Origin of the sequence: Alkalibacterium kapii (assembly GCF_007988865.1) — a bacterium.
GTDB lineage: Bacteria > Bacillota > Bacilli > Lactobacillales > Carnobacteriaceae_A > Alkalibacterium > Alkalibacterium kapii.
In genome coordinates this window covers 1-57,671 of sequence record NZ_BJUY01000010.1, presented here as the reverse complement: position 1 = coordinate 57,671, position 57,671 = coordinate 1, and the positions used below count along the sequence as shown (strand labels likewise).

Sequence of the window (57,671 nt, the reverse complement as noted above, 5' to 3'; positions counted from 1 at the left end):
CGAGTCATTTGATGGAACTGGGCTATCATCTGCTTATTCTGCTCCGAATCTGGGCGATCGGTATCAGTTTTCTTTTTTTTCTTGGAAGTCAGAGAATCTCACACCATGCTGGTTTAGCTGCCGCTATTGCGTATGCCTTTACACATTTTGTTATTTTCAATGTCACCCGTCATCCTTTCTTTTTACTGCCGTTGATTTGGTACCCGCTTTTATGCTTAGGTATTGAAAGACTTTTAAAAAATAAGTCCAGCGGTTTATTTATCCTGGCTGTCATGATCAGTGCGTTAAGTAACTTTTATTTCTTTTATAAATTGACTCTGCTGGCTTTTCTCTATGCCCTGATCAGATTTTTTTATCTTAATCCTGACTGGAAGTGGAAAACTTTATTCAAGATATTTTTGAAGACGACATATGCTTACATCGTTGGATTATTGATGTCTGCAGTGCTTTTTTTGCCGATGGTTTATGGCTTTCTGAACTCTTCCCGTCAAGCAGGCGGCGTAGCGTTCAATCCTTATTTTTACACGGTGGAGTATTATATATCATTAATTATACATACACTGACACCCGGCAGTTACTTTTGGGTGATTGGCGGCTTTCCGATTTTGTCACTTTTCGGTATGGTTTTTATTTGGAAGAAACGACGTTACGGTTATATTCGCTGGATGGCTATAATCTTGCTGGTCATTTTAATGATTCCGTTTTTGGGATCGGTGATGAATGGTCTCTCAGGCCCGTATAACCGCTTTACATTTGTTCTTCCATTTATTTTCTCACTTGCACTGGCTTATTTTATAGATGCCAGGAAAGACTTAACAACAGTTGACTTAAAAAGAATGAAACGATTGCTGATCAGTTTTACAGGTCTATCTTTTTTTGGATATTTTCTGTTTGATGAAAAAAATGCTTTTTATATGTTTTTTCCTCTTGTTATAGGCTGGGGTTTATGGTTTTATTTTAAACGGCCCCTGCAAAAAAGGCTATCCTATAAAAAGGAAAGCTGGCTGGTCATTATCCTTGTTATGTTGAATATGACAGGAAATGCCGTCTACTATTATTCACCACTGGGAATGAATGCCATGTCAGGAAACCTCGACTATGGTGAAGCAGAAAAGCGGTATGGCGATGTTTTAGGAGGTAAGGAAGAATATTTACAGGAAATAAGTAACGAGCCTTATCGTGTAGGGGTTACTTCAAAAGACAATCACGTGAAAAATCAGTTTTTATACTTGAACCTGATGGGAGTTAATTCTTACTTGTCGCTGACGAATGGCTCTGTGGCAGATTTCGCCAGGGCTATCGAAACGGGTGGTTTTCAAATCATTCAGCCTTTAAGGAATGGCATAGACGACCGGCGTATAGCTAATCACCTCTTAGGTGTGAAGTCCATCATTACCCACGCGGATAATGAACCTTACCTTCCTTTTGGTTACGTTATAAATCAAACGATCAATGACGACGAAAATGAACGATTTATATTAGCGGAAACACAAGATGCTTATCCTTTTGCCTATACTATTGATCACGCACTTTCTGATACAGAGTTCATGAAAATGAATGCCGTAAAAAGAGAAGCGGTTTTGTCTAAAAATGTTGTACTAAAAGACGCTGTCCACGAAGAGCTTTCCCTTGATAAAGCGTCTGATGAACCATCAGTAAAAGAGCTGGCGTTTGATATATTCAGCAGTGAAGGGAATCCTGTTGCGTTATCTAAAGACACGTTCCGTGTAGACGAAGCAGATCAAAGGTTCACACTTCGTTTAAAAAATCCGAAGGCACTTTATGAAGCGGAACTATATCTTCGCTTTTCGGGTCTGGATTACCAACCTTTATCGCCAAGGCCCTTTCTCCGTCAATCGACACATTACCGTCTGACCGTTGATGATGGACGAAAAGCAAAAAGCATTTATCAGTCTGACAAAACCAGTTTCAGTTCCTACTTTCACCGTGAACACATGCTGTTTAATATGGGGGACGTTTCAGAAGAAGAACCAGTAAGTGAAATCCAGGTTTCAGTAGATCAGCCGGGGGTGTACCAGTTACAGGATATCACTATCTATGCCTTACCAGTAAATAAAGAAGTGGATGCACGACTCGCTGCTGAGAAAAGGGCGCACGCACTTGATATAGAATCCTTTGCAGATGACCAAGTGGAAGGATCTGTGACGGTGGACGAGAATGAAATATTAGTTACTTCTATTCCTTATTCAAAAGGTTGGACTGCAAGTGTCAATGGGAACGATCAAGATGTCTTGAAAGTAAACAAAGGGTTTGTAGGATTGACACTGGATGAAGGAGAAAACAGCATTCGGCTGACATATGACACTCCTTATCTGAAACAGGGCATGGTCCTTTCGTTAATCGGGGTGGCATTGGCCATTTTTCTCCGTATAAAGCCGTTGAAAAAACACAAGTGATGGCTGGATAACGACTTTAGCGGGGGTATCTTTTTAAGCTAAGGAGTTATGTCGATAACAGATGTTACTTATGAAGGAAACACATTTGCTTCATAAGTTTTGTTGAATTGGGAGAAACTACTGAAGAAAATATGTTTGCTTAAGAAGTTTCTCATAGATTGGGAGTAACTTCTGAAGAAAACATACTAGTTTAAGAAGTTTAACTTTGAAAAGGGTTACTGCTTAAGGTAAACTTTCTAAGGTATTTAAGCTGTGATGTGACATATGATATAACATATTAACCAAAGAAAGGAGCGGTTGAATGATACATTTCCAAAAAAATAATCTCACTGTCTTTCAAAGTGCGCTGTTTCAAACAACGTCAGCTGTTATTATAGGCGAAGAATCCATTATCTTAACAGATCCGACGTGGCTGCCTCATGAAATCAATGAAATAAAAGAGTATATAGACGAAGTCAAAAAGAATCGTCAGCTTTACATTATCTACACGCACAGTGACTTCGACCACATCATAGGTTCAGGTGCTTTTTCTAATGCGACAGTAATTGCTTCAAAAAACTTTCAGTTGAATTCAAATAAACAGGAAATTTTAAATGAAGTGGCTGCCTTTGATCAGGAATACTATATTGAACGTGACTATGACGTAACTTATCCCACTGTTGATAGAGTGATCAACGCTGATGGAGAAAGTATTAATTTAACTAGTATGACTTTGACTTTTTTTAATGCGCCAGGCCATACAGCAGATGGATTATTCATACTTGTTGAACCTTTTGGGATATTTCTCTCAGGCGACTATCTGTCTGATGTCGAATTTCCTTTTATCACAAGCAGTTTCAAAGATTACGAAACTACCCTTAGTAGGGCCGAATGGATATTAGACAATTACACAGTAAATGTCCACGTGCCGGGACATGGAAGTGTAACCGATAGAAAAGATGAAATGCGCAACCGCATTTCTTTTTCCAAAGATTACTTGAAAAGATTAAAAAAACATGACCAAACATTGGAAAGAGACTTGAGAAAAAAGTATCAATTTTTTGAAGGGATGAAGGATAACCACTATCAGAACTACAAGTATTTGGACGAATGAATAAGGGCTATTTGTTTAAAATACTAAAGTTTATGAACCCGTAAAATTTTTAATAAAAAGAAAACGCCTCATTGAATTAGAAAATACAACTGGTCCAGTGAGGCTTTTTCAGTAGATGCTCTATTTGGATGAAAATGAATTAGATCTCTTTAACATATTCCAGAATGTCTCCAGGCTGACAATCCAGTGCCTCACAAATCGCTTCCAAAGTTGAAAAGCGAACAGCGACGGCTTTTCCGGTTTTCAGCTTGGATAAATTAACGTTGGAAATACCAACTTTATCGGCTAAATCCTTGAGCATGATTTTTCTATCCGCCATGACTCGATCAAGTCTTACAACGATAGGCATTTAAATCGTCCTTTCTTTAAACTGTATCGTCAGCAAACTGCTGCAAGTTGATGGCGTAATTGAAAATTTCAGCTGCTGCATATAAAATGAGACCAATCAAGAAAGAAGCCCCCACGCCTACGATGTAATAGTAACCACTTTCCATCATGATAGTCACCAGCAGAGAGTATATGAGTGGAAAAAGAATATCCGAAACGATGAGAATCAGGCCTAATTTTTTAACTGATTGGGAAAAGGCTACAGAAAAAGGAGAGTGTCCGTCAGCCAGATATTTAAATAACTGACTGCCTTTCCATAAAACATAGCAGTTAACAATAACAATTAAGGGAACAACGAATGATGCAGCCTGCTTGAGGGGAAACAACTCGTTAGTTGTAGCTCCCCTTATACCGTTTAGTATCGTAAAATCCGGACTGGGGAAATTAAACCATACGTCCCTTGAGGTAAAGAAGTAAGAAAAGAACAGGGTTGCTACAGATAAGCCAAACCAAATAGCTGCAATTTTCAAAATGACTGAAGTAAAGCGACTGACTTTTTTAAACTGGTTAATATTCATATGAATCACTCCTGTTTATTTATTTAAATTAAGTATACGTGTAATTTATATAAAAAACAATAATTTATTATCGTTTATCGATAATTTAAAAAGATATTTATAAGTCAATATATTGAACGATTTATATTATCGAATTACTTTGGCAAATACGTGCCCTTTTGGAAGTAAACTCTCGAGTAAAAGTCACGCAAATGTTAAATACGTGCCCTTTTAGAAGTAAACTCTCGAGTAAAAGTCACGCAAACGTCAAATAAGTGCTCTTTTAGAAGTAAACTCTCGAGTAAAGGTCACGCAAACATCAAATGCGTGCCCTTTTGAGAGCTATCCCAACATAAAAGGTAACGCAAACGTCAAATACGTGCCCTTTTGGAAGTAGATCTCGAGAAAAGGTAACGCAAACGTCAAATGCGTGCCCTTTTGAGAGCTATCCCAACATAAAAGGTCACGCAAACGTCAAATGCGTGCCCTTTTAGAAGTAATCATCCAAGTAAAGGTCAGGCAAACGCCAAATGCGTGCCTTTTAGTAAGCTATCACCCTGGAAAAGGTCACGCAAGCGCCAGATACGTGCCCTTTTAGAAGTAACTACCCTACAATAGGTCACGCAAACGCCAAACGCGTGTCTGCAAGCACAAAATCGAACCGAATAAGGCACCCAATCACTAAACGCAGACAAAGATTTAATAATGAAAGTTAGCGCCATGCGCTAACTTCTAATCAAAGAAAATCAGAATACACATATGTACACATACTAGATAACTGAGTTTTAAAAATCAGAATTGAAATGTGCTATACTTGGGTCAGGATATCGGCCTAATTTACTGATAAGGTTATTCAATAACTGCAGCATTTATAGAGGAGGAATGTATGAAAGATAAAACGACAAAGTGGTTGATCATCGGGGTAATAATCAGTGTGGTAGTGATGATTGTCGGATTTGTACTTTGGACTAATCTTGATCCAGTTCAAGACGTTGAGAGCCTTTCCCCAAAAGAGCTGAGAAATATTCAGAAAGACAGAGCTATTCACTACCCATTGGGGAGTCTTCTCTTGAATATAGGATTTGTAGGTTTTACTTTCACGCTGCTGACACTTGTAATCAGACAACTTCTTTCTTTCTTTAAGAAAAAATAATAGAGTGTCCCATTTTGCAAAACAGAAGTTATTGGGTATCATTAGATTATAAGAGAGTAAAGTGGAGGGATGGAAATGTTCAATACGTATGAAAAGATATTTACAGTGAAAGAATCTGAAACAGCAGAAGCAGTGGGTTCTGGAAGTGTGCCTGTTTTATCTACGCCTCATATGATCGCATACATGGAAAACACAGCAATGGATTTGATCTCAGAAGAACTGAATGAAACAGATACATCAGTGGGTGTTTTAATCAACGTTAATCATTTAGCCCCAACTGCCGTCAATAAAGTCGTATCTGTTGAAGCTAAGCAAACAGATAAAAGCGGTAAAGAATACACCTATGAAATCAAAGCCTACGTTGATGAAAAGCTTATAGGCAAAGCAACACATAAAAGAATGATTGTTGATAAAGAAGAATTCATGAAAAAGTAAAGTAAAACAATAAAGAATGACAAACATAAATAGATCTGAATCAAACACGCGTGAAGAAAAGGAACGACTCGTCATAAAGTTAAAGTAAAAAGAAATAGAAAAGGTCGACTGAATAATGAAAACGTTTCAATACGAGGTGCGCTAAAGTTGTTTTCAATAAAGGAGTGAAGCGAATGGAACAGACGGTCTACACAAATTATTGGCAGAACCGGTTAACCGGCGTAAAGAAGGAACATGGAAGTTATAAAAGTGAAGAGGAAGCAGTAAACGGAATCAAGGCTTGGTGGGAACTGCATAAAGAAGACTATCCCGATGCTGAATATAACCGGACCAATACAGGAGCCCTGGAAATCATTTACAATGATGACCATTACTTTTACCGTGTAGAAAAACGCAAAACAGATAAACCGTTGCCTAAATCAAACGTCAAATTACGAAATAAAAATGAAGTGAGATCGATCAGAGAAAAATATGATCTGCATGAAGAAGCTTATTTATATGAAGAACTTGCTGAACCTTACCGTGACAGATTAATGCTGGCGATGAACGATGGACAGAAACTACTGCAGTACACCTTTGACTCCGAGGGTCGCCCTATAAGAAAATTAACTGATAAGTAAATGAAAAAACTTCGGAATGAAAAATTTCCGGAGTTTTTTCATCAGAAGATCCAATTATTAAAACTATACTCATCATAATGGTATACTTAAAATACTTAATTAATATCTAAAATCATTACATGATCAAGTAGAAAAATTCAACAAACTAATGAGAAGGATGATCAAAGATGGGAAGCAACTATCAGCGCTTTATGCATGCATTCAATGAATTACACAATGTCATTGCAAAAAAAGTAAACCGTGATCCCGATACCAATTTTGGTGAATTAATGGGTGCCGCTGCAAAAAAAAGAGATAAAGTCATAGAAAAATATGTAGACGAGATCGACTTTTACCGGGAACTGAGAAATTTACTGACACATAATACAATAAACGGGGATGAGGCAGCTGCAGAACCCAGTAATTCTTTGATAAAAGAAATAAAAATGGTCACCGAAAAAATAAAATACAGCAAGCGAGCAAAAGATCTGTTCTTAAAAAAGGTGCGCACCTTTGATATAAACGATCCACTGGAAGATGTACTAGATGTGATCAATCAAGTCCGCTACACTCAATTTCCAGTGTTTGACGGCAATCAGCTGGAAGGAATACTATCTTCGATCGGTGTGACCAAATACCTGGCAAAGGCAATGGATAAAGATCTCAATGCCATAAAAAAAGCGACAGTCAGACAAATACTGGAAGTGGAAGACGAACAGGAATTTTATGAAACGATTTCTGAAGATACATCCGTATTTGACATCGAAGAAATATTTTCGAAACGCATCAAAGAAGGGCGAACGACTTATGTCCTGCTTGTCGCAAAGGGAGAGAAAATAAACAAGCGGACTGATCTTATTGGGATCATCACACCGTGGGATCTGCCAAAAATCATAGCCAACAAATAAACGAAACAAACATAAACAAGCAATGCGTACGATTCGGCCCATTTAGTCAAGTGACTGGAGTGGGCTGACTTATACACCAATGTGAGAGGAGGATCCGGTATGTTTACTGACCGGCGATTAACCGAAGCCTATAAAAAAGCTGAAACCGTGTATTTTGATGACAATTCCCGTATCGTATTTATGAGTGATGCGCACCGTGGAGACGGAAGTTTATCTGATGAATTTTTAAAGAACCGAAATATATTTGTTCATGCTTTGAATGAATACTATGAGAATAACTACACCTTTATTGAAGTCGGCGATGGAGAAGAATTTTTAGAATACTCCAATTTTGAACATATAAAAAATGCCCATACAGATGTCTACGCTCTCATCAAGAAGTTCTTTGACAAGGACCGTTACATACGGATTTTTGGGAACCACGATATTTATCTTCAGAATCAGAGGTTCGTAAAAAAGAATTTCAGTATAAACTATGATAAATACACAGAAGAATATTTTGATTTTCTTAAGGGATTGAAACCTAAAGAAGCAATTATTCTCAAACATCGCTATACAAGTCAAGAGCTATTCACTATTCATGGCCATCAGGGAGATGCGCCGAATGACCAGTTCTGGTTTTTCACGATGCTGTCCATAAAATTTTTCTGGCGTTTCTTTCATCGCTTTGGAATAAAAAATCCGGCCAGTCCGTCTAAAAACATCAATAGACGTCATAAAATCGAACGCAACTATAGTAAGTGGATCGTTAAGCATCAGCGGCCGTTATTATGCGGGCACACCCATCGGTTCAAATTTCCAAAAAATAAATCGATCCCTTATTTCAATACCGGCTGCGGTGTCTATCCAGCAAGTATCACGGCCATTGAGCTGGCAGAGGGAATGATACGACTGGTACGCTGGAAAACATATGTCAATGACACGGGACTATTGTACATCAAGAGAGAAACAATGAGAGGACCCGAACCGATCGAAGCCTTTGACACAAGAAAGCCGCAAAAGGTTGTGGAATACCTCGCTTTGCGTAAAAAACAGCAATCGAAAGAAAAACGCGAAGAACGTGCTGCATTTAGAGAAGAGAAAATGAGTCAAGATAAAATCAATGGAGAACACTGATGACAGTGATAATAGATAATAACTGTTCTTTCATCTGATCTAAAAAACACGAGCCAACTGCAGAAAGACTTCCCTGAGCCTGAAATTTTTAAAAAGGCATAAAGGAGTCTTTTTCTGTTTTATAAATATTTCTGAATATTAGAAAGCTACTTAGAAAGCTACTGAATAAAAAAGTGAATCTCTCCTTTGTATTATCCAATATATTTGATATAGTTAGAAGATATAAATGCTTCCAACAAGGAGGGAATGGAATTGCAACAGAAGGAACACTATGGATTAAGTACCGCGGTATCTATGATCGTGGGGATAAGCATTGGATCAGGTATATTTTTTAAATCCGATGACATTTTAAAATCTACAGGTGGAAGTGTATGGCTGGGCGTTCTGGTTTTTGCGATCGGTGCATTTTGTGTCATATTCGGCAGCATTACACTGTCCCAGCTGGCTAGTCGGTCGACAAAACAAGGGGGAGTTATTTCCTACTATGAAGAATTTGTTTCTTCCCGTTTTGCAAGTGCCTTTGGCTGGTTTCAGATGCTGGTTTATTTTCCAACGATAACAGCTGTAGTTAGTTGGGTTTCAGGAATATATACGATTTCTCTTTTGAATCTACCCTCAGCGCTGGAACTTCAGACGCTCTTAGGCTTTTTATACTTAAGTTTTTTCTTTTTGATGAATTATTTATCATATAAATTAGGCGGAGCGTTTCAAAACCTTACCACAGTTGTAAAAATGATCCCACTGCTGGGCGTCGCTCTGATCGGGTTATTTTGGACTAAAGAGGTGCCGTCTTTACCACAGGATGTTGTAGTGGTTGAATCAAGTGTGGTCGGCTGGGGCTTATTGGCGGCACTGGCACCCATCGCTTTTTCGTTTGACGGATGGATCGTTTCGACCTCTATCACGCAGGAAGTGAAAAACCATCGTAAAACAATGCCAATTGCTTTGACGATCGGACCTTTACTCGTTTTGAGCGTGTATCTGGCCTTTTTCCTTGGTATGATAGCGGTAGTTGGAACAGAATACATATTGTCTGCCGGAGATCAGGCAATCAGTCAGGTCGGTAACTCTGTTCTTGGCGCCAGTGGTGAAAAAATATTATTCGTTTTCGTGTTGATTGCTATTTTAGGAGTCGTTAATGGTGTGTCACTTGGTTTCATACGTTTGCCACAAACCTTGGCTTCTAAGCACATGGTCCCTTTTAGTGATAAGATAATAAAAATTAATGATAAAAGGGGGTTATCTCCTTATTCAGCATTAACGGCGTATCTGATCACTGTTTTTTGGCTGATCATCCACTTTTTAACACAAAAATTCAATATTCTGGCTGGAGGGGACATTAGTGAAATAGCCATTGTTTTCAGTTATGTGGCTTATATTATCCTGTATGTTAAAGTGATCGGGCTTAAAAGAACGGGACATATTAAGAGTACATTCCTAGGGACGGTTGCTCCGATTCTAGGTATAATAGGTTCGATCATTATTCTGCTTGGAGGGGTGATTTCTAACCCTCTTTATAGTCCAGTGTTCCTGTTGTTTTCCGGTAGTGTCTGTCTGATGGGCTACCTTTATGGCGTTAGAAAGAAAACCATGAGGAGATGAGTTTGTGATAAAAAAAGAGTTCTGTGCAGAAAATTTTACACGAGTACCCGAAGCCATTGAATTGGGTGCTGATCGTATTGAATTGTGCGATGAGCTGGATGTGGGAGGGACCACCCCCTCGCTTGACATGATCAAAGAGACCGTTAGATATGCTCACCAGCATGGTGTTTCTGTTGTTGTTATGATAAGACCCCGCGGCGGCTCCTTTGTATATGATCAAGCAGAAAAAGAACAAATGTTAAAAGAGGCAAAACAGGCCATTGAACTGAATGCGGATGGTATCGTCTTTGGCTGTCTCACAGAAGAGGGAGCTATTGACAGACCGATTACTGAAAAACTGATCGCAATTGCCGGATCAAAAGAAAGTGTCTTCCATATGGCTTTTGATTTTATTCCTGCTGAAAAACAGATGCAGGAGCTGGACTGGCTGATCGAAAAGGGGTGTACACGGATTTTAACTCGTGGAGGAAAATCAGGCACAGCTCTGGAAAACAAAAAGCAGATCAATGCACTGATCGAAAAGGCTCAGTCCCAGATCGAACTGTTACCTGGCGGAGGAATCACTCATGAAGATCTGAACGAAATAAAAGCAGAAATTAAAGCGAACCAGTTTCATGGAACCAAAATCCTTCCGTTTCCTGATAACTTGAAATAAAAGTATTGACAGACAACATGCTAGTCTGTTAACCTTCTTATCAATAAGCATAATTGAATATAAATGATATGTGTTGACAAGATAAGTACAGATTAGAACGTTATCCTAGAGAGCTTCTGTTTGGTGAAAGGAAGCATAACGGACGATTTGGAAAATGGTCTTTGAGCTGAAATGGTGAGTGGATGTTTCATAAGCTATTTCCGGTTGCACCCGATACAGTGCCACGGTATGCAAAAGTTTTAAACTTTTAAGTACTGGCAGAGGTTGTTTTGTAATAAAACAACGAATAAAGGTGGAACCGCGCTAAATTTAACCGATTAGACGCCCTTTTTGAGTCATATGACTTGAAAAGGGCTTTTTTTATATATAAAAGGAGTGATCAGTATGATTGTTTTAGAAGGGATCAAAAAAACCTATGAGAATAAAAAAGGACGTTTTGAAGCACTTAAAACGATTGACTTAACGATTAAAAAAGGAGAAATATTTGGTTTTGTAGGGTATTCAGGAGCAGGAAAAAGTACTTTGCTCAGATTGATCAATGGTCTTGAACTACCCTCACAGGGGACGGTAACAATCGACAACAAGGAATTATCGGATTTGAGCAAGCGAGCGATCCGAAAAGAACGTCAATCTATCGGCATGATTTTTCAGCACTTTAATCTTTTATGGAGCCGTACAGTTTTAGAAAATATCATGTTCCCACTGGAAATAGCTAATGTAACTAAAGAAAAGCGAATAAAAAAAGCAAAAGAACTGATCGAACTGGTCGGCTTAAGCGATAAAGAAAATGCTTATCCCTCTCAACTCAGCGGTGGAGAAAAACAACGGGTCGGAATAGCCCGAGCTTTGGCAAATGATCCGAAAGTGCTTTTAAGCGACGAAGCAACGAGTGCGCTGGACCCGCAAACGACAGATGAAGTCCTTAAACTTCTCGAAAAAATCAATAAAGAATTGAATGTCACGATTATTCTGATTACGCATGAAATGGAAGTTGTCAGAAAAATATGTCATCGGGTCGCTGTCATGGATTCGGGTGAAATCGTAGAAGAAGGACCTGTTTTAGACGTTTTCAAACAGCCCAAGCACATGGTGACCAAACGGTTTGTAAAACAGGACAGAAAAATGGATAAAAAGGAAATGCAGGAAGCAATGGAGGAACTGCAAGTATTATATCCAGAAGGAGATATGGTGCAGATCTTGTTTCAAGGATCCAGCGTCAACTTACCGATCATTACAGAAGTAAGTCGAGAGACAGGAGTGGATATCAATATCATTCAAGGAAGTATTCAATCCACTCACGAAGTATCTGTTGGAACACTCGTCGTTCAAGTTTTAGGGGCGCGGGAGAAGCGGCAGAAAGCGTTGGAATTATTCAGAAGTTACCCAGTGGAAGTGGAGGTGCTTTTAAATGCCAAGTAAATTACCAGTACTGGGGAGCGTTTTTTCCGATTATTTCGATTTTTCTACTGTTTCCTGGATCAAAGTGTGGGAAGCAACCAAGGAAACTCTTTATATGACGAGTCTATCAGTAGCGTCTGTCTTTTTCCTAGGACTGCTGCTCGGTCTACTTCTTTATGAAACACAAAAAAATGACTCAGTCGGAGCTCTTATTTTGTACAAGGTCGTTGCTTTTTTAGTTAATATTTTCCGTTCGATCCCTTTTATCATTCTCATTGTTTTGTTGATACCTTTTACTAAAACGTTGCTGGGAAAAATCACTGGACCCGAAGCCGGGCTGCCCGCCCTCATTTTTTCTGCGGCTCCTTTTTACGCTCGGCTCGTCGAGTCAGGGTTCAGAGAAGTCGATAGAGGGGTGGTTGAAGCAGCTGAATCGATGGGTGCTTCAAAATGGGAGGTCATAACAAAAGTCTACATTCCAGAAAGTCTTCCGAATATCATTTCGGGGATTACCGTCACTGCTATTTCACTGGTCGGTTATACAGCAATGGCCGGGGTCATTGGCGCAGGCGGCTTGGGAAATTTAGCATACCTTGAGGGATTTCAGCGTAGTCGACCTGCCGTTACACTGATATCTACAGTTATCATCCTTATCATCGTATTTACCATTCAATTTATTGGCGATACAGGAGTTAGAAAAATAGATAAACGTTAAATACAATTAAAAGGAGTAGAAGAAATGAAAAAGATCAAAGGACTATTTATGTTAGGCAGTACGTTACTTTTAGCTGCTTGTGGAAATGGTGCAGATGAGTCTCAGGACTCACAAACGCTGACTATTGGCGCTTCCAATGTCCCGCATGCTGAAATCCTGGAATTTGTAAAGCCGCTGCTTGAAGAAGAAGGGATAAACCTTGAAATCGAAACGTATAATGATTATGTGATCCCCAATATGGCTCTGGCTGACGGAGATTTAGATGCGAATTATTTTCAGCATATTCCATATTTTGAAACGCAGGTGGCAGAAAACGACTACGCATTCACTAATGCAGGAGGTATTCACCTGGAACCTTTAGGAGCTTATTCCAAACGTCACAGTGATTTAAGTGAACTTGAAGAAGGCGCCACTATCTTTGCAAGCAACAGTGTCTCCGACCACGGACGTGTGCTGAGTATCTTGTCAGAGGCAGAACTGATCAAAGTAGATGAAACAGTCGATTTAAAAGACGCAGGTTTTGATGATATCGTCGAAAATGAATTGAATCTCCAGTTCGAATATGAATATGATCCGGCACTCCTGCCAACACTTTTTTCCGAAGATGAAGGAGACGTTTTCTTTATAAACTCAAACTTTGCTGTAGATAATGGTTTAAATCCAGTAGAAGACTCTATTGCACTGGAGAGTTCTTCTTCGCCTTATGCGAATATCGTGGCCGTTCGCTCTGAAGATAAAGAAAATGAAAAGATCAAAAAACTGATTGAACTGTTACACTCAGAAGAAACACAGAACTTTATAATGGAAAAGTGGGACGGAGCCGTTATACCTGTCGATGGATAAAATGTTCACAAGCGGTAGCGTTTAAACAGAATGATTTTTATATTATCCATTACCTGGCAAGTAAAAAAGCAAGTCGAAATCTAGTGACTGACTTCACTATTAAAATAAGGTTAAAAAATAAAAAACAATGTAAAGTAAATGATTTAATCAATAAAAGAAGCCTAATTTAATAGGCTTTTTTTCTGTTTTGGAAAGGATAAACATTAAAATATGATAAAAAGTGAAAGCGTTATCAGTTCTTTATTGACAACGCTTTCCCAAACGTATAAAGTATGGGTGTAAACATGAATAGTTATTCACGTGAATGTCTATTCACTATTTTAGAAAAAATAAATTCACAAAGGAGCCGATTCTAATGACAGATTTATTGAAAGGGAAAGTAGCCGTAGTAACAGGTGGAGCAAGGGGACTTGGAGGAGCAATGTGTCAGCTTTTTTCCGATGAAGGCGCAGAAGTCATCGCTCTGGATATGGGCGACATGACCTATGAAAAAACTAATGTCACTTATATGCCTTTAAATGTCACAGACAAACAAGAGTCTAAAGAGGTCTTTGATCACATCATAGAGAAGTTCGGAAAAATTGATATTCTGGTCAACAATGCCGGCATTACAAAAGATGCATTAACCCGAAAAATGTCCGATGACCAGTGGGACGCAGTGATAGATGTTAACTTGAATGGCGTCTTTAATCTGACTCGTTATGTTGGACCGCACATGGCAGAACAGGGCAGGGGTTCGATCATCAATATTTCTTCAGTTGTAGGCACATACGGGAATATAGGCCAGGCAAACTACGCAGCGACTAAAGGCGCGGTCGTTTCACTGGCAAAAACATGGGCTAAAGAATTTGCTATGAAAGGAGCAGATGTAAGGGTCAATACAATCGCACCTGGATACACCATGACTGACATATTAAAGACTGTTCCTGATGATCTTCTCGATAAATTTGCGAAAATGACTATGCTCAACCGTTTAGGGCAGCCTGAAGAAATTGCAAACGCTGCTTTGTTCCTTGCAAGTGACATGTCCTCTTACATAACGGGACAGCTGATCAGTGTCGATGGAGGAATGAGACTATAATGAAAAATTATGAAGTCAAAACGATCGATGTGAGTACAGGGGAAACACTCGCTTACAGAACAACAGAAACACCCGGGCCGATCGTTCTTTTACTCCATGGCAATATGAGCTCTTCGGTTCATTTTCAGCCATTAATGGAAAGGCTTGAAAAAAATTACAATGTTTTTGCTCTGGATCTTGTTGGCTTCGGCGACAGCACGTATAACCGTACGCTGAACACCCTCAGAGATTTCAGCGAGGATGTGCAGTCATTTATTACAACGCTGGAGTTATCTGATTTAACGGTTATTGGCTGGTCTACAGGAGGAGGCATCGCCCTAGAGGCAGCAGCGGCTTTACCGGACAGGATCCGGCAAGTTTTCCTACTTAATTCTGTTGGTCTGAAAGGTTTCAAAATGTACAAAAAAGGACCAGATTTCCAACCCATACTGTCAGAACGTATATATAAAAGAGAAGATATAGTCAAGGATCCTGTTCAAGTACTACCAGTTTTACAAGCTTATGAAACAGGCAATAAAGATCTGATAAAACAAATATGGAATTCCACGATCTACAATTTGAATCAGCCCGAAGAGGAAGATTATGCTCAGTTTATAGATGCTGTTATGAAACAGAGAAATTTAGTGGATGTAGATGTGGCGCTCACTCAATTCAATATTACGCATGAACATAATGGCGTTGTAGAAGGAAACGGCTTGATCGATCAGATCAAAGCACCGATCATCGTTATTCATGGGGAAAAAGACATGATCGTTCCTGTGGGTGAAGCCAAAGAAACCAAGAGATTATTTGGTGATCAGGCGGAACTTCATATTGTAAAAGAAGCCGGCCATTCGATCATAACAGATGACATTGAACAGCTCTCACGGCTGATCGAGAATGAATTGGAAAACTAAACAGGAGGAATAGAGATGGTAAATGTAGGTGTTGCAGGAATTGGAGTTTATCTTCCTGAAAAAACGATGACAGCAAAAGAGATTGCTGAGAAAACAGAAGGAAACTGGACTGAGGAAGCAGTAAGAGAAAAGCTGGGTATAGAAAAAATATTTGTAGCTGGAGAAAGTGAAGGGACTCAGGAAATGGGTGCCCTTGCAGCTTTGGACTTGATTGAAAAAAATGATATCGACCCTAAGGATATAGATGTTATTTTGTGTTTTGGCGAAGAATGGAAAGAGTATCCTCTGACTACATCTGCCATATACATCCAGGATCGTATTGGAGCCACCAATGCCTGGGGGATCGACGTTCAAAACAGATGCTGCACGACAGTAACAGCAATGAAGATGGCGAAGGACATGCTTATCGCTGATGATGACATCGATACGATCCTGATTGCAGGAGGCTACCGGAACGGCGACTTGATCGATTATAGCAATCCGTTGAATTCCATGATGTATAACTTGTCTGCCGGCGGCGGAGCTTTGCTTTTGAAGAAAAATCATAATAGAAATATCTTGCTGGGATCTCACATAATCAGTGACGGGTCACTTGCCAGAACCGCTGGAGTTGAAGTGGGCGGGACAGAAAATCCTTACACAAAGGATAATGTGGAAAACTCTCAGCGTACATTGACTCTCCTTGAACCAGTGAAAATGAAAGACAGATTAAATGAAGTATCTATGAACAACTGGATGAAATGTATCGATCGGGCTCTGGAAAAAAGTGATAAAACACGTGAAGATATAGATTATTTGAACATCCTGCATATGAAACGGTCAGGACATCATGCTATGTTGAAGGATCTGAATCTTACAGAAGACCAGTCGATATATCTGGAAAATTATGGTCATTTAGGTCAAATCGACCAGATCCTGTCACTTAAATTAGGACTGGAAGAAGGGAAAATCAAAGACGGTTCACTGATCTGCTCAATTGCTGCCGGAATCGGATACGTATGGGCAGCGGATATCATTAAATGGGGGGAAACAGATGGCTAACTTTATAGGCGTCTTTTTAAGAAGTCTGGAATACGGAAGTTTTTATGCCTTGTCTGCCTTGAGTATCATTCTGGTTTACAAAACTTCTTATACCACTAACTTCGCTCAGGCAACTTTAGGCATGTTCAACACGTTCTTAGTCGCAACGCTTGTTGTCCGTCAAGGATGGAGCTTGTATGCAGCGATTCCTATAGGCATACTGAGTGCCATAGTCTTAGGTATCCTCATCGACGTCATCATTATCAGACGCGCCACAAAGGCTGGAGCGGTCGGGAAGCAGATCATCACATTGGGACTCATTTCAGTTTTTCTAGGCTTGGCTCCCATTATCTTTGGTGTAGATAATCTATCTTTACCGCGACTGATATCTGCTGGAACATTGAGTATATTTGGAAACCCATTCTCATATAATGCACTCTTCAATATATTTTTCGGTCTGCTGATCATGATAACTATGTTTACAACGATACAGAAAACTAAAATAGGTCTGGCCATCCGAACGACTGCTTCTAATGAAACAACGGCACGTATCATGGGCGTTCCAACAAAAACAGTAACTATGGCTGCCTGGGCTATGGCCATTGTCTTGTCACTGATCAGTGGTCTGATGACAGCACCTTATTCGTCTGTATCTTTAACTTTTATGAATGATGTTCAGATCACTGCATTCCTGGCAACTGTTGTAGGCGGATTTGCAACCTTTCACGGGCCAGTCATTGCTGCTTACGGCATATCCATCTTGTTGAATGTCTTTCAAGTTTATATGCCTGAAGGTACGGTTTGGGGAAAACCGATCCTATATGCTGTGCTGCTGCTCATCATGTACTTTAAACCTTACGGCATATTTGGAAAACAGAGAGTAAAGAAGGTGTGATGATGATAAAAATAGTTAAAAACTCATATATTCAATTTATTCTATTAGGATTGGCCTTACTCACCTTGCCGTTCATTGCTGAAATGGGTGTGATCAGAAACAGTACCGTTACTGTTATAGGTACGACCATCATATACACGATTGCTGCATTAGGCTTGAACGTTCTGCTTGGTTTTTCAGGTTTGATATCGCTGGGAACAGCAGGGTTTATGGGACTAGCTGCCTATATATCCGCTTATGTCACTGAAACAATGAATCTTCCTTTTGAGGTCGCGGTCCTAGCTGCCATCATTATTCCAACTTTTCTTGGGATACTTGTAGGTATACTATCTTTGAAATTCGAAGGGATCTATCTTGGTATTGCGACTTTGGTCGTGGCTGAAATATTAAGGGAAATCTTCATCAATGTAACCGAATTTACAGGCGGTGCATCAGGGGCTTTGGCAAGTCGACCAGAACTTTTAGGTTTTTTCAAGCTAGACCGGATACAAACGTATTATCTTATTGTCATCGTTATGGTCATTATCTTCATGCTGATCCATAACTTGACAAAAGGACATATGGGACGGGCTCTGAATGCGATGCGAGGATCAGAAGCCGCAGCTCAGGCAATGGGGATCAATATCTTCAAATATCGCCTTATAGCATTTGGTATTGCCACTATATTGGCTTCAGTATCTGGAGTACTTTATGTACATTATGTCGGCTTATCGTATCCTACAACATGGAATCTCATGTTGTCTCTCGACTTCCTGGCTATTATCGTTGTCGGAGGGTTCAGATCGATTTTTGGAACCTTTATCGGAGCTTTTATCCTTTTCGCCATGAGTGAACTGTTCCTTAAACCGATACCGGCTTTGGCCAATATCGCACCACTTGTAAAAGGTATTCTGATCATTATCTTTATCCTTTATTATCCAAATGGTCTAGCCAATATCAAAAACCAGGTTTCACACTGGTGGCAGAGGCGGAAGGGTAAGAAAGACGAGTATGGACAGACAAAAGAGAAGAAGAAAAAATTGACACGAGCCGAGGTGAGAGAAAATGATACAGCCTGAGAAAAAAGATATTGCTTTGAAAGTGGAAAATGTTTCCATTGCCTTTGGAGGATTGAAAGCCGTAGACGATCTATCTTTTTCAATTAGAAGAAATGAAATTTATGGATTGATTGGACCAAATGGCGCTGGAAAAACAACGATTTTTAATTGCATCACTCAGTTTTACAAAGCGGACTCAGGTAGCGTGCACTTCATTCACTCCAATGGAAAAGAAACAAATTTGATGGATTTAGAAGTGCATAACGTGATCAAAGAAGGCATAGTCAGAACTTTTCAGAACGTTGAACTGATCAGAGAGTTGTCGATCATAGACAATGTTCTTGTCGGAGCCCATCATGTCATGCACCAACCCTTATTAGGTCAACTATTTAACCGGGGGAAGATCAGACGGGATGAAGAAGAGACACGCAAAAAAGCTGAAGGGATCTTGGAGTTCTTGGATATACTTCATTTGAAAAACTTCATTGCCGGTAGCCAGCCTTATGGTGTACAAAAGAAAGTGGAAATTGCACGGACATTGATGTCCAACCCCGATTTGATCATATTGGATGAACCGGCAGCTGGACTCAACGATACAGAGACAAAAGAACTCGCTGATAGAATCAAAAAAATAAAAGACGTGTATAACGCAACGATTCTGCTCGTAGAACACGATATGCGTCTGGTCATGGATATCTGTGATCATATTTGTGCCATTTCTTTTGGTGAAAAAATTGCAGAAGGGACACCGAAAGAAATTCAATCGAATCCGGAAGTCCAAAAAGCTTACCTTGGAGAGGAGGGGGAACTTGAGTAAACAGCCTATCTTGGAAATCAGAGATTTAGAAGTTTTTTATGGTCCTATAAAAGCCTTGAAAAATATCAATATCACAGTATATGAAGGACAAGTCGTAGCACTTTTAGGTGCAAACGGTGCGGGAAAAACAACAACGCTAAGAACTCTTTCAGGTATTATCCGGCCGACGAATGGTCAGATTATATTTGAAGGTAAGCGGATCGATAAACTGGCACCAGAAAAAATCACATCTAATGGGATCAGTCAGTCACCAGAAGGGAGGCAGATTTTTGGCGATTTAACAGTAGAAGAAAATCTTAAAATAGGTGCATATATCGTAAAAAGCAAAAAGACACTGAATGATAATTTCGAAAAAGTATATAACTACTTTCCTGTTTTAAAAGAGAGAAGGAATCAGGTAGCATCAACACTATCTGGTGGTGAGCAGCAAATGCTGGCAATTGGCAGAGCTTTGATGAATAACCCTAAAGTTCTCCTGCTGGATGAGCCGTCACTGGGACTCGCGCCTTTGTTAGTAAAAGAAATACTGCAGATCGTCAATAACATAGCTAAAGATGGTGTAACAGTCGTGATTGTTGAACAAAACGCTGCACAAACTTTAAAAATTGCGGATTATGCCTATGTGCTGGAAGTTGGCAACATAAGTAAAGAAGGAGAAGGACATAATTTGGCTAATGATTCAACGTTGGCTGAAGCATATTTAGGAACAGTATCAAATTAAAATTATAAACATACAAAACTAGGAGGAAGCAGATATGTTGAATAAAAAATGGGCCAAAATATTAGGGACAGCAGCACTGACATTGACACTGGCGGCTTGCGGGGACAGTGGAGATGGTTCAGCAGGAGAAAGCGGAACAGATGGGGAAGATAATACAGAAGAAAGTGCTGAACCTGCTCAGGGCATTACAGAGGATACAGTAAAAGTAGGGAACTCTGCAGCCACATCAGGTGCCTATGCTCCTGTTGGGTCTCCCTTCAATGCAGGAATTGAGGCCTACTTTGAGATGATTAATGATGATGGCGGCGTTCATGGAAGGGAAATAGAGTTTGTCCACACGGATGATGAATTTGACCCTGCAATTGGGCGTGCCGCACTACAGACACTGGTTGAAGATGAAGAAGTATTCGCATTGGTAGGACATTTTGGGACACCTGTTATTGCTGCAACGATAGATGATATCAAAGACTATGGTATTCCAGCAGTGTACTTTGCAGCTGGTATCGGTCAATTATATAATGCGGATGCAGAAGGCAGCGACCGTGTAGCGATGCCCGTTCAGCCTATTTATACAACTGAAGGAGAAATGATGCTTTCTCGTGCTGTGGGTGACTTTGGCGCAGAAAAAGTAGGGGTCATCTACACTAACGATGATGCCGGTCTTGATATGCTAGAAGGAGCTCAAAGTAAAGCAGATGAATTAGGAATCGAGCTTGTATCTGAACAAGTTCCAGCCGGAGCCACAGATGTTTCTGCCGCTGTTACATCTGTAGTCAATGAAGATGTAGATTTCGTCATTGGTGCTTCCATCCAGAATACCTTGCCAACGATCGTAAAAGCGCTTGTGGCTCAGGGAAGTACAGCTGACCTGATAACCTCATATGTCAACGTTGATGCCAGTATATCTCAGCAGATCTGGAACGATATCGATGGACAATTTGATGTATACGGCAATGGCTGGGTAGATTTAAGCTCAGAAGAATCACAGGAAAACTTGGCAATGATGAATGAATGGATCCAAGACGACTATGATAATAATGTATACGCCATGACAGGATGGATCGCCGGTCACTTCTTTACAGAAGGCATGGATCGATTAGGAGATGAAACACCGACTTGGGATGCTTATATCGACGCGATGGAATCAGAACCGATCAATAACCCGTTTGGAGGAGAAATCGACTTTGCCGATGGAAAACGCGTCGGAACTCAGGAGATGAACCTGTCCCGCGTGGAAAGCGAGTCTGACTGGGTAGAAGTAGAAGGACTCAAAAGTATTGAAGAAATTTTAGGAAATAATTAAGATTCCTATATTAAACTAAGAAGGACTAGGTCTTTCCTGGTCCTTTCTTATAAAAGTTCAAGAAACAGATGATAAGGAAGGGGTACAGCAATGCTAGATATGAACATCATTTCAACCATGGAAGCTGTAGAAATGGTGAAATCAAATGATGAAATTGTTACAGGTTTGGGATGCTCTGAAGGCAGACTCTTTATGGAATCTCTTCATCTGATAGCGGATCAGGTTGAGAATGTTTCAATAACAAACTGTTTGCCCATGCATAAATTTGAATTTATGGATGAAAAGTACAAAGAGACATTTTTCATAAATGGCTGGTTCTATTCTCCAGCAGTCCGTACACTTCACAGAAACGGGAATGCCAGCTTTATACCAAATAACTTACATTTTGCTGCAACAAAACGACTTGACCACAAAAAACCGTCTATTTACATTGGAGCCTGCTCGGCAGTGGACCAGCATGGCTATGTATCCCTGTCTATGGGGAATACATATGAAAGACGTATGATGGAAGCCGCTGACATTGTTATTCTGGAAACTAATAAAAACTTTCCGAGAACGTTCGGTGATGTAGAAATTCATGTTTCTGAGGTGGATTATTTTATAGAAGCCGAATATGAAGTGCCTGAGCTCCCTCACGTTGAACCGAATGAGAAAGATAAAACAATTGGACAACACATTGCAGACCATATAAAAGATGGCGATAATCTCCAGTTTGGTATCGGCGGTATACCAAATGCCGTCGCAGCAGCTTTATATGATAAAAAAGATCTAGGTATCCATACAGAGATGCTGACCTCTGAAATTGCCAAACTTGCAAAAGCTGGCGTAATCAACGGGTCAAAAAAATCTTTGCATAAAGGAAAAATCGTCACGACGTTTATTATGGGCAATCAGCTACTATATGATTTTGTCAATGATAATCCATCTGTTATGGTGCTTGATGGTAACTACGTCAATCACCCGACGATCATCGCAAAAAATGACAATCAGATATCTATAAATACCACTTTGGAAATTGATCTGACTGGACAATGTGCGTCAGAATCGATTGGACCTATCCAGTACAGCGGCACAGGCGGGCAGGCAGACACTGCAAGAGGTGCACAAGATGCCAAAAATGGAAAATCCTTTATAGCCTTATATTCCACTGCTATGATAAAGAATAAAAAGACAGGTGAGCGTGAAAAAAGAAGTAAAATCGTCCCGTTCCTGACTCCAGGCGCTGTTGTTTCCTTGCAAAGAAACGACGTGGATTATGTGGTGACGGAATATGGCGTAGCCAAATTAAGAGGAACAAACGTCAACGAACGGGTCGAGCGACTGATAGCCATCGCCCATCCGGATTTTAGGGAAGATTTATGGAAGCAGGCAAAAGAATTGAGTATTGTAGGTGGGGCATAATATGAAATTCAAACTGACAAATGGAAAAAAACTCTACTATGAGGTACATGGTGAGGGAAAACCGTTAGTGATTTTAAATGGGATCATGATGTCGACGACAAGCTGGAAAGAATTTATCGCCCCTTTATCAAAAATCAATCAACTTATACTTGTAGATTTTCTAGATCAAGGACAATCAGATAAACTAACAGAAGCTTATACACATAAGACTCAGATCGAAGCAATAAAGGAACTGCTTGATTTCTTAACGTCTGAACCCTTTCATTTGTTTGGTATTTCTTATGGCGGCGAAATCGCTTTGCAGTTTGCCATTAACTATCCAGACTCTGTTGAAAGACTTTTGTTGTTCAATACAGCTGCTGAAACATCTTACTGGCTTGAGGAAGTGGGCAATGCCTGGAATAAAGCGACACATGATGCAGAAGCTTACTACTTGACTACAATACCTTTCATCTATTCCCCCTTGTTCTTCACAGAGAATAAAGCATGGATGGAAGAAAGAAAGAAGAAACTGATTCCACTATTCAAAGAACCGGCGTTTATCTCTTCAATGATCCGTTTGACGAATAGTTCCGTCAATTTTAATGTGAAAAACAAGCTTCATCTTCTGAAGATGCCAACGCTTATAGCGGGAGCTCAATACGATTTTGTCACGCCATTTTATCAGCAGGAATATTTAAATAAAAATATCAGGAACAGTGAACTTGTCTATATCCCTCTGAGCGGTCATGCCATTATGTACGAGAAACCTCATCTCTTTGTCAGTTTAATCAAAGGGTTCATCAGCGAAGGAAAAGACAAGTACGTATTATGAGTAGTCACTAATCGTTTTGTGGTAGAATGATTGAGTTAAATGTGTTTTAAAGGAGCAGAGAAATGGGATTTGTCAATAAACCAAAAACGGTAAAAGGGCAGGAAACGCTAGATAAAATCATTCTTGAAGCAGAACGGTTATTTAGTGAACAAGGGTACTATAAAACATCTGTAAAAGAAATAACGAAAGCGGCGGAAGTAGGGATTGGGACCTTCTATATATATTTTAAGGATAAACGAAGTGTTTATCAGGCGATTTTAACAGATTATGGTCATATCATAAGGAAAACGATCGCAGAAAACATCAGTCAGGCGGATACACGTATAGAAGCAGAACGCATAGGTATCGAAACATTCCTGAACTTAGTTAGAACACGGCCTTCAATGTATAATGTCATCTGGCAGGCACTTTATGTCGACAAAAAATTATTTATTGATTATTACACGACTTTTTCAGAAAATTACAAAAAACAGATCCGTGCAGCTCAAGACAAAGGGGAAATCATAAAAAGCTATGATCCTGAGGTTTTATCTTATATGCTGATGGGGATATCAAATTTCATAGGACTCAGGTATGCAATGTTTGACGATAAAGATGATTTGGATCCTATTTTAGATGATGTCATGAAAGTTATGGTTAAAGGATTATATAGTAAAGAATGAAGAAAGGAAGAAATAAATCAATGACTAAAGTATTTATTGCTGGAGCAAAACGCACACCTATTGGTTCGTTTTTAGGCGCACTGAAAGGTGTGTCAGCTTCAGATTTAGGAAGTTACGCTATTAAAGGTGTCCTTGAACAAAGCGGCATCAAACATGAAGATATTGACGAAGTCGTTTTGGGTAATGTCCTGCCAGCTGGACAAGGTCAGGGTATCGCACGTCAAGCGTCGATAAAAGCAGGAATAGAAGTGGAAGTCCCGGCCTATGCACTGAATATGGTTTGCGGCAGCGGATTAAAAAGCGTGACGAACGCCTATCTTGGAATAAAAGCTGGGGAGTTCCAGGCAATTATCGCTGGTGGAACGGAATCCATGAGCCAGGCGCCTTATCTTATTCCTGGTAGTACGCGGTCAGGACATAAGATGGGCGGCTATAAAGTCGGTGATCATATGCTGGACGATGCTTTGACAGATGCATTTGAAGGATATCATATGGGCGTAACGGCAGAAAATATCGTTGAGCGCTATGGAATCACACGCGAAGAGCAAGATGCGTTTGCGATTACTTCTCAAAAGCGTGCCATCGAGGCTGTAGACAGTGGCGCATTTGAAGAAGAAATCGTTCCTGTAGAAACTAAAGTGCGTCGTGAAACGGTTATTGTAGATACAGATGAATATCCAAACCGAAAAACATCAGAAGATAAACTCAATTCCCTGCGTCCGGCTTTCAAAAAAGACGGCTCAGTAACGGCAGGAAATGCATCAGGTATTAATGATGGGGCAAGTGCGACACTCCTCGTTGGCGAAAACTATCTCAAAGAGAATGGGCTGACACCTTTAGTTGAAATCCTTGCAGTCGGTCAGGGTGGGGTAGACCCATCAGTCATGGGACTAGGCCCGACACCTGCGATCAAACAAGCGATGAAAAAAGCCAATATTTCCTTTGAGGATATCGATATCTTTGAATTGAATGAAGCTTTTGCTTCGCAAAGCCTGGGTGTCATTAAAGAATTAACAGAAGCATTCGGTGTCAGTAAAGAGTATATGTTGGAACGCACTAATGTGAATGGGGGCGCAATTGCACTCGGTCATCCAGTGGGGGCCAGTGGCAATCGAATACTGGTGACGCTTATTCATGCTATGAAAAAACGTCAATTAAAATACGGGTTGGCATCACTTTGTATTGGTGGAGGCATGGGTGTCGCTGTATTAGTTAAAAATACAGATGTTGATTGATTATCATCTAAAACAAAGTTAATACATGCACGAGACTAAACCACCCTGGAATGATTGATTCCAGGGTGGTTTTTAAAGGTGTTATATATGATTAACACCACTTTACAAGTAATTAAATAGTCTACTTTCTTCTTACCCAACGGGTAAAAGCCTTCAAAATGGTCAGACAATTTATCCGCTTTTCGATGGACTGGACGAAAGTGTAAAAAAATACTTCTTCACAAATGCGCATACCTAGCCATTGTTTCTTGACTTGCGCACTCTCTATCTTTAAATGAGCATACTGAGACTGATGAAAAGGAAGTAGCTGCACGCAACTGTACGCCACCGCCAACATGTCGACATACAGATGGATTCCGCTCTTTTTTCTGACCTTATAATTACCAAAAGACCAAAACGTCTTTTGTTCATAAAAGATAGTCTCGATTGACCAGCGGTAACTATAAAAGGCATAGGGCAGAAGACGCTTTCGGTCTTCCTGAGGCACGTCAGGACAGAAGTAAGCTTCTTCTTGTTTTTCAAGCACGAGTTCCTCCGGGAGTAAGGTGCTGATGAAGACACGATAACTGCCTGGTTGGCTCCGGTCCAACGCAGTCACCATCACGTAAACCGGCTGGGGGAATAGGTTTGTCATGACTTTTCTCGTTCCCAACCAATACTCTCCCGCCTGGGTAATGAACGCAATATCCTTCTGAAGCTCAAGTTTTTCTCCCTTTTTGTTGGTTTTTCTTGTCAAATTAATCATACAAAAAGTTTGGGTTTGTTTGTATTTTTTTGCCTTCAATCACTTAAAAAGTTGTAAAGTGGTGTCTTTTAAATAAAGAGAATAGTAATGCATGAAAGTTAATTTGAGAATGAGTTATAGGAACTGTTAAAAGCGCTTACATTTATGTTATAATAAATACAGGAGGAAAGACAAAACAAGAAAGGGTGTTGCGTTATGTTGTTCACTGAAGTGCCTGATGAAAATGCAAGAGACAAACATCCAGCAGAAATTTTAGCTATTGTTACAGGTATAGACAAAGATATTATTATGAAAGGTGTCTCAAAACACGGCTATCAGGAAATTTTAGACGATCCTTCCCTGCTTGATATATCAACAGAAGACCAGCAGCATATTATTGAAGCGAGAAAACTGGGATATCTCGACGCAACGTTTTTATGAGACAGTAAGAGGCTGGGAGAAAAGCTCCAGCCTCTACTGTATTTTTACGAATAGAAAATTTCTGAAACTATTATTATTCTTTTCGAAAGATGAATTGACTGGACATGTCATGTGAAAAAATTTCAAAAAGTTTGGAAACATTAGGTTAAACAGGTCTATAAAAATCAAATATTCGAACTCTGAAAGAAAATCGTTTTTGTTTTAGGATAACAAAGCTTATATGATATGATATGGAGAAAGGTACAAGATATTGTAGTTATGAAAAAATAAAACAAGCTTTCATAACCCCCTCAAAAAATAGAGGAGGAACAAGGATGAATACTCGAAATAAAAAAGCGACAGATTTAAAGCAAGCCTATGCTTATTGTGAGGAGATCATAAAAAAACACTCCAAAAGTTTTTACTTTGCTTTTTCCAAACTTCCAAAAGACAAGGCGAATGCTGTCTACGCCATATATGCTTTTTGTCGTTTAGCTGATGACAGTATAGATGAAGCAGAGACCAAAAAGCAGCAGGCAGCGGCACTGAAAAGCCTTGCTGAAGAGCTGGGACAATTTGAACAAGGAAATGAATCTGATCACTTTCTCTGGATAGCACTTAGGGATGTATTTGATCGTTATGATATGTCCATACAACCCTTCTACGACCAGCTCAAGGGACAAACGATGGATTATCGCTTCAAGCAGCCCGAGACAATGAAGACCTTAGTGGATTATAGTTATTATGTAGCTGGTTCTGTAGGGTTGATGCTGCTTCCGATCATTGCAGTAAAAAATCATAGCGACTTAAAAAAAGAAGCGATAGCTCTGGGTGTTGCCATGCAGCTGACAAATATTTTAAGAGACGTGGGCGAAGATTTTAATAAGATCGACCGCATATACTTACCGAAAGATTTGATGAATCATTACGGGTACAGGAAAGAGGATCTCTTTGAGCAACTTATAGATGAAAAATTTGTTCAGATATGGGAAAACATAGCTCATCGTGCAGAACAGTTATATGATGATTTCTTTCAGTCATTGAATTTGTTTGATGAAGACAGTCAGTTTCAAGTTGCGCTGTCTGCAAAAGTCTATGGCGGAATTTTAGATGCTGTCAGAGAGAATGGGTATGATTGCTTTACCCAGAAAAATAAAACGTCTTCGGCAAAAAAAGCTCTTTTCTATACTCAAGTAAAAAATAATTTGTCAGGCAAGTGAAGAATCGGTACAGAAGTTTTGATAAAATCTCGTTTAAAATGGAGGAATAGCGATGGAAGAACAGAAAAATGTCGTAGTGATCGGCGGTGGATTAGGGGGACTATCCGCCGCTATTTCTTTAGCACAAAAAGGTTACTCAGTTTCACTCTATGAAAAAAACGGCCATTTAGGCGGAAAGCTGAATCGACTGGAAGCAGAAGGGTTTGGCTTTGATTTAGGCCCCTCGATATTGACGATGCCGCATATTTTCAGAAAGCTTTTTGAACAGAGCGGGAAGCTTATGGAAGATTATGTGTCGATCAGACAGCTCGATCACGAATGGCGTTCTTTTTTCATGGACGGGACCGTGCTCGATCTATACAATACGACCGAAGACATGCTTCAAAAAAATGAGGAACTTACCGAAAAAGATATCAAAGAACTAACGGATTATTACAACTATACAAAAAAATTATATGAGAAGACGGAAGAAGGCTATTTTGGAAAAGGTCTGGATACATTGAAGGAAGTCCTTGACCATCATGGCTATATCAGTGCGCTCAAGGATTTTGATTATTTCCGTACGATGTCTCAAAGTATCGATAAACGCATTTCAAATCCCTACTTGAGCGACATGTTGAAGTATTTTATCAAGTACGTGGGTTCTTCTGCAGATAATGCGCCGGCCATTTTGAATGTCCTGCCCTATGTCCAGCATGATTTCGGCCTATGGTATGTGGAAGGCGGCATGCATAAGCTGGGTGAAGGCTTGACCAGGCTGGCCGAAGAAATCGGGGTGGACCTACACACAAACACAGAAGTCACAAAAATATTGACGGATACTGAAGACAATGTGACAGGGATTCAGCTGGCTTCTGGTGAAACCGTTCATGCCAGACGGGTCGTATCTAATATGGAAGTGATCCCTGCCTATGACCGGCTCCTTCATGTCGATAAGGACAAAACAGAAAAGCTTGAAGAAACATTTGAACCGGCTGCTTCTGGGCTTGTTCTGCACTTGGGTGTAGACAAGGAATACCCTCAGCTCGCGCATCACAACTTTTTCTTTTCTGCAGATTCAGAAAAAAATTATGAAACGGTCTTTGACAAGCATGAAATGCCCAAAGACCCAACGATTTATCTCGTTAACAGCAACAAGACAGACCCAAGTCAAACTGTGCCGGGTCATGAAAACATCAAGATACTTCCGCATATCCCTTATATTCAAGATGATCCCTTCACAGAAGAAGATTATAGAAAACTTAGAGATCGCGTCTTGATCAAACTGGAACATATGGGATTGACGGATCTAAGAAAGCACATCGTCTTTATGGATCAGTGGACGCCGAATGACATTGAAAGAAATTACTATTCCAACCGCGGAGCCATTTACGGCGTTGTTTCAGACAAAAAGAAAAATAAAGGCTTCAAGTTTCCAAAGAAAAGTCAATTGTACAATAATCTTTATTTCGTCGGCGGTTCAGTCAATCCGGGCGGAGGCATGCCCATGGTGACGTTAAGTGGTCAACAGGTGAGTGACATGATTGAAAAAGAAGAGAGCAGAATCTGAGTATTAAAGAATGAAAAGCTACTTAAATATTTGAAGTAAGTTTGTTGACTAAGTCTACGAGTCTAGAGCTGACACTTAATAATGCTCAATAATTAATTTTCGATAAATTCATCCTGCTGATTTATAAGTGATAAAATTCACAAAAACTTCTAATCTTTATACGCTGGTTTGAAAGCTTTTTGATTTTTAAAATTAGAAAACATTTTTTTTTGATAAAAAAGTCTTTGCGTGTAACAGGATACATGGTATTATAAATGTGCAATCAATCACAACAAAAAGGTAGGAGGAACAGTAATGATTAAGTGGAACAAATTAGCTTTAATTACAGCAAGCATGGGGTTACTTGCTGCATGTGGGAATGGTGACTCAGAAGAGGACACAACAGAAAATACAGAACAGGTGTCAGAGGAAACGACAGACGAATCAGATGCTACAACCGGTGCAACTCAATCCGTTATCGCTTCATCAGATGATCTGGAAACAGCTCTTTCGTCCGAAGGCGGCTGGATCGTTATTTTTGAAGACAGCGTTGAAACAGATCAGGAATTGACTCTTGAAGGCGGAGTAGAAAACAATGACGGCGAAATCGCTCGTAAATTAGCTTTGTATACACAAGATGAAGACCGTAATGTGACAGAGCGCTACACTTTGACAGCACCAATGCTGACAGTAAAGAGTGAAAATTCACGTATCCAGAATGGTACATTCGAAGGGGACGTTCGTGTTGAAGCAAACAACTTCCAATTACCAGGTGGAACGATCGATGGTAACTTGACCTTTGCAAGTCAAGAGTATCAGGATTCTGCTCAACTGGAAGATGGCGAAGTCACAGGCGAAATCAACGTCGAAGAATAATTTATTATCTTTAATGATAAAAAAAGAGGCTGCAGATAAATGCAGTCTTTTTTTTATGCAGAAATATCGGATCGAACTGAGGGCAAACGGTTCTCTGTGTAATGGAAAGAAAAGACTTGCAAAAAAATATTACTATACTGCTGAAATGAAGACAATTTATCAATAACTAATGCATAGAACAAAACATGAAAAAAAATGAAAAAAATTAATATTTAAGAATCTGATATCGTTGACGGCTTCACATATGTATTATATAGTAATAATCAGTAGTGAACGAATGGATCGTCCGGTGAGTATACTTTCTCCTTCTATTCAGTTCATACTACGTAATTTAAAAACAAGCTTTCATTTAGAAAGGTAAGGGATAATTATGAGTTTATTGAAAAAGAAATTAGCCGCAGGAGCCGCAGTAGTAGCTTTAGGAGGATTTTTAGGTGCCTGTAGTTCAGACGACACAGCCGAAGATACAACTGAAGAAACAGGAGATGCTGTAACAGCTGCTTCTGTTACAGACCAGGCAGATGAAGTTGTTGCTTCTCTACAAGAAGATGGCAACTGGATCACAGCAATCACTGCTGACGTAACACTTGATGAAGACTTGACTGTTTCCGGAACTTTCCATGACGGCGGAGACGAGTCAGCTGAAGAATACCGTAAGCTAGCATTGTATGCTCAAGATGATGAGCGCGTTGTTACTGATGAATACACATTAACTGTTCCTATGATGACAGTTGAATCACCAAACTTCCGTATTCAAAATGGTACATTGGATGGCGATGTTTATGTTGACGCTGAGGGATTTGAATTAAAAGAATCAACAGTTACAGGTGACGTTACTTTTGCATCACAAGAGTTGATGGATGCGGCTATGATGGACGAAGGTACTGTTGAAGGCGAAGTAATCGTCGAAGAATAATTCAGCTGAGACATTTTAACCAGTTGACTGTGAAAAAACCTTCCATAAATATTCAACCTACCGGACACAGGAGAGATGGATCATCATAAAACAAGTTAAATAACATTAATGTAAGAGTCTCATTTCAGTTTAATATCTGGAATGAGGCTCTTTTGTGTCGTAAAGCGGGTACAGCCGTGATCGAAGTACTGGAAAAAAATTAGTGTATCGATATGTGCAGTGTAGTGTGTTATTTGTCTGGAAAACAGTGTATACTGGTATTTAAAGACAGCCCCTTCATAATAATAACGATAGACTCAAGGAGGAGAGAGTGTGAAGCGTAAAGAACGTGTTCTAAATTATGTGAATGAAGTCTGCGCGTCCTTTAAGCCTCAAGATATAGAAAATGGCGTAGGGATCACGACGAGAGAGGTAGCGGAGGCATTAAACACACTGCGCAGTAATATTTCCAAAGACTTGAATCAGCTGGTTAGAGAGGGCGAACTGAAAAAGCTCGAAGGCAGACCCGTGCGTTTTATACCGATCGAAAAAGCACGACATCAACCGCTGACTAAACATGTACCAAGCTATAAAGAAAAAAAGAAACCTTCTGTCGGTATAGCACAGGAAGTTCTGGATTTTTCATATAATCAGTCACAAAACATTTTCAATTCGATCATCGGTTCAAATGGAAGCATAAAAAATGCTGTGGACCAGGCAAAAGCAGCCGTTTTGTATCCGCCCAAGGGACTCAACACACTGATTACGGGTCCGACAGGTTCAGGAAAATCTTTTTTTGCTCACGCCATGTTCCGATTTGCGCAGTCAAAAGAACTGATCGCCCCCGATAGAGAGCTTGTTGTATTCAATTGTGCGGACTATGCGACGAATCCCCAACTATTGATGAGTTACTTGTTTGGCTATGCTCAAGGTGCCTTTACAGGGGCAGCGAGTGCGAAAGAAGGATTGATCCAGCAGGCAGATGGCGGCATGCTGTTTCTTGATGAAGTCCACCGGCTCCCCCCGGAAGGGCAGGAGATGGTTTTTTACTTCATGGATACTGGCACGTATAGTCGCCTAGGCGAAACAGGAAAAAATAGAGAAGCCAATGTCCGTATCGTCTGCGCGACCACTGAGGATCCTAAATCCACATTTTTAGATACGTTTATGCGTCGCATTCCGATCAATATCCATTTACCATCCTTCAAAGAAAGACCTGTAAGCGAACAACTCGATTTAGTCAAACTTCTGACCGGACTTGAAGCAAACCGAATTCAAAGAAGGATCACATTGAATGAAGAGGTTGTAAAAGGACTCATAGCAAGTGTCGGCTATGGAAATGTCGGCCAGTTGAAGTCTTCTATACAACTTGTCTGTGCCAGAGGATTTATGAATCAGTTAGATAAAAACGAGATCTCTCTTACAGTTAAAGACCTGCCGGAAACCATAAAGGATCATTTAGTTGGTTTGTCTTCAAACCGGCTGGCACAGGCGGATCTTTCGAAATATGTAGAAGCTAAAATGACGATCAACCCTAATGAACCCTTTTACAAAATGGCCATCGATTCCTATGAATTGCCTTATAATATATATGATATTATCGGTGATAAAGCGGCTCTGCTTGAAGCGGAGGGGTTGGATCGGGATTCGATCAATCAGTATATATCGACAGATATCAATGTGCATTTAAAATCTTTTTACCGCAACCATGGTTTCTCCTTCCAGACTGAGTCCAAATTAGCTGAGGTGGTCAATAAAGAAGTCATTCAGTTTGCCCATCAGATTGTCGGCGAAGTCGAAGAAGCTCTAGGGGGGACTTTCCAGCAGAACTTCATCTATGCAATGAGTCTTCATATCAGCTCGCTGCTAAGCAAAATCAGTAGTGGCCAGGAAAGGATCCTCAACGAGCGTATTCGTGAAATGGCTATGACTTATTCGAAAGAATACGCAGTTGCTGCAGATTTAAAAGAAAAAATCGCCGATTATTTTGAAGCTGATATTCCAGATAATGAAGTGTATTATTTGACGGTTCTGCTGGTTTCTTTAAAAGAAGAACTGGCGTCTGGTCGTGTGGGTATTGTCATCGCCACCCATGGAAATTCTACTGCAAGCAGTATGGCCAGAGTTGCTGAAGAACTTCTTGATACGACCGGCGTTGCTGCCATTGACATGCCTTTGGACATGTCTCCGAAAGTTGTATATGAAAGAATCAAGAAGGCTGTTATAGATGTTAACGAAGGCAGCGGCGTCTTGCTCCTTGTTGATATGGGGTCTCTGGCTACGTTTGAAACGACACTACAGAAAGAAACAGGCATTCATATCCGATCGATCGATATGGTTTCAACGGCGATCGTTCTTGAAGCAGTAAGAAAAGCGTCGTTGGTGGATGCGGATATTGAACTTCTGTTTGAATCATTAACAAAATTCAGCGGTTATACCAAGGAGCTGCCCGGACACAAAAATGAGCGCCTCCCGTCTTCCAGCAAGCCGCCAGTCGTACTGGCCGTATGCGCCAGTGGGGAAGGGACAGCCGAAAAAATAAAAGAGATCATCGAAAAAGTCCTGGTCAGATCCAATGACAGCGGCATACAAGTGCTGACGTGTTCAGTAGCAGATCTCGAGGTGAAAATAAGCGAATGGCAAAAAGACTACACAATCATTGCCACGACAGGTATAGTAGATCCTAAGATCCAGGCACCCTTTATCCCTCTGGAACGGTTTATAGAAGATAACCCGGAGTATCTGCTGAAAAAAATCACCCATCTTTCAAAAGGGGATTCAAATGAAGCGGTACTGGATAGTAATAGTGCAGAAAAGGTCATTTATTCTTATGTAGAAGAAAACTTTGCCTTTATCAATCCGAAAAAAATCGTTCCTCTGATCTGGTCCTTTGTTACTGAATGTGAAAAATTGAGGAATGAGGTGACCGGTCAATACGCCTTTCGTATTAATCTGGCGTTTCACATGACTGGCTTGATCGAGCGGTTACTTAAAAACGAACACTTAAATTTAGAGAACAATGAGGAAAACCATGTGACTGAACATCCTCTGTATCCTGAATTAAAAAAAGCAGTCACACAATTTGAAAATAAACTGCAGCTCAGGATACCGCAAGAGGAATATTATTACATTTTATATTTTATTACCAAAGAACAGGGTAAAATGGAAGACATCGATACACTACTGACAGATTAATACACTGAAACGATAAAAGACACACTAATCCTAGTGTGTCTTTTTAGTGCGTTGGAGCATAAGGCGACAACTCACATAATTACGTGTCAGTGTGTTGGCACGCTTCTTGCTTATAGATAAGTGAAGGGGATAAACAAGAGTATCATTCGATTCCCAAAACAATTTGGAAGGAGTGTTGTTTATAGCAGGAGGGGTTATGACACAATGAATATTCGATTGATTCGCATAGATGATCGTCTTATTCATGGACAGGTCGCAACCACATGGTCAAAATATACAGGCATCAGTCGAATCATAGTGGTGAGTGATGATGCTGCAAGTAATTCGCTTCAAAAGATGCTGCTGACACAGGCAGCTCCACCAGAGGTTAAATCTCATGTTGTGTCTGTGAATAAACTTAACGATATTGCCGGACATCCTTTAATGACTGACGTAAAAGTCATGCTCTTATTCTCAAATCCAAAAGATGTCATGAGGGTCCATAAATCTGGTTTAAGTTTCGACAGTGTCAACATAGGCGGGATGAAATACTCTGAGGGGAAACAGATGGTGACCCACTCTATTTCCGTTGACCAGACTGATATCGACGCTTTTAAGTATTTAAATGACCAGGGTATCGACCTGGAAATCAGAAAGGTTCCCGGTGACCGTCGTCTGAAAATGATCGAGGTACTGAAAAAAGGGGATTTTGTATGAATGTTACAGAAAAAATCAGCAGGAGATGCTGATAGTAGGAGGGAAATAAATGGTAGGAATTATATTGGCAAGTCATGGTGAATTTGCTGAAGGTATTTTACAGTCAGGACAAATGATTGTAGGAGAACAGGAAAACGTTAAAGCCGTCACATTAATGCCAAGTGAAGGACCTGACGACATCAAACGCAAAATGGAAGAAGCCATTGCTTCATTCGATTCAGATGAAGTCTTATTCTTAGTCGATCTATGGGGTGGCACACCATTTAATCAGGCCAACACATTATTTGAGGATCATAAAGACAAGTGGGCTATTGTTGCCGGACTTAACTTAGGTATGCTGATCGAAGCCTTTACGGGCCGTTTTGGAATGGATAAAGCACAAGACATCGCTAAAGCCATTATTGAACCAGGAAAAGACAGCGTGAAAGTTAGACCTGAGAGCCTACAGCCAAAAGAAGCAGCTGAAGAAACGAAAAACGAAGAACCCAGCAAGCCATTGCCGAAAGGAACGGTCGTAGGTGATGGGAAAATCGATATTCGTCTGGCTCGAATCGACTCACGTTTACTACACGGACAAGTGGCGACGGCCTGGTCAAAGGATGTTCAGCCAACACGTATCATTGTTGTTTCAGATGATGTTGCTGAAGATGACTTGCGTAAGAGCCTGATCACGCAAGCTTCACCACCAGGAATTAAAGCTAATGTTGTACCTATTAAAAAAATGATCGAAGTTGCTAAAGATCCGCGTTTCGGTAAAACTAGCGCTTTGCTTTTATTCGAAAATCCACAAGATGCCTTGCGTGTGATTGAAGGCGGCGTTGAGATCGACGAAGTAAACGTCGGTTCAATGGCCCACTCAGAAGGGAAAGTTATGATCAATAATGTCCTTTCTGTAGACAAAGACGACGTGGAAGCTTTCAGAAAAATGCAGGATCATGGCGTTACTTTCGACGTTCGTAAGGTGCCGTCAGACCAGAGTAGAGATATATGGCCATTACTGAAAAAAACGAAATACGTTGATTAAGATAGATTTCAAGGAGGGAAATTAAATTATGAATATTTTTGTTATTATATTAGTCTTGCTAGTTGCCTTTTTAGCAGGTATGGAAGGAATATTGGACCAGTTTCAGTTCCACCAGCCGATCATTGCATGTACACTGATTGGTATTGTTACAGGTAACCCGATCCAGGGTTTACTGCTTGGTGGGACATTACAGTTGATTGCCCTAGGTTGGATGAACATTGGTGCCGCGGTAGCACCTGATGCTGCACTTGCATCTATAGCTTCAGCTATTTTAGTAACTTTACGCGGTGCAGATGTTTCAGAAGGTATCGCTTTGGCTATTCCATTGGCAATCGCTGGTCAAGTACTAACGATTTTCGTTCGTACATTGACTGTCGGTATTGCTCACGCTGCCGACGGTAAAGCAAAAGAAGGCTCATTTAGAGCAGTCGAACTGCTTCACTTGGGTGCATTGATGCTGCAAGGTTTGCGTATTGCGATTCCAGCTGGTATTATTCTAGCCGTTCCTGCTGAACTGGTAACAGATGGATTGAACGCTATTCCAGAGTGGTTGACTGGTGGACTTGCTGTTGCCGGTGGAATGATCGTTGCTGTTGGTTATGCAATGGTTATCAATATGATGGCTACACCAAAACTGTGGGTATTCTTCGCTTTAGGTTTTGCACTTTCAGCAGTTGGCGAATTGAACCTTATCGCTATGGGTATCATTGGTGTTGTTCTGGCTCTGCTTTATCTGCAGTTTTCACCTGATTTCAATCAGGGTGGCGGCGGTGGAGGGAGCTCCAGCGGCGGCGATCCACTCGATGATATCTTAAACGATTATTAAAAAGGAGCGTTGAAAAACTATGGATGAAAAAAATAAATTTAAATTAAGTAAAAGCGACCGTTTAAAAGTTTTTTGGAGAAGTCAATTTTTACAAGCTTCATGGAACTTTGAACGTATGCAGAACGTTGGATGGGCATATTCCATGATTCCAGCGCTCAAAAAGTTATATACGTCAAAAGAAGATCGTTCACTGGCACTTAAGCGACACTTGGAATTCTTTAACACACACCCATATTTGGCTGCACCTGTACTTGGTGTGACTTTAACACTTGAAGAAGAAAAAGCTGCTGGAGAAGATATCGATAATGCGGCTATTCAAGGGGTCAAGATCGGTATGATGGGACCTCTTGCAGGTGTTGGTGACCCGGTATTCTGGGGAACGTTGAGACCTGTACTTGGAGCTTTCGCAGCATCTCTCGCACTGAGTGAAAGTTGGTTAGGCCCAATCATCTTCTTCCTTGGATGGAACATTATTCGTATGGCTTTCTTGTGGTATTCACAGGAGCTCGGTTATGTTCAAGGCGGTAACATTACTCAGAACTTATCCGGTGGCTTGATGCAGAAATTGACTCAAGGTGCATCTGTTTTAGGTATGTTCATCATGGGGGTACTGGTACCACGCTGGACATCCATGAATTTCCCAATGGTCATCAGTCGGATTGAAAATGCGGAAACAGATATGATTGACTTTGCCGCTATATCAGAAGCCGCGAACGAAGGTGTTTTATCCGGAGATATGTTGAGAAATGTAGTAGCAGACATTCAAGCAGGTATGGCAATCCAACCTGAAGAAGTCACTACACTACAGAATACATTAGATCAGCTACTGCCAGGAGTTGCGCCTTTACTATTGACACTCTTCTGTGTATGGTTATTACGCAAGAAAATCAGTCCAATCACAATTATAGCTGGTATTTTCGTCGTCGGTGTTATCGGCTACGTCTTAGGTATTCTAGGATAAATTAAATGAAACAGCACTTCCTGAAAATGGACCGTTAAGCGACGTGTCATTGTTCGGGAAGTGTTTTTTACTGTACTGAACTTAATATGAGAGGTAGAGAGTCGAGACTGCTCGACTCTTTCATTATTATATGGAAGGTGATAATGATGTAAAATTGAATGTTCGGCAGATAAAATACGGTAATGTATCTCGAATCAGCCGAACATTGCACGCTTCGGCACAATCAGCGCTTTTAAAAAGTCGAACCGTCCGAAGTTGGCACAGGTTCGGCAGATAAATAATAATCTAGACATCGAATCAGCCGAACACCACACACTTTGACAGATTCATCACACTTAGAAAAACGGATCAGCCAAACATTAAATCAAAGTATCAGAAAAGACTATGTTCCATTACAAGAAGAGGGGACATAGTCAATTATGATCAGTCTTTGCGTTGCACAGAGGAAGGAATATTTAATTCTTTGCGGTATTTAGCCACTCCTCTCCGCGATAAAGAGATATTTTCAGCTTTTAATGCCTCTGATAGAGATTGATCAGATAAAGGTTTAGACGAATCTTCTTCTGCAATCAAACGAAGAAGTACTTTTTCGATATAATCTTTCGACATGTCAGACTGATTTGAGCGTCGAGATAAAAATGATTTCAATTCTTTGATCCCGTAAGGTGTTTCGATATAAGTTTCCCTCACTGCGCGGCTGATCGTTGACTGGTTATAGTTCAATTCTTGAGCCAGGTCTGTCAACTGCAGGGAAACGAGAGGAGCATCAGGATTCTTAAAATAAGCGTGTTGATGCATGACGATGGCCGTTCCGACCTGCTTAATAGTTTCTTTGCGTTTTAATAGACTTGTTTGCAGAGTATCGTATTCTTTCTTTTTCTCTTTGATGTAAGATTTAAGGTCAGGATCGCTGGAATCACTCAGTTCGTCGAAATAGCTGTGATTAAAGCTGACTAATGGTGTTTTATATTTAGTTTCCCGTATGACTAATTCATCAGTTTCAATGCTGACACTCAGCTCAGGAAGAACAAAAGGTGTAAAAGTCGACTGATAAGACTCACCCGGTGAAGGTGTCAATTTTTGAATAAAAGAATAAACGTTTTTGATTTCTGTTTTATCAACAGTATAAATCTCGGCAAGTACGTCCCAGTTTTTGTCTGTCAGCAAATCAAGGTTTTCTTCGATCGTAATATAAGCAATCGGTGGTGCAAAATCCAGCCGTTCTGTTTGAAGAAGCAGGCATTCTTTAAGATCACGCGCGCCTATGCCCGGAGGATCAAGCTGTTGAAGCAGAGTCAAGGCATCAAGAAGCTCCACCCTAGAAGCGTGCGTTTCTTCCACCGCTTCATCTAAGGCTTTCGTCACATATCCTCGGTGATCAAGCTGATTGACCCACCAGAACAACAATTCCCTTAAATATGTTTTCCTGTAAAACAATTCGATTTGTTCCTTTAAAAATTCATAAAGTGACGGCTTTCCAGCTGTCGTCTGTTCGATGGCTGAAGCCGTTTCATTTAAGGCGGATTGCACAAGGTGACTTTCCTGTTCAGGAATATCAATGAACGGATTTTCGAGAATTTGATTGGTTAAGTATGTGGACAGATCGACCCGATTCAATTGAAGCAGGTGCACGCCTTGCAGTAAATTCGGAATATAAGTTTGTTTTTGTTTCTGGATCTGTTGAGGCTGATGTTGGAATTCCATACCATCCTTCCTTTCAAAATTAGTTTAACATAAAAAGGATCATCTGTATTAAAATGATATAAAAATGATACCAGAACAAATAGTGGTTTAAAAAAAGAGCCTCTCTTTAAAGCGATAGTAGTGTTCACTGACAATAAATATATTGAAATTGAAAGGTGTATGCTATACTGTTATCAACTGAATAAAACAAGGAGGAAGTAAATGAAATTCCAAGAGTATATTTACAAGAGACCTGATTTTCAAACATTTAAAAAAGACTTTATCAAACACGTCACGCAGCTGCAAAATGCTGAATCATTAGATGAAGTTAAAGAGGCGATCGATGATATATCTGCTTTGATCTCTTCGCTGGATTCCATGGCTACATTAGCTTCTATACGCTATTCGATCGATACGAAGGATGACTTCTACGAAAAGGAAGACAATTACTGGAACGAATACGGCCCACTTTACCAGGAATTGAATACCCAGTATTACAAAGCGATTCTTGCATCACCCTATTTAGACGAAATCAGACAGTCGTATCCGAGGACATTTGTCCAGAATATGCAGTATGAATTGGATTCTTTCGATAAAAGCCTCATAGAACTTCTACAAAAGGAAAATCAATTAAGCAGTGATTATCAGAAACTTATTGCTGCAGCGGAAATCGCGTTTGATGGAAAGACATTGACTTTGTCACAATTCGGACCTTATCTGCAGTCAACAGATCGCGATGTTAGAAAAAAGGCAAGCCAGGCGCAGTTGAGTTACTTTGAAAAAAACGAAGAAAAAATCGATGAAATCTTTGATGAACTTGTTCAAGTCAGAGATCAGATCGCCAAAAAACTTGGATACAATGATTTTGTTGAATTAGGTTATGTCAGGATGAAGCGGTATGATTATGACCGCGAAATGGTTGAAGTCTATCGCCGGCAGGTTCTTGATTACGTTGTTCCGATCACAAAGAAACTGGCTGATCGTCAAGCCGAGCGTATCGGGATCAGAGATCTGAAACACTATGATGAAGCGCTGCAGTTTTCAAACGGTAATCCCACACCAAAAGGCGATCCTGATTACATCATTTCGAACGGTCGCAAAATGTACCATGAATTAAGCAAAGAAACAGAAGCATTCATTGATTTCATGTTTGATAATGACCTCGTCGATCTCCTTTCAAAAGAAGGCAAGGCAAGCGGAGGTTACTGTACTTACGTTCCTGATCATAAAGCGCCATTTATTTTTGCAAACTTTAATGGGACGTCTGCTGATATCGATGTTCTGACTCATGAAGCAGGGCATGCTTTCCAGGTCTTTCAGTCGCGCTGGATCAAACAACCGGAAATCGTGTTTCCAACATTTGAAACGTGTGAAATCCATTCTATGAGTATGGAATTTTTCACTTATCCCTGGATGGAGCTTTTCTTTAAAGAGCAAACCGAAAAATATAAATTTGACCATTTAAGTGGAACGCTCTGTTTCCTGCCTTATGGCGTCCTTGTCGATCACTTTCAGCATGAAGTATACGAAAATCCTCAGTGGACACCAGAAGAACGTAAAGCGACATGGAGAAAACTTGAGAAAATGTATATCCCCCAACGCGATTACTCAGAAAGTGACTTTTTAAATAAAGGAACCTACTGGTATAGACAAGGTCATATTTTTGCTTCGCCGTTTTACTATATCGACTACACCCTTGCTCAAGTGTGTGCGCTTCAATTCTTTAAGCGTGCCATAGTGGATGAAGATGAAAAAGCATGGACTGATTATATGCGGATCTGTGAAGCTGGCGGCACAAAGAGTTTTCTTGAAACAGTGGAGGCGGCCAATCTTAAGTCACCCTTTGAAACAGGCTCTCTTAAAAGTGTTATAAAAACGATCGATGAGGTGCTGGAAGCGGTGGATGATAAAAACATATAAGTCAAAAAACATAACTGTCCGATCACAACCAGTTGATCAGGCAGTTATGTTTTTTAATTGGTTAAATCATTATTCCCTAACTTATTGTCAAGTGAGGCTAGTTTTTTTGTTTGTGATTCAGTGATTTGTTCTAAATCTTTCAATTCTTCTTCTAGATCATCCAGAAATTGATAGGCTCTTTTCAAAGATTCAGAAGAGTCGTCACTTAACAGTTTGTGTTTAGACGCCCCATATAAAACCCAAGGTGTCCCAAGTATAAAAGGATGACTGAATGGCAGAGTTTTTGACTCTAGTTCTGAGAAGTCCCACCACAAGCTCGTACTGGAGTCTTTTTCCTGGGATGATTCAAGCACTGTTTGTACTGTTTTAAATAAACCTGTTTGTTTAAGAAAGTCATGCCAGGGATACACCACATGCAGGTAACGCGCACCTACATATTCTTCCCACAGGATGACATAGCGGGATTTTTTTTTATTCTGAAAAAAGCGCCAATGAGCAGGTAGATCGTCAAATAATTCCTGACTGACTGGGAAAGGATAATATGCTTCAAAAGGAAAGACATGTTTATCAAAGGAAGGATTCAAGTAGGTGCGATTCAACCACTCCTTTTGTTCAAAAGCATCAGTTATTTCTTGCCAGAGAGCAGCGTCAGGTGTTGTCATATCAGTGACTGAATCAGCCTTAGCCGCATAATGTGTGTCTGCAGGAGCTAGACCGATTTTTTTAAACACATTTTGAGAAGCCTTATTCGTTGATTCAGTATAGGCACCGATCCAATGCACATTTTCCATCAACAGTGCTTTTTCCAAACTGAACTGCATGATTTCAGTCCCGTAGCCTTGATTTCTGTATCTAACATCTGTGCGTAATCGGCCAAGCATCGCATAATGGTTTTGAAACAAGTTGAAACCGGACAAAGCAACCAGATTATCAGAAACAAAGAGACCATAAAGATAATTGGGGGCATCAGTAATACGTGTAAAAGCGTCCAGCATATAATCTACTTCCAACCCAGTCTGCATTTTTTGATAAGCACTCAAATCGTCTGCAGTCAAGCGTCTAATATGTTTTATCATTCAAAACTCCCTCTCCGATAATTTTTTGTGCCCCGATACGAAAGCCGACGCGTTCGAATCCTGAATTTAAGTATATTTCTTTAGGAGAATCTTCAGCATCAACGAGCAGGAAAACAGCAGCCCTAGTTTTCAAAGCCATCGTCACCACCTGATCCAGCAGTGCACGAGCGATTCCTTTTCGCCTGAAAGCAGGCAGAGTAAACAAATCATCGACTTCAAAACCTTCATCACTTCTGATCAAAATACACGAAGCTGCGGGTGAACCTTGATAACTGGCTAATACTAAACGGACTGACGGATCATTAAAGAGGCGGTCATAATAAGTTCTCATAGCTTCGGCATAGCTTTTTGAGATCGTTAAATCCTCTTTATAATTCAATCTTTTAAACACTTCTAAACGAAAAGGTTCAATAACTTCAATCGTAATATCTGTATTTTCCTTTTTCCTGATATAACGCGAAGGATCAAGGGAATAAAGTTCCAGTTTTTCAAGTCCATAATTTTTTCATTTAAATAATCCAGTGTATCGACTCGAATGCCTTCATCTTGAGGCCAGTAAAATTTAATATGCTCCAAGCCATTCTGTATTGCAAAAAATTCTTGCATATCTTCGATCAGTAAAAACTCTTCTTTTGTAGGTGAGTATTTTAACTGAAAAAAATTGGAATCATATCTAAATAAAGCGTCGGGATCAAAGTAATGCTCAAAGAATTCATTTTCATCAACACAATGACTATGTGTAGCTATGGATTTAAACGAGACCATAAATTACTCCTTCTTTCTTTCTGTACATAATATAGAATATCAAATACACAAGCAAACTGTAAGTGGAAACTGGTGGTGAGCCGTTAGATTATATTTAAAAACATAGGTACTGAAATAAAAAAAACAATCCAGCCTGTCTGATTGATAATAAAAGTGTCAAGAGGTAATCAGTTTTGTCAACTTTTGTTCACTAATTTTTGATCAGTATATTTGGTCATAAAAAATAAAATAAAGTAAGAATGCTTGTATACCAACGTTTTTTTATTATAGTGGCTGTCAATCTTTCTTCAAATAATACAATTGTGTAACAAAATCCCGCAGTTTTTGTCATTGGATTTAAATCTAAAAATTTAAAGATTATGCTATGATGTCACTAGTGAAAGAAATACGCAAACATTCAACAATTAAAAAAATACTTAGAAAATCAATAGAATTAGGAGTTTCTCACATTGAATAAAAAACACATTATCTCAGCAATGGCTTCAATTATGCTCGCTGCCCCATTAGTACGTCCGATGGCAGTCGATGCTTCTGAAAAATTAAATCAGTTAGAACAGCAAGAACAGCAATTAAAAGAAGAGTCACAAAAAGTGAGCGGTGAAATAGCTAACCGTGAAGAGAAAATGCAGTCTTTGGAAAATGAAAAAGCACAGCTGGAAAAAGAAGTTTCAGAACTTCAAGCTGATATTGATACATTGGTTGTAGAAATAAATGAGCAGGAAAAAGAAATAGAACGGATAAAAAAAGAAATTAAGCGACTGGAAGAAGAAATCGTTCAGCTGCAGAAACAAATCGATGCACGAAATGAACAGCTTGAATCACAAGCGCGTTCTGTACAAACGAATGCTAGTCCTACAGATATTATTGATCTGATCATGTCTGCTGAAAGTCTTTCAGATTTAGTGGGGCGTATCAGCGTCGTAAGTAAACTAGTAAATGCCAACCAGGATATTATGGCAGCACAGATAGCTGATCAGAAAGCTTTAGAGGAAAATGAAAAACAAGTCAAAGCCGAACACAAAGAAATGGAAGATGTAAAGAAACAACTTGAAATCAGCCGTAATAATTTAGTTAACCAGCGTCTAGAACTGGATGATAAAATTATTCAGATTGCAGAAAAATATGAGATGACCTCAGAAGAAAGAGAATCATTTATCAATGAACAGGCAATCATTGCAGAACGTACAAGTACCTTGAATAAAGAAATGCAGGCAGAAAAGCAGCGTATTATTGAAGAAGAACGCGCCAGACAGGAAGCTATCCGTATTGCACAGGAAAAAGCTCAAAAAGAAGCTGCAGCTAAAGCTAAAGCAGAGGCTGAAGCAAGAGCTCAAGCCAAAGCTAAAGAAGAGAAGGACACACAAGTATCAACGTCTTCAAACAGTTCAAACAACAGCTCTTCATCAAACAGCTCCCAATCAAGCAGTGGATGGTTGCGTCCGGCAAATGGTCGTTATACTTCTCACTTTGGATACCGCGTCCACCCAGTAACAGGGAAACGTTCTTTCCATAATGGTACAGATATTGCAGGCGGTGGTCCGATTCGTGCAACTCGTGCCGGAGTAGTGAAATCTGCTTCTTATTCTGGAACATACGGTTACCGTGTTATCATTGATCACGGTGACGGATTTGAAACATTGTATGCACACATGTTGTCTAATTTAAGTGTCGCACCGGGACAGCGTGTATCACAGGGTCAACAGCTGGGTATCATGGGGACGACAGGTCGTTCGACAGGTGTTCATTTACACTTTATTGTTTATAAAAATGGCACCCCAGTTAACGCTATGAATTATATCCGATAAAAGTAAAAAAAGAGAGAGAGTGAAAAGCTTTCTCTCTTTTTTCTGTTTCTGTATACTGTTTAGAAGAAACTAAAAGTTAGGGGAAGTATGAAGATGGAAATTATCGAATCCACACAGAATAAACGGATCAAAAACTGGAAAAAATTATTGACTAGAAAAGGAAGAAAAAAACAAAGCAAATATATTGTTGAAGGGCCTCACTTAGTAGAAGAAGCCATGAAATCACAAGCAGTGATAGAAAGCTTGATCATCAGCAGTGAAAAGATAGAAGCATATGCCTCTTATCATGAAAAGGCTGAGTTTGATGTGGCCGTTGTCACAAGAGACATTATTAAGTTGTTAAGTGATTCCGTAACAGGACAGGGAATACTGGCAATTATTAAAATGCCTGAAAAAGTAAAGGAATTGAGTGGCTTGAGACCGGTGTTGATGCTTGATGAGATCCAAGATCCCGGTAACCTTGGAACCCTGATACGAACCGCTGATGCTGCAGGTTTTGAAGGAGTGATTTTAGGTGAGGGAACGGTCGATTTATATAATTCTAAAGCACTCCGTTCAGCTCAGGGCAGTCATTTTCATTTAAACATTATTCATGATGATCTCAAGAAATGGATAACGGCTTTTTCTGAAAAGAACATGCCTGTTTTTGGTACGGCTTTGGATGAAAGAGCCATATCTTTCCGGGAAGTCGAACCGATGAATCGCTTTGGATTGATCGTTGGCAATGAAGGAAACGGTGTAAATGCTTCTTTACTTGAAAAAACTACAGAAAATCTCTTTATCCCGATCAAAGGACAGGCTGAGTCGTTGAATGTCGCGATCGCTGCGGGTATTCTTATGTTTGCCCTTTACCGATAAAAGACGATGCATTGACAATTTGGACACACATGCCCACATAATCCGAATTAAATCGAAGAACTGCTTTTCTTTTAATCTTATAGATAGTAATATAGTAGTCAGTAGCGCAAACCGTTATATTGCGTTAAATCAATGATCTATAAAATGAAGGAGACGTTCCATGGAATTTGTTCGTTCAATCTGGGAAATTGACAAAGACTATATGGCGTTAGTCGAAGATTTACTTGAAAATGAAAACTTACTAAAATTAAATGATATCACTCACCACCACTACACAACGCGCTTGATCCATTCATTGTTTGTGTCTTACGTCAGTTACAAAATAGCTAAACGTTTGAAACTGAACGTAAGAGCAATAGCTCGTGCCGGATTATTGCATGATTTTTTCCATGAAAACAGGGAAGAAATTGCTTCAATGAATCAAGGATCACACAATCATGTTCATCCAAAAATTGCTGTAAAAAATGCAGAGCAGTTAACTGAATTAAGTGAACTTGAAAAAGATATTATACTAAAGCATATGTTTCTGACGACTACAAAGGTTGGTTTACCACGTTATAAAGAAAGCTTTGTTGTCACATGTGTGGATAAGTATTGTGCGATGAATGAAATTTCTACACCGCTGAGAATACGAGCTAAAAAGAAAGTCTCTGAGTGGGGTATGAAATTAAGAGTCGTCCATGCTTGATCGATTAAACAATTAACTGAAAAAAACTGTTTCTAACTATGTCGTTTACTTGTGACATAAATAGAAACAGTTTTTTAATTATTCTACTAAAGTAGTATGCACATAAAAAAGTGATTTAAAGTGTAAAAGAATTTAACTGTTTTTACAATGGAGAATTGATAAGTAACTGGTCATTTTGTAAATCAATGATTTTTAACCGGTTATCCTCTTTAATGAAAATAGACTTGTACACTTGTTCTTCCCCTTCACTGAACAAAATAACGCGTGTGTTACTGTTATCGGTAATTAAGTGAGCATCATAATCAGTAGGTTCAAAAACATCTTGTGTTTTGAATTCTTCGTATGTGTCAATATCATCTATCACTTCTGCCTGATTTTTTTCTTCTTCACTCACAGGGGCAAGTTCTTCTTCTGTCACGACTGTTTCATTAGGTTCTTCTTCCACTGCAGCTTCTTCTTCAATTGGATCAAGCGCTTCTGTTTCACCTGGGTCACTCTCATCAGTACACCCAGCCAGTGTTAAAGCCGTAAGAAATAAGACGATTATTTTTTTGTTTTTCATATTCATTCCTCCTCGTTGAATGACTAAAACGTCATCTTTACACTTAAGTATAATGAAACACTGGCCCCCTTACAAAAATTTGGCTCGTGATAGCGTAGTTAAGGCAGGCTTGGATACATCATATAGATTTGTGAGAGAATCGGTGAACGATGGCGTTCTTTGACATACTAACAGTAACAAATGACTTGAACCAGTCGAAGAAGCAGTAAAGATAGTCGAATAACCCAGCCTGCTAAAAATATGTCCTAAAGTCATCTCGTTTAAAATAGTCGACACAACTAAACATTAACTTGATTGAATATTTCAGATTCGTTATTATAGAAGTGCGAGCTAAATGAACTCCAGGAAGGTAGGGCATCGGTTGAAGACATCTGTGCTTGGAGTGTCTAAGTATTTCATAAAGTCAGTTGCCAGGTTTAAACTTGACTAAGTGAAGTATCTGAAACGATGTTTAACATACTAAAAGACTAAGGTGTTTGAAATATTAATATGTTCATATGCTTGATACGCTCATAAAAAGCGTGTTTTTTATTGTATTAGATTGAAATCATCGAATGTACTTTGCTTAAGGTATCAACAAGAGAATTGCTATAAACATCACTATGAAAAGTATTACCATCGATCGTCTATAGCCAGACAAGTTCTCGAATTTTCAATAAAGTGTCTCGTGTTCGGCTTTTTATGAGAAGGGGTTTATGAATATGAAATTACTGAAAAGTATTAAACAAAAAACGTATGAACAAATTTTTAAAGCTGTCAAAGAGAATGACAAGCAAAAGTTCAGGGATTTATTTTTAAGACTTCATGATCGAGATCAGCATGAAGTCTTTCATTTATTGTATCCGGATAAGAAAAGGAAAATATCTGAATTTTTAACAGCAGAAGAGTTTTCGGAAATATTTGAGTGGATGGACACAGAGGATCAAGAATCCGCAGTACAGTATCTACCCGATGCCTACATGGCAGAAGTATTTAATTTTATGGCTGCTGATGATGTTGCACGTTTTTTATCAGAAAGTGAAGAAACAGATAATCAAACGCTGCTAGCCATGATGGATGAAGAAGAAAGTCAGCGTGTTAAAGAACTTCTATCGTATGAACCTGAAACAGCTGGATCTATCATGACCAAGGAATTTATAGCCATTCACAATACAGAAACCATGTCAGAGGTAGTTCAGCGATTGAGACAGATTGGTCGCCGGGCAGAAACGATTTATTACCTGTACGTTATCGACAGGCAAGATAAACTCGTAGGTGTGTTATCTTTAAGAGATTTACTCTTGTCACCTGAAGACGAAATTGTCGGGAAAATCATGTCGAATCAGGCCGTCTCTGTTAGAATAAATGACGACCAGGAAGATGTGGCTCGTCTTATACAGGACTATGATTTGCTTGCTATTCCTGTGTTAAGTTCTGATGGAAAGATGCAGGGGATCGTTACGGTCGATGATGTCATGGATATCATCGAGGCAGAAACAACGGAAGACTTCAATGAATTTGCTGCTATAAGCCGAGGCGATGATGACCGGCGTAAACCATCAGCATTTTCAACCGCCAAATCCCGTATACCCTGGATAATCATTCTGTTGTTTTTAGGAACGATCACAGGCAGTTTGATAGGGGTATTTGAAGAAACACTTGAATCAGTTGTGTTGCTGGCCGCATTCATACCTATGATCATGGACACAGCAGGAAACGTAGGAACACAATCGCTGGCCGTTGCCGTCAGAAATTTAACTGTGGATGACGAGAAAGATCGAGACGGATTATTTCAAACCATTAAAACGGAACTTGGCGCTGGGATGCTCATGGGTGTCGCTGCAAGTTTGGTACTAGCGTTAATGATCACCTTGTTCTATAAAAATTTTGTACTGGCGATGATCATAAGTGCCTCAATGTTTATCACGATCAGCTTATCAACAGTCATCGGTGCTATCATCCCATCGATCATCACCAAGTTTAAAATAGACCCTGCCGTCGCATCGGGACCATTTATCACAACAATCAATGATTCATTAGGTCTGCTTATATATTTTTCGATCGCAACCTTGCTGCTTGAATTTTTATAAATATGAGTATGTATGCAATCGAATGTTTCAAAAATTTCAGAAGGGATATACCATTCAACGCTTATTAATGGTATACTAGATAATGTGAAAGTAGAGGTGACAGCATATGATCGAAACACCTGCAGTCAATACAAATCAGGAAAAAGTGATTTGTCCAAAATTTGAACAAACATTTTCTATTTTAGGAAAAAAATGGATGGGTCTGATCATTGATGTATTATTGGACGGACCTCGACGATTCAAAGACATCTCTCAAGCGATAACAGGAGTAAGCGATCGCGTTTTAGTTGAACGCTTGAAAGAACTCGAAAAAGAAAATATCGTTACAAGAGAACTGGATGATGACTGTGATATGAAATCAGGTTATTGTTTAACAGAAAAAGGTAAATCTCTAAAAAATGTAATGCTTGAAGTACAATTATGGGCTGACCAGTGGGTTTGCGAAATAGATTAAACATAGGATGAAAAAGAGTACGTCTATGAAACAAGACCAGAGAACGATGTCTCAGGCTGAAAACATCGATTGGATCATTTGCGGAAGTTCACTTTCATCAATTCTCTGCTTAGATGATATAAAGTGTCTATCATAACAAGCAGGGATATATGCAGATCAGCAGTTGATCTCGGTATGCGCCGTTATGCATGAGTGCAAAAGGAGACTTTTGAACAAGGGTGGTACCGCGTGTTGACCTCGTCCCTCTAGTGGGATGGGGTTTTTTTATATAAAAAAAGAGAATCGTTGACTTATAAAGTAAAGGAGCCTAAGGATGGAAATGGAAGAGAAGTTATCAGCGTTGCTGGAGAAGGCAAAAATAGAAGTGAATGAAGCACAGGATTTAAAAGAAATCGAAGCGCTGCGTATCAAGTATTTAGGAAAAAAAGGTGAAGTGACCAATGTTCTAAAAGGCATGAAAGATGTGTCACCGAAAGAGCGTCCAATCATAGGAAAAAAAGCAAATGAGGTACGCGACGCCATTACAGTTATTTTAGCAGATGAAAAAGGAAAACTTGAAAAGGAAAAATTAGAGCAGCAGCTGGCTGAAGAAACGATCGATGTGACGCTGCCGGGCAAAGCAGTGACGACTGGTCAGACCCATGTTTTAACTCAAATCATCGAAGAGATCGAGGATCTCTTTCTGGGCATGGGATATCAGGTGATCGAAGGGGCAGAAGTTGAGACGGACTACTATAATTTTGAGCGCGTCAACCTGCCTCAAAATCACCCCGCCCGTGACATGCAGGACACGTTTTATATTACGTCAGATATTCTGCTTCGAACACACACATCCCCTGTTCAGGCTCGAACCCTTGAACAGCATGATTTTGATAAAGGACCGCTTAAAATGATCAGTCCTGGTAAGGTGTATCGTCGTGATACTGACGATGCGACACATTCGCATCAGTTCCATCAAATCGAAGGTTTAGTTATCGATGAAAACATTACTATGGCGGATTTGAAAGGAACTTTGGAGCTTCTAGCTCAGAAGATGTTCGGAAAAGAAAGAGAAATACGCCTGCGTCCCAGTTACTTCCCGTTCACAGAACCGTCAGTTGAAGTGGATGTCTCCTGCTTTAAATGTGGAGGAAAAGGATGCAGTGTCTGTAAACAAACAGGCTGGATCGAAATTCTCGGTGCCGGTATGACTCATCCTGACGTTTTGGAAATGTCTGGGATCGATTCAAAAAAATATGGCGGCTTTGCCTTTGGAATGGGGCCTGACCGTATCGCGATGCTGAAATATGGGGTCAATGATATCCGGAACTTTTATCTGAATGACCAGCGGTTTTTAGAACAATTCAAGAGGAAGGGATAGAGATCATGAGAGTATCAGTAAAATGGTTAAGCGAATATTTAGATTTAAGTGAAATAAAGCCAGTCGATTTGGCTGACCAGATCACCTTGACAGGTATTGAAGTCGATGATGTGACTTTACCGGCTTTGACTTTGGAGAATCTCGTTGTCGGAAAAGTAATGGCAGCAGAAAAAATACCGGATTCTGACCATCTGAAAAAAACAGTCGTCAATATTGGGAAAGATGAATCGGTAAGTATCGTCTGCGGAGCACCTAATGTTAAAGCAGGCCAGAAAGTGATCGTAGCACTACCAGGGGTCAAGCTGCCTAATGGCTTGAAAATAAAGAAAAGTAAACTTCGTGGTGTGGAATCCAATGGGATGATCTGCAGTTTGCAGGAATTAGGTTTTTCTGATTCTGTTGTACCAAAAAAAGCAAAAGACGGGATTTATATCTTGCCGATAGACGCAAAGACAGGGCATAAAGCCTTGCCATATATTGGACTTGATGATGCCTATATCGAATTAGATATTACACCCAATCGGGCGGATGCTCTGAGTATGCGTGGAGTCGGACATGAGGTCGGGGCAATATTGAATCAGAAACCTGTATTTCCCGAAATCATGGTCTCTGATGACCGAACTGAAAATGTTGATGAGTATATTAGCGTTTCCGTAGAGGATGAACAGGACACACCTGTTTACAAAATGCGCATCATCAAAGACCTGCAGGTTGTTGAAAGCCCGATGTGGCTGCAGCGTAAACTGATGAATGTTGGGATACGCCCGATCGATGCTGTTGTAGATGTCACGAATTATATCATGCTTGAGTATGGCCAGCCTCTGCACGCTTTTGACTATGATGCATTAAATGATAAAGAAATAAAAGTCAGAAGAGCCAGAAAAGATGAAAGTTTAGTAACCTTGGATGGCTTGAAGAGAGAGTTGAATCCAGACAATCTCGTTATCACAAATGATGGGGAACCTGTAGCCTTGGCAGGAGTGATGGGAGGCTTGACTACCCATGTCACTGAAAAGACTCAGACGGTCGCTTTAGAATCTGCACTGTTTGAGTCAAGTGTCATCAGAAAAACAGCTCAGTCACTCAATTTGAGAAGTGAATCAAGTTCTCGTTTTGAGAAAGGATTAAATACGGCAGTGATAGAACAGGCTCTGGATCATGCGGCACAGTTGATAGCGGACCTTGGCAGCGGACAAGTTGTAAGTGGCGTTGCAAAAGTTGAAACGATCCAGCCGGAGGACAAAAAAGTAACGATAGCCCTGGATACGATCAATCATACATTAGGAACTAGCCTTGTTATGGATGAAGTCGTTCAATTAATGGAACGCTTAGGATTTGACACGGAGACATCAGCCCGTCCCCTGACTGTTACGATACCGCCCAGACGCTGGGATATAGAAATCGAAGCAGACATCATTGAAGAAGTGGCCCGTTTACATGGGTATTCCCGTATACCGGCAACGCTTCCCAAAAACGAGTCTATTCCAGGTGAATTGACGCCTAAACAACAGCTTGTAAGAGAAACACGCCGCTTTATGGAAGGTGCGGGTCTTTCCCAAGCGATAAGCTACGCCTTGACGACGAATGAAAAAGCCAAAGCTTTCTCGAAACACGATGCTGACCCTGTGAAACTAGACTGGCCAATGAGTGCGGAACATCAGGCGCTTCGTATGAGTCTGCTCAGTGGTCTGCTGGATAATGTGCAGTATAACGTTGCACGTCAAAATAAACGTGTCGCTTTCTATGAAATCGGCCGCGTGTTTCATGCCGTTTCAGACAATAAACTGCCGAACGAAATAACCCATCTGGCTGGTGCATTGACAGGGCCAAGAATTGAAGCAAACTGGCAGGAAGATGAACAGGACTTTGATTTTTATGCAGTCAAAGGCATATTGGAAGAATGGTTCATCATGCTTGGGATCACTGACGAAATCAGCTTCGTACCTACTCAGACTTTTGAAGAACTCCATCCGGGACGTACAGCAGAAATCAGATGGCAGAACAAGGGAGTCGGCGTCATTGGACAGTTGCATCCAGCTTTAGCGGAAGACCGTGATTTAAAAGAAACGTATTTATTTGAAATCGATATGGACATCCTGCTTGATGCGGAAAAAGACACATTGATCCATGCGCCGATCCAAAAATATCCGGGAACTAAAAGAGACGTTGCTTTTGTCGTGGATGAGACCGTCCTTCATGATGATGTTTTGTCTGTGATGAAGCAAAATGGCGGAAAATGGTTGAAAGCTGTCAAACTATTTGACTTGTATCAAGGAAATACTATTGAAGAAGGCAAAAAATCCATGGCATACAGTCTGACTTATCAGAATCTTGAAGCTACTCTAAAAGAAGAAGAAGTCACAGCGGACTTTGAAAAATTGAAAACAGCTTTAGTTGAAAATCTGCATGCAGAAATAAGATAAAAAGTAAAAACAAATTCAGGGCAGCCCTTATACTGCCCTGTTTTTTAATTGTATTTTTGATTTTTATTTCAGGACTACTTAAAAAGCTGTATAATAGATATAGTAATTAATGCACGACAAATGAATTCATGTTATCATAATAAAGAATTTGAAAAGCGAGGGGGCTGTGTCATGACTGAAGGGAAACGAAGATACAAAGCAACCATAGATGGCGAAACATACACAATCGTTGGTTCAAAACCTCAAAAGCATATGCAGGTTGTTTCAGAAACTGTAGATGACCAATTAAATCAGCTTAAAGAAATGACTAAAGGATTAGACAAAGAAAAGAGGGCCATCTTGCTTGCTATTAATGCTGTGTCAGATCAGTTGGCCATGCGCAAAGAATTAAATGAAATGAAAGAAAAATATAAACAGTTGGAACAAGAATAAAGCGACCGACTGTAAGAGACTAGGAGAAAAGTATGCTGTTAACAGGAATTATTATTTTAATCTTACTATTATCGCTCTATAGTGGTGCAAGGCGTGGACTTATTCTTCAGCTAGTACTGACTATTGGCTATGCAGTCTCATTCTGGATTGCTTTGAAATATTATCAAACACTGAGTAACTATGCAGAAATGTTTATTCCCTATCCGACCCCATCCTCCGCTTCAGACAACCCATTTGTAATATATCGGATGGATCTGCTGTTTGAGTTAGACAGCCCTTTTTACAACGGCATATCTTTCGTGGTTCTATTATTTGTCGGATGGCTGATCACACGAATCATCGGCGGGCTGTTTCAGGCTTTAGCTGATTTACCTGTTCTCAGAACGCTGAATGCCGCTGGAGGCGCAGTTTTGAGTTTTATTGTACACTATGTTGGTGTGTTTTTAGTCCTTTTTGTTTTTTCAATGATACCAATGTCCATCGTTCAGAATCAGTTTGAATCCAGTACATTAGCAAGAAGCATCGTCACAGACACCCCTCAGTTATCCAAACAGGTTTATAACTGGTGGATCGAGCAGGGTTTAAACGAGTAATCATTTTTAATGGAACAGAGTTGATTGAAGGAAACCCTTTAACAAGGCCTTTCAATCAACTTTTTTATCATGTTAGTATAAATGTAACTAAAGGATCACGTTAAAGGAGAGAAAGCATGACGGAAATATTTAAATCTTCATATCAAACACTGGAATACAAGAAAGTCATTGAAAAGTTAAGCGAACATGCTGTGTCGAAATTGGGAAAAGAGAAAATACGCATGATCAAACCGTCAAATGATAAAGACATTATTCTGGAAAGACTTGAAGAAACAGAAGATGCTGCTCTTTTGATCCGTTTAAATGGCGGCATCCCGCTGGCACAATTTGAAGACATTCGTCCTCATCTGAAAAGGGTAAGGATCCAGGGGTCACTAAACGGTAAAGAAATTTCGGAAATCGGTCGAATGCTTAAAACACTGAGAGAGATCAAAACCTTTTTCACTAATAGAGAAGAAGAAGGCCTCCCTTTAAACCAGTTATATAAAAAAGTAAACTTATTGCAGCCTTTTACTAAACTGGAAAGAAAAATATTCAGCATTGTCGAGGAAAGCGGCTATGTAATGGATGATGCCAGTGCGAAATTAAAAGGTCTGAGAGTTGGGATCAAACAGACAGAGAGTCAGGCACGGCAGAAACTTGAGAGTATTGTCAAAGGTTCTAAGGCACGTTTTTTAACCGACGCCTTGATTACGATGCGCAATGACCGATATGTTATTCCGGTAAAAGCTGAAAACCGGTCAACATTCGGCGGGGTCGTGCATGATCAGAGTTCTACGGGACAGACACTGTTTATAGAACCTCAAAGTGTTGTTGATCTGAATAACCGGCTGCGACAATACCAGGTGGAAGCTAAACATGAAGTGGATCGGATACTATCTGAACTGACAGTTGAAATAGAACCTTACCGAAAAGACTTAGAAGAGCATTTATTCTTGCTGACTGAATTAGATGTGATCCAGGCAAAAGGACACTTCGCAAAAACGATCAAAGCAGTCAAACCAAGAGTAAGCAGCGAAAATCACGTGGAACTCTATCAGGCCCGTCATCCCCTGCTTGAAGAGGGAGAAGTGGTTCCCAATGACATCATCATTGGTGAAGAATATAAAACCATGATCGTCACGGGTCCAAATACTGGCGGGAAAACTGTGGTACTGAAAACGTTGGGATTACTTCAATTGATGGGACAGTCAGGTTTGTTCATTCCTGCTGAAGAAGGCAGCACGATGGGTATCTTCAGCAGTATTTATGCCGACATCGGAGACGAACAGTCGATTGAACAAAGTCTGTCGACCTTCTCATCTCACTTGACAACGATCGTTGAGATCATGAAACAGATGGATGATAAAAGTCTGATCCTTTTAGACGAACTGGGTGCCGGGACAGATCCTCAAGAGGGTGCTGCGCTTGCCATTGCCTTATTAGATGCGATCGCGCAGTATGGCAGCTACGTTATGATCACGTCACATTATCCAGAATTGAAAGCTTACGGATACAACCGTCCCGAAACGATCAATGCCAGTATGGAGTTTGATGTCGATACACTTAGTCCAACCTATCGGCTCCTGATAGGCATTCCCGGAAGAAGTAATGCCTTTGAGATCGCGAGACGCTTAGGTCTTGATTCAATGATCATCGATGCAGCCAAACAACTGATGAGTGGGGAAAGTCAAAGTGTCGACCAGATGATCGAGGATCTGGAAAGTAAACGAAGAGAAGCAGAAATCCGGGCCGGTAAAGCTTCAGACGAGCTGAAAGAAGCTAGCCGCATCCATAAAGAACTAAAGACTGAATACGATGCGTATAAAGAAGAGAAAGAACGCTTGCTGAAAAAAGCTAAAAATGAAGCAAACACATATTTGAATAAGAAAAAAGAAGAAGCTGAAGCGATCATTGATGACTTGAGACAAAAACAACTGGATGGTCGTATGAAAGAACCGCTTAAAGAACACGAATTCATTGACGCACAGACACGCCTATCGAATTTAAAAGCTGAAGAAGAAAACTTGAAAAGAAATAAAGTCCTTAAGAAACAAAAACGAAAGAAAGCTCTGAAAGTTGGCAGTAGTGTAGAAGTACAATCCTTCGGTCAAAAAGGAACGATCATTGAAAGAGCAGATAATGCACATTGGGTCGTGCAGATGGGGATGCTGAAGATGAAGCTCCCTGAATCAGATCTTGTACAGTTGGCTGAAGAAAAAGAGCCTGAGCAGCGGGTATCAGTCAGACGCTCCTCGAGTGCCGGTGTTTCAACAGAAATAGATGTTAGAGGAGAGAGAGTCGAAGAAGCGGTAAATCAGGTGGATCAGTATCTGGATCAGGCACTGCTGGCCAATTATCCCAAAGTAACGATCATTCACGGAATGGGCACCGGTGCTGTCAGAAAAGGCGTTCATCAGTATCTGAAAAAACATTCTCAAGTAAAAACATTCAAAGATGCCCCCGCTAATCAGGGTGGAAGTGGTGCAACGATCGTATCATTTAAATAATCCAATCCTATGTGTAAAATAAATGTCGGAAGAGGAAAATATCGGTCTGGACAAAAAGAAAGAAGACCCTTAATCTAGAGATAACGACAACGCTAGAGAAAGAGGTCTTCTTATGAATAAAATTATATCAAAAATCATCAAAATATTAAAGGAACAAGACACGTTACTCGAAGCTGAATTAGCTTTAGAAATACTTTTTCGACAAATTGTTCAGGAACAACTTTGTGCAGCTTTTAAACAAATTGATTTAGAATTGATCCAAGAGTACAAAGAACAAGGGTATGAAATAGATAGTATCCAGAAGCGTACCATTCAATGGACGTTCGGGGTGATTGAATTCAATCGTCATCGTATGCGTAAAAAAGGAGAAAAAAGCATCATTCCTTTTGATCAAGCCATTGGCTTGAAGCCTAGAGTTCGCCAAACCCC

General features: G+C 40.0%; 53 protein-coding genes, 1 pseudogene and 1 other annotated feature (1 of these 55 running past the window's edge). Of the genes and pseudogenes, 46 read left to right on the top strand and 8 right to left on the bottom strand.

The annotated features are described in order from the left end of the window. On the top strand, positions 1-2,417 hold the 3' portion of the coding sequence (locus tag AKA01nite_RS05130; RefSeq protein WP_146924245.1) for a YfhO family protein. The gene continues 322 nt to the left of window position 1, outside the view; only the last 2,417 of its 2,739 coding nucleotides appear in the window; its start codon lies beyond the left edge, outside the window; its stop codon occupies positions 2,415-2,417. A gap of 301 nt (positions 2,418-2,718) precedes the next feature. Beyond that, positions 2,719-3,510: an MBL fold metallo-hydrolase gene (locus AKA01nite_RS05125; protein WP_146924244.1), complete on the top strand. Its 792-nt coding sequence runs from the start codon at positions 2,719-2,721 to the stop codon at positions 3,508-3,510. A gap of 139 nt (positions 3,511-3,649) precedes the next feature. On the opposite strand, the gene AKA01nite_RS05120 is transcribed toward AKA01nite_RS05125, so the two are convergent. Both AKA01nite_RS05120 and AKA01nite_RS05115 read right to left on the bottom strand, forming a co-directional pair. Then, entirely contained in the window at positions 3,650-3,859 is a 210-nt protein-coding gene (locus AKA01nite_RS05120) for a helix-turn-helix domain-containing protein (RefSeq protein ID WP_146924243.1), read from the bottom strand. A 16-nt stretch (positions 3,860-3,875) separates the two neighbouring features. Beyond that, on the bottom strand, positions 3,876-4,415 hold the full coding sequence (locus AKA01nite_RS05115; RefSeq protein ID WP_146924242.1) for a DUF2975 domain-containing protein: 540 nt from the start codon (positions 4,413-4,415) through the stop codon (positions 3,876-3,878). A gap of 865 nt (positions 4,416-5,280) precedes the next feature. Here AKA01nite_RS05115 and AKA01nite_RS05110 point away from each other — a divergent pair. The 22 genes from AKA01nite_RS05110 to AKA01nite_RS05005 all read left to right on the top strand — a co-directional run bounded on the left by AKA01nite_RS05110 (position 5,281) and on the right by AKA01nite_RS05005 (position 25,700). Next, positions 5,281-5,547 carry a hypothetical protein gene (locus AKA01nite_RS05110; protein WP_146924241.1) on the top strand — a complete coding sequence of 89 codons (267 nt, stop codon included), beginning with the start codon at positions 5,281-5,283 and terminating at the stop codon, positions 5,545-5,547. 75 nt (positions 5,548-5,622) lie between these two features. Continuing rightward, positions 5,623-5,982 (top strand): thioesterase family protein, encoded by a 360-nt coding sequence (locus AKA01nite_RS05105; RefSeq protein WP_146924240.1) that lies wholly within the window; start codon positions 5,623-5,625, stop codon positions 5,980-5,982. 173 nt (positions 5,983-6,155) lie between these two features. Next, complete coding sequence (locus AKA01nite_RS05100) at positions 6,156-6,602, top strand: hypothetical protein (RefSeq protein ID WP_146924239.1); 447 nt, start codon at positions 6,156-6,158, stop codon at positions 6,600-6,602. A gap of 167 nt (positions 6,603-6,769) precedes the next feature. After that, complete coding sequence (locus AKA01nite_RS05095; protein ID WP_146924238.1) at positions 6,770-7,489, top strand: CBS domain-containing protein; 720 nt, start codon at positions 6,770-6,772, stop codon at positions 7,487-7,489. Between the two features lie 99 nt (positions 7,490-7,588). Continuing rightward, positions 7,589-8,605: a metallophosphoesterase family protein gene (locus AKA01nite_RS05090; protein ID WP_222592486.1), complete on the top strand. Its 1,017-nt coding sequence runs from the start codon at positions 7,589-7,591 to the stop codon at positions 8,603-8,605. A 252-nt stretch (positions 8,606-8,857) separates the two neighbouring features. Beyond that, the gene (locus AKA01nite_RS05085) at positions 8,858-10,207 is read left to right on the top strand and encodes an APC family permease (RefSeq protein WP_186805103.1); all 1,350 of its coding nucleotides are present in this window, start codon (positions 8,858-8,860) and stop codon (positions 10,205-10,207) included. Between the two features lie 4 nt (positions 10,208-10,211). Continuing rightward, complete coding sequence (locus AKA01nite_RS05080) at positions 10,212-10,862, top strand: copper homeostasis protein CutC (RefSeq protein WP_281282440.1); 651 nt, start codon at positions 10,212-10,214, stop codon at positions 10,860-10,862. A 64-nt stretch (positions 10,863-10,926) separates the two neighbouring features. Beyond that, positions 10,927-11,194: a binding site (T-box leader), on the top strand. A 52-nt stretch (positions 11,195-11,246) separates the two neighbouring features. Further along, positions 11,247-12,281, top strand: coding sequence for a methionine ABC transporter ATP-binding protein (locus tag AKA01nite_RS05075; protein WP_146924236.1), 1,035 nt, complete (start codon positions 11,247-11,249; stop codon positions 12,279-12,281). Then, the gene (locus tag AKA01nite_RS05070; RefSeq protein ID WP_146924235.1) at positions 12,271-12,975 is read left to right on the top strand and encodes a methionine ABC transporter permease; all 705 of its coding nucleotides are present in this window, start codon (positions 12,271-12,273) and stop codon (positions 12,973-12,975) included. Before AKA01nite_RS05075 ends, AKA01nite_RS05070 begins: the two co-directional genes overlap by 11 nt. 24 nt (positions 12,976-12,999) lie before the next feature. After that, the gene (locus tag AKA01nite_RS05065) at positions 13,000-13,818 is read left to right on the top strand and encodes a MetQ/NlpA family ABC transporter substrate-binding protein (RefSeq protein ID WP_146924234.1); all 819 of its coding nucleotides are present in this window, start codon (positions 13,000-13,002) and stop codon (positions 13,816-13,818) included. A 355-nt stretch (positions 13,819-14,173) separates the two neighbouring features. Continuing rightward, positions 14,174-14,899, top strand: coding sequence for an SDR family oxidoreductase (locus tag AKA01nite_RS05060; protein WP_146924233.1), 726 nt, complete (start codon positions 14,174-14,176; stop codon positions 14,897-14,899). Next, on the top strand, positions 14,899-15,795 hold the full coding sequence (gene phaZ, locus AKA01nite_RS05055) for an intracellular short-chain-length polyhydroxyalkanoate depolymerase (RefSeq protein ID WP_146924232.1): 897 nt from the start codon (positions 14,899-14,901) through the stop codon (positions 15,793-15,795). The genes AKA01nite_RS05060 and phaZ overlap by 1 nt, the downstream gene beginning before the upstream one ends. 15 nt (positions 15,796-15,810) lie before the next feature. Next, on the top strand, positions 15,811-16,836 hold the full coding sequence (locus AKA01nite_RS05050; RefSeq protein ID WP_146924231.1) for a 3-oxoacyl-ACP synthase: 1,026 nt from the start codon (positions 15,811-15,813) through the stop codon (positions 16,834-16,836). Continuing rightward, positions 16,829-17,710 (top strand): branched-chain amino acid ABC transporter permease, encoded by an 882-nt coding sequence (locus tag AKA01nite_RS05045; RefSeq protein ID WP_146924230.1) that lies wholly within the window; start codon positions 16,829-16,831, stop codon positions 17,708-17,710. The genes AKA01nite_RS05050 and AKA01nite_RS05045 overlap by 8 nt, the downstream gene beginning before the upstream one ends. Positions 17,711-17,712: 2 nt before the next feature. Continuing rightward, on the top strand, positions 17,713-18,768 hold the full coding sequence (locus AKA01nite_RS05040; RefSeq protein ID WP_186805102.1) for a branched-chain amino acid ABC transporter permease: 1,056 nt from the start codon (positions 17,713-17,715) through the stop codon (positions 18,766-18,768). Beyond that, positions 18,755-19,564, top strand: a complete 810-nt coding sequence (locus tag AKA01nite_RS05035) for an ABC transporter ATP-binding protein (RefSeq protein ID WP_146924228.1) — start codon at positions 18,755-18,757, stop codon at positions 19,562-19,564. Before AKA01nite_RS05040 ends, AKA01nite_RS05035 begins: the two co-directional genes overlap by 14 nt. 7 nt (positions 19,565-19,571) lie before the next feature. After that, positions 19,572-20,285 carry an ABC transporter ATP-binding protein gene (locus tag AKA01nite_RS05030; protein ID WP_146924252.1) on the top strand — a complete coding sequence of 238 codons (714 nt, stop codon included), beginning with the start codon at positions 19,572-19,574 and terminating at the stop codon, positions 20,283-20,285. A gap of 34 nt (positions 20,286-20,319) precedes the next feature. Next, entirely contained in the window at positions 20,320-21,588 is a 1,269-nt protein-coding gene (locus AKA01nite_RS05025; protein ID WP_146924227.1) for an ABC transporter substrate-binding protein, read from the top strand. 90 nt (positions 21,589-21,678) lie between these two features. Continuing rightward, entirely contained in the window at positions 21,679-22,989 is a 1,311-nt protein-coding gene (locus AKA01nite_RS05020) for an acetyl-CoA hydrolase/transferase family protein (RefSeq protein WP_146924226.1), read from the top strand. Position 22,990: 1 nt separating this feature from the next. Next, positions 22,991-23,803 (top strand): alpha/beta fold hydrolase, encoded by an 813-nt coding sequence (locus AKA01nite_RS05015; protein ID WP_146924225.1) that lies wholly within the window; start codon positions 22,991-22,993, stop codon positions 23,801-23,803. Between the two features lie 62 nt (positions 23,804-23,865). Beyond that, positions 23,866-24,465 carry a TetR/AcrR family transcriptional regulator gene (locus AKA01nite_RS05010; protein ID WP_146924224.1) on the top strand — a complete coding sequence of 200 codons (600 nt, stop codon included), beginning with the start codon at positions 23,866-23,868 and terminating at the stop codon, positions 24,463-24,465. A gap of 20 nt (positions 24,466-24,485) precedes the next feature. Continuing rightward, on the top strand, positions 24,486-25,700 hold the full coding sequence (locus AKA01nite_RS05005) for an acetyl-CoA C-acetyltransferase (protein WP_146924223.1): 1,215 nt from the start codon (positions 24,486-24,488) through the stop codon (positions 25,698-25,700). 121 nt (positions 25,701-25,821) lie between these two features. On the opposite strand, the gene AKA01nite_RS05000 is transcribed toward AKA01nite_RS05005, so the two are convergent. Continuing rightward, the gene (locus tag AKA01nite_RS05000) at positions 25,822-26,484 is read right to left on the bottom strand and encodes a transposase (protein ID WP_146924222.1); all 663 of its coding nucleotides are present in this window, start codon (positions 26,482-26,484) and stop codon (positions 25,822-25,824) included. A gap of 156 nt (positions 26,485-26,640) precedes the next feature. Here AKA01nite_RS05000 and AKA01nite_RS04995 point away from each other — a divergent pair, with 156 nt between their 5' ends. The 10 genes from AKA01nite_RS04995 to AKA01nite_RS04950 all read left to right on the top strand — a co-directional run bounded on the left by AKA01nite_RS04995 (position 26,641) and on the right by AKA01nite_RS04950 (position 38,065). Beyond that, entirely contained in the window at positions 26,641-26,865 is a 225-nt protein-coding gene (locus AKA01nite_RS04995; RefSeq protein WP_146924221.1) for a hypothetical protein, read from the top strand. Positions 26,866-27,179: 314 nt separating this feature from the next. Next, positions 27,180-28,064 (top strand): phytoene/squalene synthase family protein, encoded by an 885-nt coding sequence (locus tag AKA01nite_RS04990; RefSeq protein WP_146924220.1) that lies wholly within the window; start codon positions 27,180-27,182, stop codon positions 28,062-28,064. 52 nt (positions 28,065-28,116) lie between these two features. Continuing rightward, positions 28,117-29,613: a phytoene desaturase family protein gene (locus AKA01nite_RS04985; protein ID WP_146924219.1), complete on the top strand. Its 1,497-nt coding sequence runs from the start codon at positions 28,117-28,119 to the stop codon at positions 29,611-29,613. A gap of 294 nt (positions 29,614-29,907) precedes the next feature. Continuing rightward, positions 29,908-30,468: a hypothetical protein gene (locus AKA01nite_RS04980; protein WP_146924218.1), complete on the top strand. Its 561-nt coding sequence runs from the start codon at positions 29,908-29,910 to the stop codon at positions 30,466-30,468. A 370-nt stretch (positions 30,469-30,838) separates the two neighbouring features. After that, positions 30,839-31,384: a polymer-forming cytoskeletal protein gene (locus tag AKA01nite_RS04975; RefSeq protein ID WP_146924217.1), complete on the top strand. Its 546-nt coding sequence runs from the start codon at positions 30,839-30,841 to the stop codon at positions 31,382-31,384. Between the two features lie 312 nt (positions 31,385-31,696). Further along, positions 31,697-34,558, top strand: coding sequence for a sigma-54-dependent transcriptional regulator (locus AKA01nite_RS04970; protein ID WP_246116993.1), 2,862 nt, complete (start codon positions 31,697-31,699; stop codon positions 34,556-34,558). Between the two features lie 204 nt (positions 34,559-34,762). Continuing rightward, positions 34,763-35,254, top strand: a complete 492-nt coding sequence (locus AKA01nite_RS04965; RefSeq protein WP_146924216.1) for a PTS sugar transporter subunit IIB — start codon at positions 34,763-34,765, stop codon at positions 35,252-35,254. 49 nt (positions 35,255-35,303) lie between these two features. Next, a complete protein-coding gene (locus tag AKA01nite_RS04960; protein WP_146924215.1) occupies positions 35,304-36,278 on the top strand; it encodes a mannose/fructose/sorbose PTS transporter subunit IIB in 975 nt (324 codons plus the stop codon). A gap of 28 nt (positions 36,279-36,306) precedes the next feature. Then, on the top strand, positions 36,307-37,104 hold the full coding sequence (locus tag AKA01nite_RS04955; RefSeq protein WP_146924214.1) for a PTS mannose/fructose/sorbose transporter subunit IIC: 798 nt from the start codon (positions 36,307-36,309) through the stop codon (positions 37,102-37,104). Positions 37,105-37,123: 19 nt separating this feature from the next. Continuing rightward, entirely contained in the window at positions 37,124-38,065 is a 942-nt protein-coding gene (locus AKA01nite_RS04950) for a PTS system mannose/fructose/sorbose family transporter subunit IID (protein ID WP_146924213.1), read from the top strand. Between the two features lie 423 nt (positions 38,066-38,488). Here the strand turns inward: AKA01nite_RS04950 and rpoN are convergent, their stop codons facing one another. Further along, positions 38,489-39,769 carry an RNA polymerase factor sigma-54 gene (gene rpoN, locus AKA01nite_RS04945; RefSeq protein WP_146924212.1) on the bottom strand — a complete coding sequence of 427 codons (1,281 nt, stop codon included), beginning with the start codon at positions 39,767-39,769 and terminating at the stop codon, positions 38,489-38,491. 201 nt (positions 39,770-39,970) lie between these two features. Between rpoN and AKA01nite_RS04940 the strand changes: the two genes are divergently transcribed. Further along, positions 39,971-41,668 (top strand): M3 family oligoendopeptidase, encoded by a 1,698-nt coding sequence (locus AKA01nite_RS04940; protein ID WP_146924211.1) that lies wholly within the window; start codon positions 39,971-39,973, stop codon positions 41,666-41,668. Positions 41,669-41,721: 53 nt separating this feature from the next. Here the strand turns inward: AKA01nite_RS04940 and AKA01nite_RS04935 are convergent, their stop codons facing one another. Genes AKA01nite_RS04935 through AKA01nite_RS04925 form a run of 3 tightly spaced genes read right to left on the bottom strand, consistent with a single transcriptional unit; the run spans position 41,722 to position 43,509 of the window. Further along, the gene (locus AKA01nite_RS04935; RefSeq protein WP_146924210.1) at positions 41,722-42,744 is read right to left on the bottom strand and encodes a GNAT family N-acetyltransferase; all 1,023 of its coding nucleotides are present in this window, start codon (positions 42,742-42,744) and stop codon (positions 41,722-41,724) included. After that, a complete protein-coding gene (locus AKA01nite_RS04930; protein ID WP_146924209.1) occupies positions 42,728-43,123 on the bottom strand; it encodes a GNAT family N-acetyltransferase in 396 nt (131 codons plus the stop codon). The genes AKA01nite_RS04935 and AKA01nite_RS04930 overlap by 17 nt, the downstream gene beginning before the upstream one ends. Before the next feature lie 14 nt (positions 43,124-43,137). Beyond that, the gene (locus AKA01nite_RS04925; RefSeq protein ID WP_146924208.1) at positions 43,138-43,509 is read right to left on the bottom strand and encodes a DUF5613 domain-containing protein; all 372 of its coding nucleotides are present in this window, start codon (positions 43,507-43,509) and stop codon (positions 43,138-43,140) included. Between the two features lie 449 nt (positions 43,510-43,958). On the opposite strand from AKA01nite_RS04925, the gene AKA01nite_RS04920 reads away from it, so the two are divergent. The 3 genes from AKA01nite_RS04920 (at position 43,959) to AKA01nite_RS04910 (ending at position 46,860) form a co-directional block, all read left to right on the top strand. Further along, positions 43,959-45,314, top strand: a complete 1,356-nt coding sequence (locus AKA01nite_RS04920; RefSeq protein WP_246116992.1) for a peptidoglycan DD-metalloendopeptidase family protein — start codon at positions 43,959-43,961, stop codon at positions 45,312-45,314. Positions 45,315-45,407: 93 nt separating this feature from the next. Next, on the top strand, positions 45,408-46,172 hold the full coding sequence (locus AKA01nite_RS04915; RefSeq protein ID WP_146924207.1) for a TrmH family RNA methyltransferase: 765 nt from the start codon (positions 45,408-45,410) through the stop codon (positions 46,170-46,172). Positions 46,173-46,332: 160 nt separating this feature from the next. Then, positions 46,333-46,860: an HD domain-containing protein gene (locus AKA01nite_RS04910; RefSeq protein ID WP_146924206.1), complete on the top strand. Its 528-nt coding sequence runs from the start codon at positions 46,333-46,335 to the stop codon at positions 46,858-46,860. A 142-nt stretch (positions 46,861-47,002) separates the two neighbouring features. Here AKA01nite_RS04910 and AKA01nite_RS04905 read toward each other — a convergent pair whose 3' ends face one another. After that, entirely contained in the window at positions 47,003-47,422 is a 420-nt protein-coding gene (locus AKA01nite_RS04905; protein WP_146924205.1) for a hypothetical protein, read from the bottom strand. 701 nt (positions 47,423-48,123) lie between these two features. Here AKA01nite_RS04905 and mgtE point away from each other — a divergent pair. From mgtE to AKA01nite_RS04865, 8 genes and pseudogenes are all read left to right on the top strand, one after another. Next, a complete protein-coding gene (gene mgtE, locus AKA01nite_RS04900; protein ID WP_146924204.1) occupies positions 48,124-49,491 on the top strand; it encodes a magnesium transporter in 1,368 nt (455 codons plus the stop codon). Between the two features lie 106 nt (positions 49,492-49,597). Then, positions 49,598-49,945, top strand: a complete 348-nt coding sequence (locus tag AKA01nite_RS04895; protein ID WP_146924203.1) for a winged helix-turn-helix transcriptional regulator — start codon at positions 49,598-49,600, stop codon at positions 49,943-49,945. Positions 49,946-50,258: 313 nt separating this feature from the next. After that, positions 50,259-51,305, top strand: coding sequence for a phenylalanine--tRNA ligase subunit alpha (pheS, locus tag AKA01nite_RS04890; RefSeq protein WP_186805101.1), 1,047 nt, complete (start codon positions 50,259-50,261; stop codon positions 51,303-51,305). Positions 51,306-51,310: 5 nt separating this feature from the next. After that, positions 51,311-53,728 (top strand): phenylalanine--tRNA ligase subunit beta, encoded by a 2,418-nt coding sequence (pheT, locus tag AKA01nite_RS04885; RefSeq protein ID WP_146924202.1) that lies wholly within the window; start codon positions 51,311-51,313, stop codon positions 53,726-53,728. Positions 53,729-53,899: 171 nt separating this feature from the next. Continuing rightward, positions 53,900-54,160 (top strand): cell division protein ZapA, encoded by a 261-nt coding sequence (gene zapA / locus AKA01nite_RS04880; protein ID WP_146924201.1) that lies wholly within the window; start codon positions 53,900-53,902, stop codon positions 54,158-54,160. Between the two features lie 32 nt (positions 54,161-54,192). Continuing rightward, entirely contained in the window at positions 54,193-54,753 is a 561-nt protein-coding gene (locus AKA01nite_RS04875) for a CvpA family protein (RefSeq protein ID WP_146924200.1), read from the top strand. Between the two features lie 116 nt (positions 54,754-54,869). Then, positions 54,870-57,242, top strand: coding sequence for an endonuclease MutS2 (locus AKA01nite_RS04870; protein WP_146924199.1), 2,373 nt, complete (start codon positions 54,870-54,872; stop codon positions 57,240-57,242). Positions 57,243-57,354: 112 nt separating this feature from the next. Continuing rightward, a pseudogene (locus AKA01nite_RS04865) lies at positions 57,355-57,671 on the top strand (ISLre2-like element ISAot1 family transposase); the annotation flags it as partial.

Coding starts and splice junctions, on each gene's coding strand:
- AKA01nite_RS05010 (WP_146924224.1), top strand. CDS start 23,866: ATGGGATTTGTCAATAAACCAAAAACGGTAAAAGGGCAGGAAACGCTA.
- AKA01nite_RS04915 (WP_146924207.1), top strand. CDS start 45,408: ATGGAAATTATCGAATCCACACAGAATAAACGGATCAAAAACTGGAAA.
- AKA01nite_RS05005 (WP_146924223.1), top strand. CDS start 24,486: ATGACTAAAGTATTTATTGCTGGAGCAAAACGCACACCTATTGGTTCG.
- AKA01nite_RS05120 (WP_146924243.1), bottom strand. CDS start 3,859: ATGCCTATCGTTGTAAGACTTGATCGAGTCATGGCGGATAGAAAAATC.
- AKA01nite_RS05050 (WP_146924231.1), top strand. CDS start 15,811: ATGGTAAATGTAGGTGTTGCAGGAATTGGAGTTTATCTTCCTGAAAAA.
- AKA01nite_RS05090 (WP_222592486.1), top strand. CDS start 7,589: ATGTTTACTGACCGGCGATTAACCGAAGCCTATAAAAAAGCTGAAACC.
- AKA01nite_RS04935 (WP_146924210.1), bottom strand. CDS start 42,744: ATGATAAAACATATTAGACGCTTGACTGCAGACGATTTGAGTGCTTAT.
- AKA01nite_RS05045 (WP_146924230.1), top strand. CDS start 16,829: ATGGCTAACTTTATAGGCGTCTTTTTAAGAAGTCTGGAATACGGAAGT.
- pheS (WP_186805101.1), top strand. CDS start 50,259: ATGGAAATGGAAGAGAAGTTATCAGCGTTGCTGGAGAAGGCAAAAATA.
- AKA01nite_RS04990 (WP_146924220.1), top strand. CDS start 27,180: ATGAATACTCGAAATAAAAAAGCGACAGATTTAAAGCAAGCCTATGCT.
- AKA01nite_RS04950 (WP_146924213.1), top strand. CDS start 37,124: ATGGATGAAAAAAATAAATTTAAATTAAGTAAAAGCGACCGTTTAAAA.
- AKA01nite_RS04985 (WP_146924219.1), top strand. CDS start 28,117: ATGGAAGAACAGAAAAATGTCGTAGTGATCGGCGGTGGATTAGGGGGA.
- AKA01nite_RS05065 (WP_146924234.1), top strand. CDS start 13,000: ATGAAAAAGATCAAAGGACTATTTATGTTAGGCAGTACGTTACTTTTA.
- AKA01nite_RS04940 (WP_146924211.1), top strand. CDS start 39,971: ATGAAATTCCAAGAGTATATTTACAAGAGACCTGATTTTCAAACATTT.
- pheT (WP_146924202.1), top strand. CDS start 51,311: ATGAGAGTATCAGTAAAATGGTTAAGCGAATATTTAGATTTAAGTGAA.
- rpoN (WP_146924212.1), bottom strand. CDS start 39,769: ATGGAATTCCAACATCAGCCTCAACAGATCCAGAAACAAAAACAAACT.
- AKA01nite_RS05095 (WP_146924238.1), top strand. CDS start 6,770: ATGGGAAGCAACTATCAGCGCTTTATGCATGCATTCAATGAATTACAC.
- AKA01nite_RS04960 (WP_146924215.1), top strand. CDS start 35,304: ATGGTAGGAATTATATTGGCAAGTCATGGTGAATTTGCTGAAGGTATT.
- AKA01nite_RS04965 (WP_146924216.1), top strand. CDS start 34,763: ATGAATATTCGATTGATTCGCATAGATGATCGTCTTATTCATGGACAG.
- AKA01nite_RS05115 (WP_146924242.1), bottom strand. CDS start 4,415: ATGAATATTAACCAGTTTAAAAAAGTCAGTCGCTTTACTTCAGTCATT.
- AKA01nite_RS04955 (WP_146924214.1), top strand. CDS start 36,307: ATGAATATTTTTGTTATTATATTAGTCTTGCTAGTTGCCTTTTTAGCA.
- AKA01nite_RS05070 (WP_146924235.1), top strand. CDS start 12,271: ATGCCAAGTAAATTACCAGTACTGGGGAGCGTTTTTTCCGATTATTTC.
- AKA01nite_RS05110 (WP_146924241.1), top strand. CDS start 5,281: ATGAAAGATAAAACGACAAAGTGGTTGATCATCGGGGTAATAATCAGT.
- AKA01nite_RS05025 (WP_146924227.1), top strand. CDS start 20,320: ATGTTGAATAAAAAATGGGCCAAAATATTAGGGACAGCAGCACTGACA.
- AKA01nite_RS04925 (WP_146924208.1), bottom strand. CDS start 43,509: ATGGTCTCGTTTAAATCCATAGCTACACATAGTCATTGTGTTGATGAA.
- AKA01nite_RS05035 (WP_146924228.1), top strand. CDS start 18,755: ATGATACAGCCTGAGAAAAAAGATATTGCTTTGAAAGTGGAAAATGTT.
- AKA01nite_RS04975 (WP_146924217.1), top strand. CDS start 30,839: ATGAGTTTATTGAAAAAGAAATTAGCCGCAGGAGCCGCAGTAGTAGCT.
- AKA01nite_RS05125 (WP_146924244.1), top strand. CDS start 2,719: ATGATACATTTCCAAAAAAATAATCTCACTGTCTTTCAAAGTGCGCTG.
- AKA01nite_RS05060 (WP_146924233.1), top strand. CDS start 14,174: ATGACAGATTTATTGAAAGGGAAAGTAGCCGTAGTAACAGGTGGAGCA.
- phaZ (WP_146924232.1), top strand. CDS start 14,899: ATGAAAAATTATGAAGTCAAAACGATCGATGTGAGTACAGGGGAAACA.
- AKA01nite_RS04910 (WP_146924206.1), top strand. CDS start 46,333: ATGGAATTTGTTCGTTCAATCTGGGAAATTGACAAAGACTATATGGCG.
- AKA01nite_RS05100 (WP_146924239.1), top strand. CDS start 6,156: ATGGAACAGACGGTCTACACAAATTATTGGCAGAACCGGTTAACCGGC.
- AKA01nite_RS04895 (WP_146924203.1), top strand. CDS start 49,598: ATGATCGAAACACCTGCAGTCAATACAAATCAGGAAAAAGTGATTTGT.
- AKA01nite_RS05015 (WP_146924225.1), top strand. CDS start 22,991: ATGAAATTCAAACTGACAAATGGAAAAAAACTCTACTATGAGGTACAT.
- mgtE (WP_146924204.1), top strand. CDS start 48,124: ATGAAATTACTGAAAAGTATTAAACAAAAAACGTATGAACAAATTTTT.
- AKA01nite_RS05075 (WP_146924236.1), top strand. CDS start 11,247: ATGATTGTTTTAGAAGGGATCAAAAAAACCTATGAGAATAAAAAAGGA.
- AKA01nite_RS04995 (WP_146924221.1), top strand. CDS start 26,641: ATGTTGTTCACTGAAGTGCCTGATGAAAATGCAAGAGACAAACATCCA.
- zapA (WP_146924201.1), top strand. CDS start 53,900: ATGACTGAAGGGAAACGAAGATACAAAGCAACCATAGATGGCGAAACA.
- AKA01nite_RS04870 (WP_146924199.1), top strand. CDS start 54,870: ATGACGGAAATATTTAAATCTTCATATCAAACACTGGAATACAAGAAA.
- AKA01nite_RS04980 (WP_146924218.1), top strand. CDS start 29,908: ATGATTAAGTGGAACAAATTAGCTTTAATTACAGCAAGCATGGGGTTA.
- AKA01nite_RS05020 (WP_146924226.1), top strand. CDS start 21,679: ATGCTAGATATGAACATCATTTCAACCATGGAAGCTGTAGAAATGGTG.
- AKA01nite_RS05105 (WP_146924240.1), top strand. CDS start 5,623: ATGTTCAATACGTATGAAAAGATATTTACAGTGAAAGAATCTGAAACA.
- AKA01nite_RS05040 (WP_186805102.1), top strand. CDS start 17,713: ATGATAAAAATAGTTAAAAACTCATATATTCAATTTATTCTATTAGGA.
- AKA01nite_RS04875 (WP_146924200.1), top strand. CDS start 54,193: ATGCTGTTAACAGGAATTATTATTTTAATCTTACTATTATCGCTCTAT.
- AKA01nite_RS04905 (WP_146924205.1), bottom strand. CDS start 47,422: ATGAAAAACAAAAAAATAATCGTCTTATTTCTTACGGCTTTAACACTG.